The organism is Lysobacter sp. ISL-50, from assembly GCF_018612875.1.
In the GTDB taxonomy this organism is placed as follows: domain Bacteria; phylum Pseudomonadota; class Gammaproteobacteria; order Xanthomonadales; family Xanthomonadaceae; genus Lysobacter.
Map to the genome: position 1 here is coordinate 1 of NZ_JAGGRI010000035.1, position 57,671 is coordinate 57,671.

Sequence of the window (57,671 nt, forward strand, 5' to 3'; positions counted from 1 at the left end):
TGTCGCGCTTATTGATCTTGCGGGACGTCAGGGCCTTGGTGGCGTTGGCCATAACGCCACCAAAGAAAAAACGCTAAAAGCAGGATCAAACGCCTAAAGCTTCCGCCATGGAGCGGCGGGTCACTTTCTTTGTCCAAAGCCACAAAGAAAGTAACCAAAGAAAAGGCTTTAGCTGTTTCGAGTCAAAAGCCACGAGTGGGTAGCCGACGCAGGCAGGTCCCACATTGGGCATCCTGCCCAAGGTGGCACCCGGCGCACGTCCATGTGCGCCGCCCTTCGGGTGTCCCTGGTCTCGCGAGTAACAAGCCGCGCCCAACAACGGCAACAACAAAGCCGAAGCACAGCAAAGTCGAGACAAAGCAAAATCTCGGCAACAGCAACTGCAACCCCGGAGTCGGCGGCACGAAAGGCCGGACAGCACATAGCCGCCACAACGAGACCAACCTCGAAGCAACGGATCACCAGCATTGGTTCAAACAGAAATGCCGCCAGCAAAACCCGACCGCCAAAGCGGCCGTCGCCGCCACGGCAACGCCATCAAGAAAAGCGCAAGATCAACCGAAGCCCAGCGAAAGATCAGCTGGCGATATACCGCTGCAACTGATCCAACTCCACCCGCTGGTCCTCGATCACCGCCTTGACCAGATCGCCGATCGACACCACACCGACCACCTCCCCGCCCTCCACCACCGGCAGATGACGGATGCGCTTGTCGGTCACGATCTGCATGCAGCGCTCGGCGCTGTCGTTCAGATTCACGCTGACCACTTGCGCGGTCATGATGTCGCGTACCGGCGTATCGGCGGACGATCGTCCCTGCAGCACGATCTTGCGCGCGTAATCGCGCTCGGACAGGATGCCGGCCAGCCGTGCGCCCTCCATCACCAGAACCGCGCCGATGCGTTTTTCGGCCATCAGCCGGATCGCGTCGATCACCGGCGCATCGGGGCCGATCGCGAATACCTCAGCGGTTTTCGCTTCCAACAGTTGCCTTACTGTGCGCACGGCCATCTCCTTCCGCGAGCGGGGGGAACCGGTTCTGGGCCGAGGATACTCCTGCCGCGGGCTGCCAGGTGTCGACAAGATATAAAGGCCGCTGCTTGGATTCCTCGTACAGCCGGCCCAGGTATTCGCCGATCAGGCCCAGCGCGATCAACTGCACGCCGCCCAGGAACAGGATCACCGCCATCATCGTCGGCCAGCCCTGCACCGGGTCGCCGAACAGCAGCGCCTTGAACACCACCTTGGCGCTGAAGGCGAACGCCACCAGTGCGGTCGCCAGCCCCAGGTACGTCGCCAGCCGCAGCGGCGCGGTGGAGAAACTGGTGATGCCTTCCAGCGCCAGATTCCACAGCCGCCACAGATTGAATTTGCTGTTGCCGGCCACCCGCGGCTCGCGGTGATACGGCAAGGCCACGCGGTTGTAGCCGACCCAGCCGAACAGGCCCTTCATGAAACGGTGACGTTCGCGCAGCTGACGCAAGGCATCCAGCGCGCGCGGCGACAGCAGGCGGAAATCGCCGGTATCGGCTGGGATCGGCGTGCGCGAGAGGCGGCCGATCACCCGGTAGAACGCGTGCGCGGTGCTGCGCTTGAGCCAGTTCTCGCCCTCGCGTTCCAGGCGCGTGCCGTAGACGTCGTCGAAGCCTTCGCGCCAGCGCGCGACGAACTGCGGAATCAGCTCGGGCGGGTCCTGGCCGTCGGCGTCCAGGATCAACGCCGCGCCGGTGTCGATCCGGTCCAGTCCCGCGGTCAGCGCGGCCTCCTTGCCGAAATTGCGCGACAGCCGCAACAGCCCCACGCGCGGGTCTTGCGCGGCGAAGGATTGCAGGATCGCCCAGGTGCCGTCGCGGCTGCCGTCGTCCACGTAGAGCACCCGGCCTTCGACATCGTCGGCGGCGAGCGCGTCCAGCGCCGCGGCGATGCGCGGCTGCAGCAGGGGCAGGCTCTGCGCTTCGTCGAAGGCGGCCAGGACGACGGTGACGCGATCGCGGGTCATGGGATCAATAGTAACGGCGTGATGTGGTGGCTGGGTGTGGAGGGGGTCGGTGCGGCGGTCGCTGTGGCGGACGTCGGTTGGGATCCGACGATGTTCGTTGCCCGCGAACGGCAAGACACGTCGGGGTGTCTTGGGCCTAGGCACCCAACAGTCGTCATTCCCGCGAACGCGGGCTCCGCTTTACTTACGGCGGAGCCGAACAGCCAGCGACTTCAAACGTTCTCGCACGAAAAGCCCTGGATCTCCGCCTTCGCGGGGATGACGGTCTGGCTGTGTCTTGCACGAAAGTCACTGGATTCCCGCGTTCGCGGGAATGACGGGCTTTGGGAGTCCCCGTCGCTATCCACGAACGCCGGTTTTTCTAAAGCGCGGGCCGCGACGCCGACCTCTCCCGACTCCCGACTCCCGACTCCCGATTCCCGATTCCCGATTCCCGATTCCCGATTCCCGATTCCCGATTCCCGACTCCCGACTCCCGATTCCCGATTCCCCAATCACTCAATCTGCTTCAAATACCCATCCCCGCCGATAAACCGCATCTGCCGCTGGATCGCCCCGGCGCGCCGCTGCACATACGCGCCCGGCTTGGCGATGCTGTAGCGCTTGGGATTGGGCAGCACCGCGGCCATGCGCGCGGCTTCGGCCGCGCCGAGCCGGCTGGCGTCCTTGCGGTAGTAGGTCCGCGCCGCGGCCTGGGCGCCGTACACGCCGTCGCCGAATTCGGCGATGTTGGCGTAGACCTCGATGATCCGGCTCTTGGGCCACATCGCCTCGATCAGCACCGTGTACCAGGCCTCGATGCCCTTGCGCACCCAACTGCGTCCGCTCCACAGAAACAGGTTCTTCGCGGTCTGCTGGCTGATCGTGCTGCCGCCGCGCACCTTGCGGCCGCGCTCGTTGTTCTTGCGCGCCTTCTCGATCGCCTTGAGGTCGAAACCGAAATGCTCCGCGAAGTTCTGGTCTTCCGAAGCCACCAGCGCCACCGGCACGTTGGGCGAGATCTCGTCCAGATCGCGCCAGTCGTGGGCCACGCGGAAATCGAAATCGCCCGAACCCCAGGCCTCCAGCTGGCGGATCAGCATGAACGCCGAGAACGGCGGATCGATGAAACGCAGGGTCGCGACCTGCAGGATCGAGGCCAGCGCGAACAGGAACGGCAGGGCCAGCAGCCAGCGGAACCAGCGCCGCAGCCGGCGCGGACGCGGCGCGGCTTCCGCCCGCGGCGGCATGGCCGGCGCGGATACGCGATCGCTCAAGCCTTGCACCCCAGCGCCCCCGTCCCCACTCTTGCCGCAAGGCGGATTGCCCGTGTCGGCGAACCAAGCTCCGATACCCACCGCATTGCCTCAACCTCCCCCTTCACAAGAACTTGCGCATTATCCGCGAAGCCGCGACCGCCGCGTTCGCCGACCCGTGATTTGCGCGCCGTAACCGCAGAGTACGACGATGACCGATACCGCTTCGCCCCAGGCCGCCGCGCCCGACGACCACGACCGCCTGACCCGTTTCATGATCGAAACCGCCGGCGTGCGCGGCGTGCGCGTGCACCTGCACGACACCTGGCGGCAGATCCGCGAACGCGCCGAGTATCCGGCCGCGGCCGCGGAAATGCTCGGCGAAGCCGCCGCGGCCGCGGCTTTGTTCACCGGCCACGCCAAGGTCGATGGCCGTTTGTCGGTGCAATTGCGCGGCGAAGGCGCGCTGCGCACCTTGTTCGCCGAATGCACGGCGGCCGGCACCTTGCGCGGCATCGTCCAATTGGCCGAGGACGGCGGCGAGGTCTCGCGCGACCTGCGCGAGCTGGGCCCGCAGGCGGTATTGGCCATCACCATCGAGAACCCGGCCTTGAACGGCCGCGATCCGGTCCGCTACCAGGGCCTGGTGTCGCTGGAGTCAGACACCCTGGCCGGCGCCTTCGAGGACTATTTCCGCCAGTCCGAGCAATTGCCGACCCGCCTGCTGCTGGCCGCCGACGACCGCCACGCCGCCGGCCTGATGCTGCAGAAGCTGCCCGGCGACGAGGGCGACGACGACGGCTGGGCCCGGGTCGGCGCCCTGTTCGACACCTTGAACACCCGCGAATTGCTGGAGCTGCCGACCGGCACCCTGCTGACCCGGCTGTTCCACGAGGACGGGGTGCAACTGCTGGGCGGCAAGCCGCTGGGCTTCGCCTGCTCGTGCTCGCGCGAGCGGGTCGAGGCCATGCTGGTCTCGCTCGGCCGTGAGGAGGCCGATGCCGCCGCCGCCGACGGCCAGGCCCATATCCGATGCGAGTTCTGCGGCCAGAGCTATCGTTTCGATCGCAACCAAATTGCCGGCCTGTTCGCGGCCGCGGCCGCGGAAATCCAGGCCCCGCAGCGAGTACAGTGAGGTTGCCGACGGTCGGCCGAAGACGGTTCTGGGACCGTTTTCAGATTGTTAAATAAACATAAACCGGCTATAGTCGGGTCGAAGAAATGGGGAACTCGGCCGGTTTCATCCGGTCTTAACCACGGTCCGCGCTTAACACTATTTCAATGCTCAAGCACCTGCGCCAGTTGCCGCTTGTCCTGACGCTCGCCCTAGGCGTGGCGGCGGGTGCGCACGCGCAAGCCAAGCACGACACCACCTATTTGCCGGTGTGGAACCAGAACAACGGCAAGCTGGAATACCTGTTGCAGCTCGAGCCGACCGACAAAGCCGCCGGCGCGCGCTGGAAATCCGGCGCCAACACCTTCGATGCCACGTTGGGCCTGGATTCCGGCGATGGCCTGGGCCTGGTCTGCGATCGCAAGACCGGCCTGGCCGGCGCGATCGGCAACCTCGCCAATCACTGCATGCTGGCCGCGCTCGACGAAGACGACGGCCACGACGACAGCCGTCAGCTCAGCGCCGGCGTCAGCCTCAGCCGTCCCGGCGGCAAGGTCGGCGTGTCCATCGGTTCCGGCCGCGACAGCCTGCCCGGCTGGCTCAGCCCGAACAACCGCGCCAGCCGCGTCGATCAGAACACCCTCACCGTTTACGGCCAGAAGAATATCGGCCGCGAAGCGATGGTCTCCATCGGCGGCACCTGGGCCCGCGCCAAGCTGATCCCGGCCGGCGAAATGCCCGGCCTGGCCGATCGCTGGAGCAGCAAGAGCATCACCATCGGCGCCGGTTACGGCAATTTCGGCGCCAATATCATCGGCCGCGTGGTCGATACGCCCGGGCAGCCCGGCCAGTGGGAAGGCCTCGGCGTCGGCTTGACCTGGCGCACGCCGTGGAGCGGCCAGCTCACCGTCGGCGCCGAAAACGTGGTCACCCGCGGCAAGAATCCATTCGCGCCGGGCAACGGCGAAAAGGACGAGGGCACCGTGCCTTACGTCCGTTACGAACAGGATCTTTGATCCCCGCGTCGGACCCTGCTTCGGCGAATCTTGCGTCTGTCCGGACTCGGCCCTGAGTCCGTAATCCGCATAAATGCCTCGCCGCACCGGCGGAAAGTTCAAGGGCGCCCGCCCTGCGCGCACGTCACTGGCGTGAGCTTCGATCTCGTCGCGAAGTCTTGAGTCCAGTCCCGGTCTCGCTGCCTGTCATCCCCGCCAATAGCCTGTCCGCACCTGGGCACGGCTAACGAATCGGCTTGCCCCGATCAAGCATTTCGATGCCCTGATCAAGGCCGCTGCATCGACCCTGCCGCGCAATGTCGCACTCGAATTCGCATGCGTATCGCCCGGTTTGCGCACCGCGCAGCGCACTCGACCGCGGACAGCAGAAATTGTGTGTTTTTGTACGTAGGTGCTGGCACGGCAGGCTGCCGCCTGCATTTGCGGCTATGGCCGGTCGCCGGCATCCACGGCCAGGCCAGCGACACCGATAAATGAACAGGGGATTTCCTGCGGATTCCGCCGCACCCTCCACCGACGCCACACAAAAATACGCAAAAGTACGGTCTTCGCGGGCGGGAGCCGGTACTGCCCCCACGTCACAAACCGACACTTAACGACACTTTAATTTTTGAGGACTCACGGTTAGCATCGGCAAACCTTGCTGGTCTTGGCGTCTTATTTGACACCTCCGGCCGGGCTACACGGGTACATCAGACCGATTTTCGGAGAGAGAGAATGACTTTCAAGACCACCCAGCTCCGCGACGCGATCACCTTCGCGCTCGCAGTGAGCTCGACGGCCCTCGCCGGCGCCGCCGTAGCGCAGGAAGCGAACGCCCCCGCCACCAAGGAAGCGACCACGCTCGACCGCATCGAGGTGACCGGTTCGCGTATCCGTCAGGTCGATCTGGAAACCGCTCAGCCGGTACTGTCGATCACGCGCGCGGACATCGAGAAGCAGGGCTTCCAGTCCGTCGCCGACATCCTGCAGAACATCTCCGCCACCGGCGCTCCGACCATCAGCCGCGCACAGCCGCTGCTGGCCGGCGAAAACGTCGGCGGCCAGTTCATCAGCATGCGTAACCTGGGCGCCACGCGCACCCTGATCCTGGTCAACGGCAAGCGCCTGGGCATCAGCACCAGCGGCCTGCAGGACATTTCGCTGATCCCGACCTCCGCGGTCGAGCGCATCGAAGTGCTGAAGGACGGCGCCTCGTCGATCTACGGCTCCGACGCCATCGCCGGCGTGGTCAACATCATCACCCGCACCAATTTCGAAGGCGCTTCGGCCAATGCCTACTTCGGCCAGTACAGCCAGGGCGACGGCGCGACCACTCGTGCCGACTTCGTGCTCGGCTTCACCGGCGATCGCGGCTCGCTGACCGCCGCCGTCGAATACCGCAAGGAAGACGAAGTCTTCGCGCGCGACCGCGAGTTCGGCGCGTATCCGCAGGGCCCGATGCATCCCGACCGCGGCTGGACCACGGTCAGCCAGTGGGGCGTGCTGAATCTGCCGACCGCCGCCGGCGGCAACCGCGTGCTCAACGCCGACGGCAACTGGCGCCTGCTCTCGAACTATCACGCGCAGAACGCCGACACCGGCGGCACCGCGGCCAACACCGCCGGCTCGACCGTCGACAAGAGCAACACCAACCTGCAGACGCACCTGCGTACGCCGCTGGAAAGCCGTTCGCTGTTCGTCAACGGCGTGTTCGACATCACCGACAAGGTCCGCTTCCGCAGCGACATGCTGTATTCGTCGCGCGATGCCGAGCGTCAGGTCGCCGGCTATCCGTTCCAGAGCGGCTCGGCCGGCCCGGTTCCGGGCGGCTTCAAGATGTCGAAGGACAGCTACTACAACCCGGTCGGCACCCTGTGGGGCCCCGCCAACGGCCAGACCGCGCAGGACATCAACTTCTGGCGCCGTACCTGGGAAGTGCCGCGCGTCGATAAGTCCACCTCGACCACCTGGCGCTTCTCGGCCGGCCTCGACGGCAGCTTCGACATCGGCGAGCGCAGCTTCGACTGGGACGTGGGTTACCTGTTCAACAACAACAAGGTCACGCAGGAAAACTACGGCAACCTGAACATCGAGCGCACCAAGCAAGCGGTGGGCCCGTCGTTCCTCAATGCCAACGGTGTGGTCCAGTGCGGCAGCGCCGCCAACCCGATCCCGTTGACCCAGTGCACCCCGTGGAATCCGTACATCCCGTTCGGCCGCGTGGGCGACGGCGGCTTGACCGGCAACAAGGCGCTGCAGGATTTCCTGTTCCAGCGCCTGAACTCCAGCGGCGAAACCAAGACCAACGTCTACAGCGCCAACCTGTCGGGCTCGTTGTTCGCCCTGCCAGGCGGCGACCTGGGTTTCGCGGTCGGCTATGAACACCGCAAGGAAGAAGGTCGCTTCATTCCCGACGCTCAGGCGGTTACGGGCAACTCGACCACCCTCGCCGGCGGCCCGACCAGCGGTAGCTATTCGGTCGATGAGTTCTTCGTCGAACTCGCTATCCCGGTGTTGGCCGATCTGCCGGGCGCCAAGGAGCTGAGCTTCTCGGTCGCCAGCCGTTATTCGGACTACAGCACCTTCGGCGACACGGTCAACAACAAGTTCGGCTTCAAGTGGAAGCCGATCGACTCGTTGCTGTTCCGCGGCACCTACGCCGACGGCTTCCGCGCTCCGACCATCAACGACCTGTACGGCGGCGGCTCGCAGACCTTCGCGTCCTTCACCGATCCTTGCGACACGGTGTTCGGCGCGGCCAAGGGCAACCCGACGATTCAAGCCGCTTGCGGCGCGCGCGGCGTGCCGAATCCGGCGACGTTCCGTCAGCTGCAGCAGGGCTTCGTGCCCTCGACCACGGCCAGCCCGCAGACGCCGGTGGCGTTCTTCTCCGGTTCCAACGCGAACCTGATTCCGGAAACCTCCAAGTCCAAGACCCTGGGCGTGGTGTGGAGCCCGGAATTCGTCGAAGGCCTGAACGTCAGCCTCGACTGGTGGAAGGTCAAGATCGAAGACACCATCGTGGGCGACTCGCCGACGCAGATGCTCGACGACTGCTATGTGCGTAACGACGCCAGCCGCTGCACCGCCTTCACCCGCGATCCGGTGCTGGGCTATGTCAACAGCCTGACCTTCACCAGCATCAATGCCGGTTATCGTGAAGCCGAAGGCTACGACCTCGAGTTGAACTACCGCCTGCCCACCAGCATCGGTAACTTCAACCTCAACTGGCAGACGACCTACACCGTCGGCGACGAGATCAAGACCGACACCAACCCGAACGGCAAGCCGATCCAGTTGGTCGGTTACGCGGTCAACCAGAGCAACCTGGGTACCTTCCGCGTGCGTTCGAATGCCAGCCTGAGCTGGGAGAAGGGGCCGCTGAGCGCAACCTGGGGCGCGCGTTACTACTCGTCGCAGAAGGAAGCCTGCCTGTCGGCGGCGCTGTTCCCGAGCGAGTGCGACAATCCGACCCACCGTGCTCCGGATACCGGCGGCTCGGTTCGCGCGCTCAACAAGCTGGGCTCGAACACCTTCCACGACCTCGAGTTCCGCGTCGCCACCCCGTGGAATGCCACCGTGGCGATCGGCGCAAACAACGTGTTCGATCACCTCGGCCCGACCCTATACAGCGCACCGAGTTCGAGCACGGCCTATTCGGGCCAGTTCGACATCGGTCGCTTCGTGTACATGAAGTACCAGCAGCGCTTCTAAGCATTTCTGCTGCACCGCAACACAAACACGGCTCCCTCGGGGGCCGTGTTTTTTTATGTCTGCGCGACCCCAGTCGCATGCCGTCATGCGACTTCAATCAGGCTTTAACAACACTTTAATTATTCCTCCAAGCCGTCTACTATCGGGCCGGCTTTGCCAATTTAGGCCTTCAGTTATGCGCCGTTTGGCCAGCCCCTTTGCATGGGACCCGTTCGTTCAGGACAGACTTGGAGAGAGAGATGACCCTGAAGACCACCAAATTGCGCGACGCGATCGTCTTCGCGTTGTGCGTGGGCGCGACCAGCCTTGCCGGTACCGGCTTGGCCTCGGCCCAGGACGCTGCGGCACCCGCCGCGCCGGCCGCTGAAGACGCCACCACCCTGGATCGCATCCAGGTCACTGGCTCACGCATTTCCATCCCCGGTCTGACCACCAACAGCCCAGTGATGACGGTCAGCCAAGAAGAAATCGCCCGCAACCAGCCGGTAACCGCGGAAGACTTCCTCAAGATCGTACCGGGCGCCGTCCCGTCGATCGGCCCCGGCACCAACAACGGCGCCAACGGCGGCGCAACGATCAATCTGCGCGGCCTGGGCGATAACCGCACCGTCGTGCTGATGGACGGCCGCCGCGTCGTTCCGTTCAACCTGTTCGGCGTGGTCGATACCAACGTCATCCCGGTCGCGCTGATCGACAGCGTGGACCTGGTCACCGGCGGCGCATCCGCGGTGTACGGCGCCGACGCCGTCGCCGGCGTGGTCAACTTCGTGCTGAAGCGCAACTTCGAAGGCATCGAAGTCAACTCCAGCTACGGCCAGTCCAGCAAGCAGGACGGCGACCGCCGCAACACCACCGTCACCATGGGCATGAACCTGGACGAGGGTCGCGGCAACTTCGTGATCAGCCTGGGCAAGACCGACAACGATCCGCTGTTGCAGGGTTCGCGCGGCTTCTCCGAGTTCAACCTCGACTCGACCAATGGCGAAGCCGGCGGTTCGGGCACCTCGATTCCGACCCGAGTCGGCGGTGGCCTGGGCCAGATCAATCCGGCCACCGGCCGTTTCGACGGCATCGTTACGCCGTTCAACTACAACCCATACAACTTCAACCAGACCGCGCTGGATCGCTGGCAGGCCACCGCGCTGGGCCGTTACGAGATCAACAAGCACGCTGAGGCCTATACCCAGCTGCTGTACACGCGCTCCAACGTGTTCTCGCAGATCGCTCCGGGTGGCCTGTTCGGCGGCCGTTTCGATCTGGGCATCGGCAACCCGCTGATCCCCAACGCCGCCCGTCAGCAGATGTGCACCGCGTTCAACGTGGCCGCAGCCGACTGCGTCGCCGGCAGCCCGACCACCATCAACACCACGCTCAACCGCCGCACCACCGAGTTGGGCACCCGCTCCACCGACTTCCAGAACAAGGTCTTCCAGGCCACTGTGGGTGTGCGCGGCGACATCAACGACAACTGGCGCTACGACGCGTACTGGTCGCACGGTGAAGCCGATCAGCTGACCGTCTCGGCCGGCTTCCTGTCCAAGGCCCGCACCCAGCAGGCGCTGCTGTCCACCGACGGCGTCAACTGCGTTGATCCGAGCAATGGCTGTATCCCGCTGAACCTGTGGGGTCCGGAAGGCTCGATCAGCAAGGACTCGAAGAAGTTCCTCGAAGTGCTGACCTTCGCCACCCAGCGCGTCGAACAGGAAGTGTGGTCGGGTTCGATCGACGGCGACCTGGGCGACAACTTCAAGAGCCCGTGGGCCGATTACCCGATCGGTCTGGCGTTCGGTTTGGAAGGCCGCAAGGTCGATGCGCGCAATCAGGCCGATGCCGCTTCGCGCGATCCGGAAGAAGTGCAGGGCTCCGGCGGCGCCAACCCGGACGTGGAAGGCAACTTCACGCTGCGTGAGGCTTATGTCGAAACCATCGTTCCGCTGATCAGCGGCAAGACCGGCGCGCAGTCGTTGAACTTCGAAGCCGGCTACCGCCACAGCGAGTTCAAGTCGGGCCAGACCGACGTCGATTACGGCAGCTACAAGTACGGCCTGGAATGGGCCCCGATCGAATCGCTGCGCTTCCGCGGCATGTTCCAGCGCGCGACCCGCGCCCCGAACGTCAACGAGCTGTTCCAGCCGGTGGTCACCGGTCTGGACAACACCGCGGTCGATCCCTGCGAACCCGGTCAGTTGGCGCTGAACGGCGGCGTGACCGGCCAGGTCGCGGCGTTGTGCGTCGCCACCGGCGTGCCGCAGGCGATTTTGGACCAGTTCGGCGGCGTCGACGGTCCGAGCGCTGGCCAGGCCAACGCGTTCGTCGGCGGCAATCCGATCCTGGGCCCGGAAAAGGCCGACACCCAGACCCTGGGTCTGGTCTGGCAGCCGCTGGAAGATCTGTCGATCACCCTGGACTACTGGAAAATCGACATCAAGGACGCGATCACCCGTCCGGTGCTCGGCGATGCGCTGTTCGGCTGTTACGACAGGCAGTTCAACCCGACCCTCAGCGTCAACAACCCGATGTGCCAGCTGATGATCGGCGCTCGCGAAGCCGGCGACGGTTCGCTCAACGGCGAAGCGCGCGGCCCGTTCCTGGATCGCTCGAACAAGGGCCGCATCACCACCAGCGGCTGGGATCTGGGCGTTCGCTACGGCATCCCGCTGGCCAACGAGTGGGGCCGCCTGGACTTCTCGCTGGATCTGACCAAGACCGACGAGTACGACTACCAGGGTGACCCGCTGGTGCCGAAGCACGACTGCGTCGGCGTCTACGGCGTCTCGTGCAACGTCATCGCCGGCATCGTGTACGACTACAAGTCGAACTTCCGCGCGGTGTGGTCGATCAAGGACTTCGAGCTGGGCTTCAACTGGCGCCACCTGAGCGCGGTCGACGTCGAGCCGGGCCCGATCGAGTGGTTCCCGGACTACACCTCGATCGACGCCTACGACTACTTCGATCTGACCCTGGCCTACGAGCTGCCGTGGAATGCGCGCATCAACTTCACCGTGAACAACGTCGCCGACAAGAAGCCGCCGGTCGTGGGCAGCAACATCGGCAGCACCGGCTTCAACAGCGGCAACACGTTCCCGCAGTACTACGACACCCTGGGTCGCTACTACACCATGGGCATCACGATGCGCTTCTGATAAGAAACACGTAATCCGAGTCATTAAAGGCGGGCTTCGGCCCGCCTTTTTTTGTCTGCGGTTTGGTTGGGCGACGACCGCGGATTTCGAAAGCGGCGGGCATGGCTTCGGGCGAGAGGGGCCTCGCCGTGCGCGTGCTGCTCGTTGATCGCCGGGCCTGACGGCGACGTTAACCTCAGCGGTTCGCCAGAAAATCCCGGTGCGCGCTCATCATCGCGTTAACCATCTCGCGCTCGGCCAGCGACAACAGCGGGTTCCACACGTCGAAGATCAGCACCACGCGCAATTCGTCGCTGTCGTTGCGCGCCTCGTGTTCGATCGAATCGTCGAAGATCAGCACTTCGCCGACCGTCCATTCGCGCCGTTCGAAGCCGACCCGGTAGGTGCACTTCTCCGGCACGATCAGCGGCAGGTGCACGACCAGGCGCGCATTGGTCTCGCCGTGATGCGGCGGGATGTGCGTATGCGGCGCCAGCGCGGAGAACATCGCGTTCGGGCAGACGTCGGCGATCGCCGCCATCTCCACCGCCTCCAGCGCCGCGCGCGTGTTCGGGCAATGCGCCAGATGCTCGGGCACGGGCTGGGAATAACTCCACAGCTTGTAGGTGCTCCAGCGCCGCGAATGATTGAGCTCGCGCCACTGGTTGACCGGATCGCCGGGCTGGTACTCGATATACGGGGTGAACTCGGCCTGCTCGTTGCGCAGCACCTCGCGCATTTCGCGCTGGATATCAAAGGTGCGGCTTTCCAGCTCCGGCACCCAGGCGAACTGGCTGCGGTCGAAGAACGGAATCGCCGGCAAGCGCGGCACGCACAGCTGATTGCAATCGGCGTGATACGGCTTGCTGCGGCCGACCATGATCGACGCCGCTTCGTCCCAGCGACCCATCGCGCCGGCTTCCAGCGCCGCGCGCGGCCCGCCGACGCGATGGGCCAGGAACTCGGTGAACTCGTCGCGATACTGATCGACCTTGGCCTGGGCGTGGATCAACTGCTGCTTGAGCATGTCCGGCCACTGCGGCGGCGGCGGCGCGACGGTCAAGGCGTTGCGATAGGCCTGCGCGGCCGCGCGCGCGTGGCCCTGGCGTTCCAGGTACGCGGCCTTGGCCAACAGGCCGGGAAGGAAATAAGCGTCGATCGCGAGCGCAGCGCCGATCGCCTGCCATTCGCCGTCGCTGTTGCCGCGTTCGCGCTGGACCATGCCGATCGACAGCAGAATCATCGGGTCGTCGGGCGCGGCGTTGTGCGCGGCCTGCAGCAGTTCAACCGCGCCGCCGGTATCGCCTCGCTGCAGCGCGTGGATGCCCAGGCTGTACAGCGCTTGCGGGTGCTGCGGCGCGATCGCGCGGACCTGCATCCACAGGCGCTCGGCCTCTTGCCAGCGGCCCGCGCGCGAGGCCAGGCCGGCGGCCTGGACCAGTTGGTTGATCTGTTCGTTCAAGCCCCGTCTCCGGCCCTGCGGCGACCTGCCGGCGCGGCCGGCGATGGCTGGAAGCATACGGTCGCGCTTGCGCGCTGACCACGTCCGCGATTGCCTCTGACACGTCGCGACGGGTGTCTCGACGCGCTTACCTCATCCGAGGCGACGCCGCCGATACCCGGCGACCGCAGCGCCGCTCAGCCCCGCCTCGCGGCGCCGGCCGGCTTATTCGAATTCCAGCGACGCGTCGCCGGAGAAGGTCTCGATCTTGATCTTGCCGCTGCCGCTGCCGTAGCGATGCTCGAAGCTCGAACCCGGGCCGTGCTTGGGCCGCTGGACTTCCACGTCCGGCGCGCTCAGATCGCCGCTGAAGCTCTGCCCGCGCACCACCGCCGACAAGCCGCGCGGCATCGACAGGATCACATCGCCGCTGACGGTTTCCAGCGAGATCTCGCCGCTGTCGGCCAGCGCCGCGGAGATGCGCAGATCGCCGGAGACCGAATTGCCCGAGATCTTGCTCAAGCGCGACTCGTGGGCGGCCATCTCCACCTTGCCCGACACGGTTTCCAGATGCGCCTCGCCGTTGAGGCGGCCGCGCAGGTCGAGATCGCCGCTGACGGTCTGCGCGGAAATCTTGCGGGTGTTGAGGGTCAGGTGCAGGTCGCCGCTGACGCTCTCGATTTCCGCCGAGCGCGGCGCGCCGGCCACGGTCACATCGCCGCTGACGCTGTCGATCTGAAGCTCGCGCGAGGCCACGCCGGTGACATCGACGCTGGCAGACACCGCGTCGATATCCAGCGCGGCCTGCAGCGGGACGGTCACGATCAGGTCGGTCGGCTCGCTCTTGTCGCCGCCGACCAGAAAGCCCATGCCGCTGCCGCGGTTGGGATAACGGACCTTGATCGACAACTGCTGGCGGTCGCCTTCGATGTCGAGTTTTTCCACACCCTCGCCGAGCGAGCCTTCGATCTTGACCTCGGGGCGATCCCACACCCGGACCTGGATCAGGCCCTTGACGTTGTCGATCTCGACGCTGCCCAGCGGGTCCAGCGGGCGGGTCTGGTTGATCGGGGTGCCGGCGAATGCGGGCAACGCGGCGCCCAGGGCGACGGCGAGCAGGCCGATCGCGGGCAGGCGGCGGAGAACGCGGCTACGTGTGCTGTGGCGGACGGTTGTCATGGGGCGTTCTCCTTGGATCAGGTGTAAGCCACGCGCTGAGCCAGCGCGAGGCGTCGTGCGTAGGTGCGGCGCAGTTGCTCCAACAGCAGCCGCGAATCGGGGTCGTGCGCCAGCGCGTCGAGGATCAGCGCGGCGTTGCGGTCGAGTTCGTCGAACGCCGGCTTGAGCGCGACCGCCTGCTGGGTCGCCGGCGCGATTTCGCGCATCGCCGCCTGGTACTGGCGGGTCATGCCGTCGGCTTCGCGCTGCATCAAGGTGGCCGGGGCGGCGCCGTCGACCGTCGCCACCGCGCCCTGGGCCGGATCGGCCGGGGTATGCGGAGCGCGGAACTGGCTGCCGATGCCGATCGCCAATGCGGCGACGCTGGCCGCCAGCGCGAGCGGCGCCATCCAGCGATGGCGCGATACCTCGCGCGGCCGCATCGCGATCACCGCCGGAGTTTCCTCGCGGGGCGCGAGCGGCGCGGACGGCAGTTCCGCCGGCGGCGCCTGTTCGCCCAGGCGCGCGGCGATGCCGGACCACAGATCGCGCGACGGCGGCAGCTCGCGGCGCATCGCCCGCAACTGCCAGCGCAGCGCGTCGGGCAGTTCGCCTTCCGGGGCGCGGTCTTGGTTGAGATCGTTGTCGTTCATGCCTGTTCTCCGAGCCGGCTGCGCAGCAGGCTGCGCGCGCGGTGCAACTGTGCCTTGGAACTGCCGACCGCCATGCCGAGTTCGACCGCGATCTCTTCGTGTTTCCAGCCTTCCACGTCGTACAGCACCAGCACGGCGCGGGCGCGCGGCGGCAGGCTGGCGACGGCGCGTTCCAGATCCATCGACAGCGCGGTGACGTGCCCGGCCGAATCGGCGCTGCCGAGGGTGTCGAACACTTCTTCGTCGTTGTCTTCGAACGGACGGCTGCGGCGGCCGCGCAGTTCCATCAGCGCGGTGTTGACCGCCAGCCGGTGCAGCCAGGTGCCGAAGGCCGATTCGAAGCGGAAGTTCGGCAGCGCCTGCCAGGCGCGGACGAAGGCTTCCTGGGTCAGATCCTCGGCGCGGGCGCCGTGGTAGCCGACCAGCCGGGCGATGACGCCATGGACGCGGCTGGCGTGGCGGCGGTACAGCGCCTCGAAGGCGGCGACCCCGCCGGACGCGGCCGCGGCCACCAGGGCGCGGTCGTCATCGACTTCGGTCGCTAGTGCGGCGTCGGGCATGGAGTCGTTCACGGCGGTCAGCATACTGAGTCCGATGCGGGGTCGGGGCTCAGGGTTTAAGGGGGCTGGGATGGGAGTTGGGGCGTTGAGCGGCAGTGCCGGCGCCGGCGCGAAGGCTCTTGGACAGGCCTCGGCTTCTTGAAGCCCCTCTCCCGCTTGCGGGAGAGGGGTTGGGGTGAGGGCACGCGGTGCTGCGCCAATGACGCAGAGCATCCATCGGCGCCCGCCCTCATCCGCCCCCGCTTTCGCGGGGGCAGGCTCTATCGGCCTCCTTCTCCCGCAAACGGGAGAAGGGAACAGCGGCTGTTTAAGCCTTCAAAGCCGCCGCGATGCGCTGCTGCTCGTCATGCAGCGCCTGCGGCATGCGCGGGCCGTATTCGCGCAGGTACTCGCCGATGCTGTCGAACTCGGCGCTCCAGCCGGCATGGTCGAAGCCGAACAGCTTGGCGTGGGCCTCTTCGTTCAAGCTCACGCCGTCGAGGTTCAGGTCGCCGGCCTTGGGAAGATGGCCGATCGGCGTTTGAGTCGCGCCGGCCTCGCCCTTGACCCGGCCGATCATCCACTCGATCACCCGCAGGTTGTCGCCGAAGCCCGGCCACAGGAACTTGCCATCGTCGCCTTTGCGGAACCAGTTGACATGGAAGACCTTCGGCAGCTTCGCGCCGGCGCCGTCGAAGGACAGCCAATGCGCGAAGTAATCCGCGAAGTTGTAGCCGCAGAACGGCTTCATCGCCATCGGATCGCGGCGCATCACGCCGACCGCGCCGGTCGCGGCGGCGGTAGTTTCCGAGCCCATCGCCGCGCCGACCAGCACGCCGTGGGTCCAGTCGCGCGCTTCGAATACCAGCGGCACCAGCGAGGCGCGGCGGCCGCCGAAGACGATCGCCGAGATCGGCACGCCGGCCGGGTTTTCGGCTTGCGCCGAATAGCTCGGGCACTGCTTGGCCGACACGGTGAAGCGCGAGTTCGGATGCGCGGCCGGGCCCTTGGCCGCGTCGAAGGCGTTGCCGCGCCAATCGGTGACCGGGGTCTGGCCGTCGTCCAGGCCTTCCCACCACGGCTGGTTGTCGGCGGTGACGCCGACATTGGTGAAGATGGTGTTGGTCTGGATCGAGGCCAGCGCGTTCGGGTTCGATTGGGTCGAAGTACCCGGCGCGACGCCGAAGTAACCGGCTTCGGGATTGATCGCGTACAGGCGGCCATCGGCGCCCGGACGCATCCAGCAGATGTCGTCGCCGACGGTCCACACCTTCCAGCCGGCCTGACGATAGCCTTCCGGCGGAATCAGCATGGCCAGGTTGGTCTTGCCGCAGGCCGACGGGAACGCCGCGGCGACGTAATGGGTTTCGCCCTGCGGGTTCTCGATGCCGACGATCAGCATGTGCTCGGCCAGCCAGCCTTCGCTGCGCGCCTGATGCGAGGCGATACGCAAGGCGTGGCACTTCTTGCCGAGCAAGGCGTTGCCGCCGTAGCCCGAACCGAACGACTTGATGGTCAGCTCGTCGGGGAAATGCATGATGAAACGGCGCTCGGGATCGAGCTCGCCGATCGAATGCAGGCCGCGCACGAACTTGCCTTCGCGCTCGATGCGCTTGAGCGCCGGCGCGCCCATGCGCGTCATCACGCGCATGTTGGCGACCACGTACGGCGAGTCGGTGATTTCCACGCCGCAACGCGCCAGCGGCGAATCGATCGGGCCCATGCAATACGGGATCACGTACAGGGTGCGGCCGCGCATGCAGCCTTCGAACAGCGCGTCCATCTTGGCGTGCGCCTCGCGCGGCGCCATCCAGTGATTGTTCGGGCCGGCGTCCTCGCGTTCGCTCGTGCACACGAAGGTCAGGTGCTCCACGCGCGCGACATCGTCGGGATGCGAGCGGTGCAGATAGCTGCCCGGATGGGTTTGTTCGTTAAGAGGTTCCAGGGTGCCGTCGGCCAGCATCTGCGCGATCAGCGCCTGGTTTTCGGCATCGCTGCCGTCGCACCACTGGATCTTGTCGGGCTGCGTCAGCGCAGCCACCTGGGCCACCCACTCGTTCAATGCGGCAAGGGAACTGCCGGCGCTCCCCAGCGCCGCAGTCATGGGGGTAGCGTCTTTGGAAATGGCATTCACGGCAATGGTCTCCAGCCGGGGGACAACGGTAAGGGAACGGGTGTTACGACGAGGGAATCAACGTGGCCATCATGTGTTCGACATAAGCCTCGAACTCGTCGTGTTGCATGCGGGTCTGGTGCAGCTGCAAGTTCAGCTGCAGGAAGCCGACGTAGGCGGCGTAGAGCAGGCGGGCGCGATGCTGCGCGTCGGTGCGGCTCAGGCCGGCCTGGCGGAAGGAAGCGGTGAGGTAATCCAGGCGGCGCTCGGAGACGCGCCCGATCACCGGCTGCACGGCGGGATGGTCCAGCGCCTTGAGCAGCTCGGAATAGATGACGTGCGATTTGACCTCGTGGGCGACGAGGTGGAACAGCGAACGCAGGCGCTGGCGCGGATCGGGGATCGGTTCGAGCTGGCCGAACACGGTTTCCTGCTCGACCTTCTCCCAGCGCTCCAACGCCGCGACCAGCAGCGCGTCGCGCGACGGGAAATGCCAGTAGAAGCTGCCCTTGGTCACGCCGAGCCGGCGCGCGAGCGGTTCCACCGCGACCGCGGCGACGCCTTGTTCGGCGATCAGGTCGAGCGCGGCCTGGGCCCAATCGTCGGCGCTGAGTCGGCCGCTGCGTTCGGGCTTGTGATCCGTCTTGGCGTCGCCGGTGGACGGCGCAGCGGAAGACGGGGCGTCGAGCTTCGGCTCGGGCTTGTTCGAGGCGGGCTGGTTCATGGACGACAAGTTTAACCATACGGCAGGGTCGGGAACAGTACGCAGTGCAGCAAAAAGCGGGGATTCGAGATCGGGGAATCGGGATTCGTGAAAAACAGCGGGAAAATCGCGGGCTAATGCTGCAATGCAGCAGAAAAACAAGGGGCGAAACGCCGCAACGCCTTGATGCGAGCGGTGTCCGCATGTGTCTAGCGAAGCGAAGGCCGGCTCGGTTGACAGCACCGGATTGCAATTCCATACTCGGCCGTATGTTACCCGTTTGATGCCAGCGTTTGAATGTCGATCGGACCGGCTGCGCAAGCCGATCCGGCCGAATTCAGCGCCGACATCACACGAGCCCCACTAGCCTGAGTCCAGCCGCATCCTCTGGAGCGCTCTGATGAGTATCGCGATCCCCTTCCTTACCTTTCTTCTCATCGGCGCGATCGCCGCGTACCACCGCCTGCGTCTGCCGGTGTGGGCCGCGTTGACCGCCACCGCGCTGGTCGCCTGCTATCTGCTCGGCGCCAGCCCCACCGCGACCCTCATCGCCGCCGTGCTGGTGGCCCTGATCGCGGTCCCGCTGCTGGTGCCGGCGATCCGCCTGCCGCTGATCACCAAGCCGCTGCTGGGCTTCTACACCAAGATCCTGCCGCCGCTGTCGGAAACCGAACGCACCGCGCTGGAAGCCGGCACGGTGGGCTTCGAAGGCCAGCTGTTCTCGGGCAAGCCCGACTGGCAGCAGCTGCTGTCGCAGCCCAAGCCGGAACTGAGCGCGGAAGAACAAGCTTTCCTCGACGGCCCGACCGAAGAGCTGTGCAGGATGACCAACGACTGGCAGATCACCCACATCGATGCCGATCTGCCGCCGGAGATGTGGGAGTACGTCAAGAAGAACAAATTCTTCGGCCTCAACATCCCGAAGGAGTACGGTGGCCTGGGTTTCTCCGCGCTGGCCAATCACAAGGTGATCCAGAAACTGGCGTCGGTGTCGAGCGTGGTCAGCTCCACCGTCGGCGTGCCCAACTCGCTGGGCCCGGCCGAACTGCTGATGCATTACGGCACCCAGGAACAGAAGGACCACTACCTGCCGCGCCTGGCCGACGGCCGCGAAGTGCCGTGCTTCGGCCTGACCGGTCCGTGGGCCGGTTCGGATGCGACCTCGATTCCCGACTACGGCATCGTCACCACCGGCGAGTGGAACGGCGCGCGCGTGGTCGGCGTCAAGCTGACCTTCGATAAGCGCTACATCACCCTGGCGCCGGTCGCCACGCTGATCGGCTTGGCCTTCCGCATGTACGACCCGGACGGCCTGATCGGCGACAAGCGCGACATCGGCATCACCATCGCGCTGCTGCCGCGCGACACCGCCGGCGTGGAAGTCGGCCGCCGCCACTTCCCGCTCAACTGCACCTTCCAGAACGGCCCGATCCACGGCAAGGAAGTGTTCATCCCGCTGAGCCAGCTGATCGGCGGCGAAGCCTACGCCGGCAAGGGCTGGCAGATGCTGGTCGAATGCCTGTCGATCGGCCGCTCGATCACCCTGCCCTCCTCGGGCAGCGGCGGCGCCAAGATGGGCGCGATCGTCACCGGCGCGTATGCGCGCATCCGCAAGCAGTTCGGCCTGTCGGTCGGCCGCTTCGAAGGCGTGGAAGAAGCCCTCGCCCGCATCGCCGGCCACGCCTACGCGATCAGCGCGCTGTCGCAGGCCACCGCCGCGGCGGTGGCGCGCGGCGAAAACCCGGCCGTGCCCTCGACCATCGCCAAGTACCACTGCACCGAGATGGCCCGCGAAGTGGCCAAGGACGTGATGGACATCCACGGCGGCAAGGGCATCATCCTCGGCCCGAAGAACTACGCCGGCCGCAACTGGCAGGCGCTGCCGATCATGATCACGGTGGAAGGCGCGAACATCATGACGCGCTCGCTGATGATCTTCGGCCAGGGCGCGATCCTGTGCCATCCGTGGGTGCTCAAGGAAATGAAGGCGGCGATGCTGCCCGACAAGGCGCAAGCGCTGCGCGAGTTCGACAAGAACCTGTTCGGCCACATCGGCTTCGCCATCTCCAATGCCGTGCGCAGCTGGTGGTTCGGCCTGACCGCCGCGCGCGTCGGCGCCGCCCCGGGCGATGCCTATACCCGCCGCTACTACCGCAAGCTCAACCGCTATTCGGCGACGCTGGCGGTGATGGCCGACACCTCGATGCTGTTGCTGGGCGGCAAGCTCAAGTTCAAGGAATCCCTGTCGGGGCGCCTGGGCGACGTGCTGAGCCAGCTGTACATCGCCAGCGCCATGCTCAAGCGTTACGAAGACCAGGGCCGTCCGGCCGGCGATCAGCCGCTGCTGGCCTGGGCCTTCCACGACTGCGTGCACAAGATCGAACTGGCGCTGTCGGGCGCGCTGCGCAACTTCCCGATCCGTCCGGTCGGTTACCTGCTGTGGATGCTGATCTTCCCCTGGGGCCGCCGCGCGCAGGCGCCGAGCGATCGCCTGGGCCACCGCGCCGCGTCCTTGCTGATGTCGCCCAACGACGCCCGCGACCGTCTGGCCGAAGGCGTGTTCACCACGCCGTGCGCCAACAACCCGGCCGGCCGCATCAACAGCTACCTGCAGAAGGTGATCCTGGCCGAGCCGGTGGAGCGCAAGTTCCTCAAGGCGCTGAAGAACAGCGACATCGAAGCACTGGACTTCCCCGGTCAGCTCGACGAAGGCGTGCGCGAGGGCTGGATCACGGCCGAGGAACGCAAGCAATTGGAAGAGCTGCGCGAGATGACCATCGATGCGATCAGCGTCGACGACTTCGACGCCGCCGAGCTGCGTTCGGCCGGTTACAAGGCGCTGCACGAGCGCGATCACGGCGCTACCGACGCACGCGCCGCGGCGTGATGCGGATCGCGCGCATGCGACGCGATGCTTGAATCGGAACGGCGGGCCTTCGGGTCCGCCGTTTTTGTTTGGGGCTTGCCAATCAAGTTTTTCGCGAATCCCTCCTATCCGTCATTCCCGCGAACGCGGGAATCCAGCGACTTTCGTGCAGCAGCGACAAAGGCACTGGATTCCCGCGTTCGCGGGAATGACGGGCAGGAAGAGACGCACGCATTTGCGGGAATAGCGGCCGGGAACACACGCACCCACCCGGCCCCATCCGACTCACCGCCCACACAACCACGGACCCGCCCATGAGCGCCAACGTCCTGTCCCTGTACAAGAAAATCACCCGCTACCCCGCCGGCCACTGGCTGTTCACCCGCGCGGTGTGTTTCAAGGCGCCGTACTTCGCCAGCATCTCGCCGCGCTTCGAGTCGCTGGAACCCGGCCGTTGCAGCGCGACCATGCGCCACCGCCGCGCGATCACCAATCACCTGGGCACCGTGCACGCCATCGCCATGTGCAATCTGGCCGAACTCACCGGTGGGGTGATGACCGACGCCAGCATCCCCAAATCGATGCGCTGGATCCCGGTCGGCATGAGCGTGGAGTACCTGAAGAAAGCCGTCGGCACCATGCGCGCGGTGGCGACGCCGGCCGCGCCCATCGTCGAATCCGACCGCGGTTATGATCTGCCGGTAGACGTCGAAGTCACCAACCCCGCCGGCGAGCCCGTGTTCCGTGCGCGCATCGCCATGCGGGTTTCGCCCAAGCCCAAGCGCGAGTGAATCCGCGCGGAGGAGCCATGCCATGAACGCGACTGCCTGGATCTGGATCGGCGGTGCCCACAGTCTGGCTTTCGCGCTGTTCCACATGGCGTTCTGGAAGCTGTTCGGCTGGCGGCAATCGCTCAAGGCCGCGAACCGGGCCGACCGGGCGATCCTGCAGATTCTCAACCTGCGGCTGATCTACGTGTTCTTGTGCATCGCCGCGCTGTGCTTCGTCTTCGCCGACGACTTGCACGGCACCGCGATGGGGCGCGCGGTGCTGGCGGGAATGTCGTTGTTCTGGGTCGGCAGGACGATCGAGCAATTCGTGTTCCTGCGGATCAACCGGCCGCTGGTGCATGCGCTGACGGCGCTGTTCGTGCTGGGCGCGGTGATTTTCGCGGTGCCGTTATTTCTCTAGATCCGTCGCACTTTCAACCCTAACCACAATCCCCAAGCCCTGCTTCCCCCCTTTGAAAAAGGGGGGCCAGGGGGGATTCGCTTTTGCTTTGCTTCAATGCCACCAAGGCAAAAGCAAATCCCCCGCGCCGCGGTTCGCCATCGACAACGCGGCTTTCGCCGGGCGCTCGCCCCCTTTTTCAAAGGGGGCCCCGATTTCGCGCTGCGGTTACGACGCGCAATCCATCGCCGGTTCCGCTTCCGATTCACCAGCAGCCGCCACCGCCTCCGGCGCGACCGGCTTACCCGCCGACATCAGCACGAAACCCAGCAGCACCGACACCGCAACGATGCCCGCGGCCGCGTAACCCAACCCGCCGACACCGATCGCATCGATTACCTGACCGCCGACGATCGCACCGACGCCGATGCCCAGATTCGCCCCGGAAATATTCAACGACGCCGCGAACGCCGGCGCCTGCGGCGCCGACTTCATCACCCGCACATGGCTGACCGGGAACAAGGCCGCCTGGGTGATGCCCCACAGCGCCAGCGTCACCGCGAACAAGGGCAGCGACTGCACCGCCGGCACCACCAGCACCAGACCGATCGCCATCGGCACGCTGAAGATCAACGACGCCGCCAGCGGATTGCGATCGACGATGCGCCCGCCCAGCGTATTGCCGATCAGGCCGACCGCGCCGAAGGCCATCAGCGCCCAGCCGACCACCGAGCCGTTGAAACCGGCCAGACGCTCGAACATGTCCGCCAGATAGGTGTAGGCGGTGAACATGCCGGTGAACAGGATCACCGACAACAGCACATGCCCGCCCACGCGCGGGTCGCGCAGCACCTGGAACTGATGACGCAATTTCATCTGCGGCTGAGCCGAGCGGCTGTCGGGCAGGAACACGAACAGCAGCGTGGCCTTGAGCACCGAGGCGATCGCCAGCGCGACGAAGGCCGCGCGCCAACCGAAGGCGTCGGCGATCAAGGTGCCGGTGGGAACGCCGATCACCGTCGCGCAGATCACGCCGAAGGAAATCACCGAGATCGCGCGCCCGGCGCGCTCCTGCCCGGCCAGATCGACCGCGGTTTCGCTGGCCAGCGCCCAGAACACCGGCACGCCCAACGCCGGGATCAATCGCGCGAGCGCCATCACCCCGAGATTCGGCGCCATCGCCGCGAGCAGATTGGAGGCGGCGAACAACAGCAACACCACGATGAACAAGCGCTTGCGTTCGAAGCGCGAGAAATACGCGGTCAGGAACGGCCCGCTGGCGGCGACCGCGAACGCGAACAAGGTCACCAGCAAACCCGCTTGCGAAACGCTCACGCCCAGATCGCGCGCGAGCGACGGCAACAGACCGACCAGGATGAATTCGGTCGTCAGCACGGTGAAACCGGCCGCCGACAGCAACATGAGGGGCAACAGCACGGGGTGCTCCTTGAAGAAAGAACGGTCGCCGCCGCGCGGCGCGAGCCGTAGCGACGTAACCATCGAGGGGAATGCAGAGGAAGCCGGAGGGCGCGCCGTGTGCCGGCGCATGGGTTCACTCTAGAAAACGCCGCGGCATCGATAAACCGCGCTGCGTCGCTTTCATTGTTCCGAATCCCGGACGCTGCGCGCAGGCCTTGCGGTTGCGGGCTTTGGCGGGTTTTCGTCGGTTCGGGACTGTAAATCCCGGATTGCGAACTAGTCGCGCGCGCGCGGATGCGGCATGTTGGCCGGCGCGTTATCGACGACGCCCGATTGGTCCCGGCCGCGTGCCGGCTTCGGTGCGTTCGTTGCGATGAACGCGCAACCGGTCACACCGTTTGCAACATCGCCGGTCTAGGCTCGACGCCCTGTCCACCGCGCGAGGCGAAGATCATGGCGAAGGTGCTGGTGCTTTATTACTCGGCCTACGGCCACTGCGAAAAAATGGCCGAAGCCGTGGCCGAAGGCGCGCGCGCGGCCGGCGCGCAGGTCGATATCAAGCGCGTTCCGGAGCTGGTGCCGGAGGATGTCGCGCGCAAGTCGCACTACAAGCTCGATCAGGCCGCGCCGGTCGCGCAGATCGCCGACCTGGAGCATTACGACGCCATCGTCGTCGGCACCGGCACCCGCTTCGGGCGGATGTCCTCGCAGATGGCCAACTTCCTCGATCAGGCCGGCGGGCTGTGGGCCAAGGGCGCGTTGCACGGCAAGGTCGGCGCGGCCTTCACCTCGACCGCGACCCAGCACGGCGGCCAGGAAACCACGCTGTTTTCGATCATCACCAACCTGCTGCACTTCGGCATGGTGATCGTCGGGCTCAACTACGGTTATGCCGGGCAGATGCGACTGGACGAAGTCACCGGCGGCTCGCCTTACGGCACCACCACCATCACCGGCGGGGATGGTTCGCGGCAGCCGACCGAGAACGAACTGGATGCGGCGCGTTATCAGGGGCGCGAGGTCGCTGAGACGGCTAAGAAGCTGCACGGGTGAGTTGATGAGGGTCGAGGGAGGAGCGAAAAGCGAATCCCCCTAGCCCCCTTTTTCAAAGGGGGAACGGTACGCAAGATGGAAGGTTTCGCCGCTGTCGGGGGCGAAGCACGAAAATCGCGCCCCCTTTGAAAAAGGGGGCTGACGCCCGGCGACCGCTTCGTTTCAGACCAACAATCGGAGCGTGGGGGATTCGCTCTCGCCCTGAAAGAGACCTAAAGCAACCACACCGCCGCCAGCGCAGCCAGCGCCGGAACCGCCTGCACGTAGAAGATCCGCCGGCTGACCGTAGCCGCGCCATAAGCGCCGGCGACCACCACGCAGGCCAGGAAGAACGTCGCCACGTCCACGCGCGCGCACACCAATCCCCAGACCAGACCAGCGACCAGGAAGCCGTTGTACAGCCCCTGGTTCGCCGCCAGCACCCGGGTGATCTCGGCCTTCTCCGGGGTGTTGCGGAACACCTTCATGCCGAGCGGCCTGGTCCACAGGAACATCTCCAGGACCAGGAAATACAGATGAAGCAACGCGACCACGGCGATCAGGACGATGGCGAGCCAATGCATCGGGCGTGCTCCATAAGCTGAGATCGAAGCGAGCAGCATACGGCTTCGCACGGCCGGCGCCGAGATCCGCGCCACGGCTTGGGACCAACCGCGAGATCGCGTCCGTCACCCCGCACGACGCCCCGCGAAATCAACCGCCCTTGGCCTCCGCCTTCGCATGCCAGGCCTTGAGCACCTCGGCCTCGCGCTCAGGCTTCAAGCCGGCCTTGAGCTTCGCGCGGCGCTCTTCCGGCAGCGTCCGCCACCAAGCCAGGGTATCGCGCGCGGTCTCCCGCAACGGCCGGTAGCTCAGCCCCGCCGCCTTCGCCTTGCTCACCGAGGTGCGGCCGAAGCCGGCGAATTCGCCGCGCGCCGGAATCCACGTCGGCATGTCGCTCCAGGCCTGCACCTTCTGCTCTTCGAGGAAATCGGCCGGCACCCAGGTCACGCTGGACTTCTTGCCCGAGGCGCGCTGCGATTCGCGCAACACCGCGCCCATGGTCAGCGCGCCCGGCACGCCGTCGGCGTTGTAGATGCCGACATGGCCGTGTTCGATCGTGCTCAGCAGGAACGCAGCCAGATCGCGCACGTCGATGAACTGGGTCGGGTCCTGCTCGCTGCCGGGGGCGAGGATCTCGCCGCCGCGGTCGGCGCGCGCCGGCCAATAGGTGAAACGGTCGCTGTTGTCGCCCGGGCCGACGATCAAACCCGGCCGGACCACGGTCGTGCGGCCGGGCAGTTCCTGCTCGGCGGCCTTCTCGCACAGCGCCTTCAATCCGCCGTAGGTGTCGCCGGTGACTTCCGTGACGTTGGGATCGGCCAACGTCGCGACCGGCGAGGTTTCATCGGCCGGCACGTCGTTCTTGGCGTACACCGAAATGGTCGAAACCAGCACGTACTGCTTCACCCGCGCCGCGAGCAGCTTGCCCGAACGCGTCACATCGGCCGGGAGGTAAGCCGAGGTGTCGAGCACCGCGTCCCACTGGCGGTCGCCTTCGAGCGCCTTCATGTCGGTCTTGCGGTCGCCGTGCAGTTGCTCGATGTCGTGGTACTCCTCGCCGGAGAACTTGTCCGGGTTGGTCTTGCCGCGATTGAACAACGTCAGCGCATGGCCGTGCTTGCGCGCGATTTCGACGAAGTGCGGCCCGAGAAATCCGGTGCCGCCCATCACCAGAATCTTGCGCGGCTTGGGCTGAAGCATCGTGCGCGCGAACGAAGGCATCGCGAGCAGGCCGGCGCCAGCGGCACCGGCGGCGAGAAAATCGCGGCGGTTGATGGTCATGATTCACCTCGTGCGGGTTGTCGGTCGAAAGCGCTATCGGAAGAAGAATCGGCGCCGGGCAGGCCGCGCTGCGCGCGCACGATGCTCCAGGCGCCGGCGGTCATGCCCGCGGCGGCGACCGCGCCGGCCGCGAACACCGCCTGGGTGCCGAACAACGCCATCGCTTTGTGAATCCACACGAAGGCCAGATCGGTGCCGCGGAAGATCGCGGTGTCGATCACCGCCTTGCCCTTGTAGCGCGACGGGCGGTCCACCCGCGTGTACAGGGTTTCGCGCGCCGGCTTGGCCAGGGCGAATTCGCTGCCGCGTTGCAGCACCTGCACGATCGCGACCATCACCGGCAGCGGCGAGGCCATCAGCACGCCGAAGCCCAGCAGCAGGATCAGCCCGGGCATCAGCAACGCGGGGGCGACGCCGTGGCGATCGAGCAGCCAACGCGTGAGCAGCAGTTGAGTGAGGATCGCGAGCAGATTCACCGCGCTGTCGATGCGGGCGAAATAAGCCGTCGCCGCTTCGGCGCCGGGATAGAACTCGCGCGCGATCGCCGCCTGCTGGTTGTAGAGCAAGGTCGCCGCGCCGACGCTGAAGAACAAGGTCACCGCCATCGCCCGCAGCACCGGCCGCCGCCACACCAGTTTCAGCCCGGCCCAGACCGAGCCGCCCATCGCGCGCTCGCCGCTGTCGAGCCCTTGCGCATGCGCGCGCCGGATCGCCCACGGCCGCAGCCGCACGATGCACAGCACGCACAGCGACAGGAATCCGGCCGAAACCAGCAGCAGATTCGCCACACCCAACGGCTGCACCAGCCATTGCGTCAACATCGGCCCGATCACCGCGCCGGCGGTGCCGCCGGCGCCGATGTAGCCGTACACCCGGCGCGCCTGGCGGTCGTCGAACACGTCCGCCATGTAGCTCCAGAACACGGTCACCGCGAACAGATTGAAGATCGCGGTCCACACGAAGAACACCATGCCGCGTCCGGGCACCTGGGCGTGGAAGGCCCAGTGGAACGCGAACAGGCAGACGATGAAGATGCCGTAGACCACCGGCAGGAACACCCGCCGCGGGAACCGCGCGACCAGGGCGCCGTACACCGGCTGCAGCACGATCATGCTGACGAAGGTGCAGGTGAACAGCACCTGCAGGACGAAGTCCTTCAGAGCGAACCCGTGCGCCTGCGCCCACTGGATCATCGCTTGCGGAAACACCGTGGCCGCGTCGCTGGACGCGCCCATCGCATCGCGCACCGGCCGCAGCACGTAGTAGCCGCACAGCAGGCAGAAGAAGTACAGCAGCGACCACCATAGCGGCGTCTGCGCCAGCGCCTTGCGCAATCCGCTCATGCGCGCGCTCCGCGATCGCCCGCATACGAGGTTTCATATTCGCCGCGCACCGCGCCCGATGGCACACGCACGCGTTCGCATCCGCACCGCAGGCACGGTTCGCGCATGATCCTGAGCTCCATTTTCCAACACACAAGCTAGCGCCGCGCTCAAAGCGGCGGCGTCTGCGGATGGTCATCCCGACCTTTGGCACAGGCCGCGGATGCGTTGCTCAGTTCCGCTCGAGTTCCCGCAGCACCTCAGGGCGCTGCGCGATCGGCCGGGACGGATCGAGCTGCACGTAGGTCGCGCCGGTGCGCGCCAGCGCCGCGGCCGCCGCGGCGGAGCGCTGGTCGTCGACCAGCACACACACCCGGCGCCCCGCTAGGCGTCCCGCTGGAGCTTCCTGCGCCGCCTTGGCCAGGGCTGCGACCAGCGCGTCCTGTTCGGAGCGCGGGTCGAACGCCGTTGCGAACACCAATGCCCCGGTTTCGCGGTCGGGGTTCGACAAGGTCTCGACGATCTGCCGCAATTCGGGCAAGTCCGCGCGGCCGGCTTGCATCTGGATCCGCCGCAACCCCGGCTCACGCTCGCCTGCGTCGGGATCGAGCCGACGGCAAGCCTCGGACAGGTAGTGATTCCAGTCGCCGTAATCGCCCGTCGCCGGCGCCAGCAGCGGCGCGCGCCGGACCGCCTTCGTCGCCTCCCAAAGCACCTGCTCTCTGGCGATGGCCGGCGCGGCTTGGACATAAGCGCGCCGCAGTGCGGTCTCATAGCCGGATGCACGCCGTCCAGTCGTTGCATCCAGCGCCAGTTCGACATAACCGGCGGGCTCGTAGCTGCGGTCGTTGTTGTTGGGAATCGCCACGCGCAGCAGCACCTGGCGCCCGTCGGCCGAAAACCTGTGCTCGCGGCCCCAGCCGATCGAGCTGACCGAGCGCGGTAAGGCGCGCACATAATCGGCCGGCAGCAATTGCTCCAGGCCCAGCGAGCGCACCATGCGGCCGGCGGTGTCGTACAGCACGACCACGCGTGGGCCGTGGCCGGCGCCGTACCAGTCGTTGAAGGTCGCCGTCCGACCGTCGTCCGACACCACGAGCCAGGGCGGCGCCACCGGATTGCGCAGCGGTCCGCGCCATACCTGCACCCAGCCCGCCCCTTCCCGGCGTTCCATGCGGGCTTGCGCAGCCTTTTCCGGCGGAACGTCTTTTCGCTCGCGCGGCGCAGGGTCCGCCGACGGCGTCACCGTCAGCCGATAGCGCCCGTTGCCGGAGAGGTAAGTCTTGACGTGCGGCGGCTCGAAAAGATCGGCACGCGCCGGCCGCCACGGCCACAGGCTGGCCAGCATCAGCACAACGGCGCACAGCATCGCATTGCGGTCCATCTGCCTGTGCTCCATATCCGTCAGCCGGCGCGGCCACCTTAGCGCGAAGATCAGCGCCGCGCCGGTTCCCTCGCCGCCGCGCGCAAGGTCAACCGCGAAATCTCCGGCGGCACCCCGAACCGCACCGGCAGGATGCTGGTGCCGATGCCGGTGGAGACGAACAGATGCTTGCCGTGATCGATCAGGTAGCCGCCGGCATAACGCTGTTCGGCCGGCAGTACCGGCGTGCCGATCCACGGCAATCTGACCTGGCCGCCGTGAGTGTGGCCGGCGATGGTCAGCGATGCGCGCGGCGGAATGTCGGGGAACAGATCCGGGTTGTGGGTCAACGCGATCGCCGGGGCGTCGTCGCTGACGCCGGCGAAGGCGCCGGCGACGTCGTGACGGGTTTCCCATTTGTCGCCGATGCCGACGATCCACACCCGGCAGGCGCCGAACTGCGCGGCCTGGGCCTGGTCTTCCAGCACGATCACGCCGGCCGATTCCAACGCGGCGCGCACCTTGTGGCCGTCCTTCCACCAATCGTGATTGCCGAGCACGGCGTAGACCGGTTTGCGCGCGGTCAGCGGCTTGAGATGCGGCGCGAGTTGGTCGGCGGAGATGTAGGTGCCGCCGAGCACGCTGAGTATCACGTAGTCGCCCGCCATCAGCACCGCGCTGGCATCGCTGGCGGCGAGCCTGGCGACGATGTCGTCGAGCCTGTCCAGGCCGTTATGCGGCGAGCCGGTGTGCAGGTCGGCGACCACGTCCAGGCGCAAGCCCTCGCATTCGCGCGACCAGTGCGGCAAGGCGAAGACGTAGTCGCGCTCGACCAGTTGCCGCGGTTCCCAGAAGAATCCCCAGGCCAGGCACGCCAGCGCGCACAGCACCAGGGTGACGAACAAGCGCTGCAACCATTGTTGACGCGGCCACGGCCGCCAGCCACGTCTCATGCGCGAGCGCTCTCGCCCGCTTCGGACGCGCCGCCGCGCTGCACCCAGCGCGCGACGTTCCAGCCGATCACGCCGGCGCCGGCCGCGACCACCGCGCTGATGCCGGCCAGCCCGGCGACGCCGACGCCCAGGCTGCGCAGGCCGACCATCGTCGTCGCCACCGCCACGTCGCCGAAGCGCCAGGCTGCGGTGTCGACCGCGTTCTTGCCCTTGTAACGCAGGGTGCGCGCGGCGCTGGAGAACAGGCTCTCGCGCGCCGGACCGACCATGCCGTAGGCCAGTCCGCGACTGACCACCAGCGCCATCGCCACCGCCGGCAGCGGCCCGATCATCGCCGCCATGCCCGCCGGCAACGACGCGATCAAGGCGCCGTAGGCGGGAAACAGTTCGGTCAAGGGCGCGTGCGCATCGGCGACCGAGGCCGACAGCGTCAGGAACATCACCGTCACCACCGACCACACGCCGATCACCGAGGCTGCGCCGCGTCGCGACAGCAGCCACGGCGTCAACAGCACCTGCGCGCTCAGCGCCACGATGTTGGTCATCAGGTCCAGGTCGGCGGCGAAGCGGGTGCGCGAGACCGCGTCGGTGAAGGTCGCCTTGGAATAATCCACGACCAGGCCGTAGTTGACCGTGCCGATCCAGTCGCCCAGCAGCAGCAGGATCGCCATCGAACGCATGAACGGATTGGCGAAGACCTGCTTGATGCCGTCGAACATGCCGCCGCCGATCGCGGCCTCGTGGCTGCTCTCGAAACGGCGCGTGCCGTGCACGCGCGACCACTGCCCGAGCAGGATCACGAACACCAGCGCCAGCGCCAGCAGCGAGGCCGACACCACCAGCAGCGGCGCCACGCCGATCACGCCGACCAGCCGCCCGGTCAACGCCGGCCCGACCAGCGAGCCGACGGTGCCGCCGACGGCGATGATCGGGAACAGCCGGCGCGCCTGGCCTTCGTTCCAGATGTCGGTCATGAAGCTCCAGAACACCGACACCACGAACAGATTGAACACGCTGATCCAGACGAAGAACACCGTGCCGAGCACGCGCGGACTCAGCGGCCCGTGCGCGCCGAACAGCGGCACGAAACCGATCAGGCAGGCGATGAAGAAGCCGTACACCACCGGCACCACCACCCGCCGCGGATAGCGCGAGACGAGGGCCGAGAACACCGGCGTCAACGCCAGCGTCGCCAGCAAGGTGGCAGCGTAGAACCACGGCAACTGAGTAGAGCCGACCACGGCGCTGAGCTGGTCGCGCACCGGCCGGATCACGTAGTACGCGGTGAGTACGCAGAAAAAATAACCCACCGATAAAGCCACCGCGCGCCATTCGCCGGTATGGACCCGTCCGGTGGACAGGCTGGCGCCTTGAACTGCCGACATCGCGTCGCTCCGTGAGTGAACCGCCGGAGGCCGGTCGGCTCTGCAGATCGTGGATTGCGGATCAGCGGCGCGGGAGCCGTCGCGATGCGTTCCCGTCGTCGCCTGCGCGGCCGCCACTGCCGGCCGTGCAGGTTTGCCGGCACGGTAGCCCAAGGCGTCGGCGGCCGCCACCACGGCGTGTGGCGGAACCGGGCGCGTCCGCTGTTGGGAGCATTTGCTCTAGTTTTGCCGCTTACGGTCGCCCGATCCGCGCGGCAACCGATGCCGCGCCCCTGCGGGATGCACCAGTGCCCACCGAGTTCGACTACATCATCATCGGCGCCGGTTCGGCCGGTTGCGTGCTCGCCAATCGCCTCAGCGAAGACCCCGATACCCGGGTACTGCTCATCGAAGCCGGTCCGCGCGACCTGCACCCCTTCATCCACATGCCCGCCGGCGTGTCCAAGCTGGTCAACAAGAAGGGAGTGAACTGGGACTACGACACCGCGCCGGAGCCGAACCTGGACAACCGGGTGCTGTGGTGGCCGCGCGGCAAGGTGCTCGGCGGTTCGAGTTCGATTAACGCCATGTGCTACATCCGCGGCGCGGCCGGCGACTACGACGGCTGGGCCGCCGCCGGCGCCAGCGGCTGGGACTGGAACAGCGTGCTGCCCTACTTCCGCCGCAGCGAACGCAACAGCCGCGGCGACGACGCCCTGCACGGCAGCATGGGCCCGTTGTACGTATCGGATCTGCGCTACACCAACCCGTTGTCGGCCGCCTTCATCGAAGCCGCGCGCCAGGCCGGTTATGCGGCCAACAGCGATTTCAACGGCCCCAGCCAGCACGGCTTCGGCTATTACCAGGTGACGCAGAAGAACGGCGCGCGCTGCTCCAGCGCGGTCGCCTACCTGGACCCGGCGCGCGAACGCCGCAATCTGCACATCGTCACCAAGGCGCTGGTCAGCCGCATCACCATCGAAAACGGCCGCGCCACCGGCGTGGTCTACAGCAGCGGCGGCCGCGCCTATCACCAGCACGCGCAGCGCGAAGTGCTGCTCAGCGGCGGCGCGATCAATTCGCCGCAGTTGCTGATGTTGTCGGGCGTCGGTCCCGCCGATCAGCTGCGCCGGCACGGCATCGAGGTCGTGGCCGACGCGCCGCAGGTCGGGCAGAACCTGCAGGACCATCTGGACATCTGCACGCTGCAGCACTCCACCCAGCGCGTCACCTACGATCGCCTCAGCGACGTCGTGGTCGCCTTCAACTATTACCTGCGCGGTCACAGCGGCCCGGGCAGCAGCAACATCGCCGAGGCCGGCGGCTTCGTGCGCTCGGATCTGGCGCCGGACGATCGCGCCGACGTGCAGTTCCATTTCGTCCCGGCGATGCTCGACGATCACGGCCGCCATCGCCTCAGCGGCGACGGCTACACCGCCCATGCCTGTTTCCTGCATCCGCGCAGCCGCGGCCATGTCGAACTGGTCAGCGCGAGCGCCGGCGACAAAGTCCGCATCAACGCCAATTATCTGAGCGATGCGGAAGGCTTCGACATGAAGATGATGGTCGAGTGCGCCAAGCTCTCGCGCACCTTGTTCAAGCAAAAAGCCTTCGATGCGTACCGCGGCAAACCGATCTTTCCCGCGCGCGAAGATCTGAGCGACGCCGAGCTGGCCGAGTTCGTGCGCGCCAAGGCCGAGAGCGTGTATCACCCGGTCGGCACCTGCCGCATGGGCGACGACGCGGCTTCGGTGGTGGATTCGCAACTGCGCGTGCGCGGCATCGACGGCCTGCGGGTGATCGATGCCTCGGTGATGCCGAGCCTGGTCAGCGGCAATACCAATGCGCCGACGATCATGATCGCCGAGCGCGCTTCGGATTTGATTCGCGGGCGGGGTTGATTTTCGGGAATCGGGAATCGGGAATCGCAGCAAGTTTCACCGCGCCCCCGCCAGAACGATTCCCCCCTTTGAAAAAGGGGGGCCAGGGGGGATTCGCTTTTGATCTTCCCGCACCCCGAAGCAAATCCCCCGGCGCAGCCGGCTTCTCGCCTGCCTCAGCAACGCAGGCGCCAGCCCCCTTTTTCAAAGGGGGCGAATTATCCGGGCCGGCTACACCAAAACCTCCCTCCACTGGCCGCTTGCCGGCACTGCCAACGTTTGCGCAATCGGCCCTCAGCCCGGCCATTAATCCCTGAAAAATCAGAATCCTGAATGCGGTTGTTGTTCAATTCCCTGAGATCGGAGCTAGAATCGGCTCATCCCGGTCCACGCAGGCGCTGCGAGCGATGAAACACGACTCCTCCCGACGCTCACTCAACCCCTGGCGCCTGGGCACACTCGCTGCCCTGCTTACGCTCACCCTGGGGTCCACGGCGCAGACGTCGCTGCGCTGGCACACTCCCGATCCATCGCAGCCCACCGTGTCGCAAGCGGACGTGGCGCGCTCGCAAGGCATCGATGGCACTGTCGCGCCGCAAGGCCTGCAGATCGGTTCCAACTCCAACAACCTCAATCCGCGCGTGATGCCGCTGGCCGCCGACTTCGACGTGCGCCAGTTCGAAGCGATGGCGCAGGCGCTGGTCGCCGACCAACGCATTCCGGGCATGGCCATGGCCATCGTCCACAACGGCCAGATCCTCAGCGCGCGCGGCTACGGCATCACCGACGTGCGCAACGCCGAGCCGATCGACGCCCACACCGTGTTCCGCCTGGCCTCGCTGTCCAAGAGCTTCGCCGGCACCCTGACCGGACTGCTGGTCAACGACGGCACGCTGCGCTGGGACAGCAAGCTGGTCGATTACATGCCCAGCTTCCAGTTGGTCGATCCCAACGCCGCGCGCACCGTCACCGTCGCCGACCTGCTCAGCCATCGCGTCGGCCTGACCCACAACACCTACGACCGCGATCTGGAAAACTACGCCGACTACCGCGTGCTCACCCAGAAGCTGGCCTACGCGCCGATGAGCTGCCAGCCCGGCACCTGCTACGGCTACCAGAACATCGCCTTCAGCCTGATCGGCGACGTGGTCTTCGCCGCCACCGGCGATTTCTACAGCCAGGAAGTGCAACGCCGCCTGTTCAAGCCCCTTGGCATGAACGACGCCAGCCTGGGCCTGGAAGGCATCACCTCGGCCGCGCGCTGGGCCAAGCCGCACGTGCGCGCGCGCGGCGGCTGGGCGTCGCTGACGCCCAAGCCGACCTACTACCAACTGCCGCCGGCCGCCGGCGTCAACGCCAGCGCCAGCGACATGGCGCAATGGCTGATCGCGCAGACCGGGCATCGCCCCGACGTGCTGCCGCTGCCGCTGCTGGCGACGCTGCATCAGCCGCTGGTGGAGACGCCGACCGAGATCCGCGGCTCCAGTTGGCGCCGTCAGCGCCTGGGCTCGGCCGGTTATGCGCTGGGTTGGCGCGTGTTCGACTACGCCGGCCACCGCGTGGTCTTCCACGCCGGCGCGGTGCAGGGCTATCGCGGCATGGTCGCGATGCTGCCCGAGCGCGACCTCGGCATCGCCGTGCTGTGGAACAGCGAGAGCGGCCTGCCGACCGGCCTGTTGCCGACCCTGCTCGATCGCGCCATCGGCATGCCGGTGCAGCGCTGGCTCGACGTGGACGGCTTCGACGACCCGGGCCTGTACGCATCGGAAGGCGTGAACCCGCAGCAGGACCCGACCGGCAGCAACGCGCAGAAGTCCACCGCGGCGCCGCACTGAGGGGGCGGGAATCGGGAATCGGGAATCGGGAATCGGGAATCGGGAAAAGCATGAAACGAAAAGGCCCGCCATTGGCGGGTTTTTTCATTTATTTGCCAGTCTCAGTCGCACTCGCAAGCCGCGATGCCTGCCGCTTTAACGATTCCCGATTCCCAATTCCCGATTCCCGGCAACAATCACCTCGGCTCGCTCTCCAACACCAGCTTCAGCTTAGCCAACCCCTTCTCATAGTCCTTGCCGACCATCGAGTCGAGCAGCAGCAGGCCGAACCAGCGCGAGACCAGGTTGTTGCCGTGCTCGCTCTCCAGCGTCCAGGTCACCCGCGTGCCGGCGCCCTGCACCTGCAGGCCGAAGATGCCGGTCGCCTGGGTGCCGTCGAAGTCGAGCGCGTTGACCACCTTCTGCTGCGGCACCGACTCGGTGATGCGCTGGCTGCCCTTGCCGACCTTCGCCCCTTCCCAGCTCATCGCCGCGCCGACACCCGACTCCGGGCCGCTGTAGGCGTACTTCGCGGTCGGCTCGATCTCGAACCACGGCGACCACTCGTTGAAGCGCTTGTAGGAGTCGAGCATCGCGTGCACCTCGCCCGGCGGCCGATCGATGGTGATCGAGCGCTCGACGTGGCTGCTGGACGGCAACAGGAAGCCGCCGACCACGAACACGGCGGCGAGCAGGACGACGAGGTACAGCAGGCCCTTGAGCAAAGTCTTCATGGCGCGTCCCTGGCGGTGTGTTGACCGCGATGCTAACCGCTGCCGCCGTGACGGGAACGCGGCGGCGGCGTGTTGCCGACGAGAGGCGATGCGCCGGCGCCCGCTGGCGCCGTGGCTGGCGCAGCCCGATGTCGTGACCGCAGGTCTCGCCGGCCGCCGCGGTCCGGCCGAACGGCCGTTCGTCCGCCTGCCGCGGGATTCGTCCGCGCAAAAAAAAACTCTCTCCCCGCCTGGGCTGCGGGGAGAGAGCTGGATTACGGCTAATCGGGGATTTTTATTAGATCAGCGGTGCCGGGGTAGCGGGCATCGCAGCAGCCTTCGGCTTGCGGGCACGCTTGGCGGCCTTCTTCGGGGCCTTCTTGGCGGCCTTCTTAGCAGTCTTCTTGGCAGCCTTCTTGGCGGCCTTCTTCGGGGCCTTCTTAGCCGCCTTCTTGGCGGTCTTCTTGGCAGCCTTCTTGGCGGTCTTCTTGGTGGCCTTCTTAGCCGTCTTCTTGGCGGCCTTCTTGGCGGTCTTCTTGGCAGCCTTCTTAGCCGTCTTCTTCACGGCTTTCTTGGCGGCCTTCTTGGCGGTCTTGCGGACGGCCTTCTTGGCGGTCTTCTTCACGGCCTTCTTGGCGGTCTTCTTGGTGGCCTTCTTGGCAACCTTCTTAGCGCCGGCCTTCTTGGCGACCTTCTTGGTCGCTTTCTTGGCGGAGGACTTCTTAGCAGCTTTCTTAACGGCCATGGGATGGCTCCTCGTCAGTGATGATCAGGGATGATCAGTGGTGGTGCGGTAAGCCCAGTTCTAAGGAACTCTGTGGTGGCAGAGCCGCGGGAGTCGGACCCGCGTGCAACCGCCGGCGCGCGTGGCGCGTCGGAACGGATCGGGGATCGCGTCCGGCCGTGGCGGCGGCGGGACCGATGGCGTACCCGCCCAAAGGGCAGGTGTGGCTGGCCGCGAAACGGGGCGACCAAACAAAAACCCGGGCCGCCAAACGCGAACCGGGTTGCATAAAGCAGGACGCCAGCGATGTCATCAGGGATTTGGATGTCATCGGCGAAGAGAGCGTGGCCAACATTTCTGCAGAGGAAGCGAACCCTGCGTCCACCGTTTTGATTGTCCGGGCGGAGGTTCGAATTGTGCTGCATGTTGTCGCGCTGTGTTTTCTCACTCTCTTGGCAGGAAGCGTCTGCTGGGCGAAACCTAATCACGCTTTTTCTGACTGTCAACAACCCCGGCGATTTTTTTTAGGGGCCGCAAGCCCGGACGTCGCCGTCGGCGCCGACGCGCGCGGCGGCGCCGAACGCGCGCGCGCATCGACGCGTTCGCGATGCGTTCGCAACTACATCGCTGAAACCTAAGCGTGGCGCGGGTTTCAGAGCATCGTCGTTTTTCGTTTTAGTTTTTTCGTCGATGCGCGCGCGCGTTCGCGAACGCTTCGCAGGCGTCCGCGACGACCTGTACCGGAAGAAAAAATTCCTCTCCGCGAGGGTGCCGGATTTCGCGTCGCACAAGCCCGAATGCGCGAAAGTGCGCGAACTTTTTTTGCCCCTCGCGGGCGCTCGACGGCCGTCGCGCACGCTCGCGACGGGTCGGCGTCGGCATCGTTGGCGGTGTCGGCGATGGCTTCGCGGCGCGCGCGACCGCATCGGCGAAGCGACCGTTCGTCAGCCGCGGAGGCCGGCGACGCGCGCGCCGACCTCGCCGCGTGCACCGCGCGTGGCTGCGTCCACGCCGCGCGACGCGCACGCATCGGTCGGGAAAGCGTTTACGCCGACGGCGGTCAAACTCGTGCTCGCGGCGTGAGCGAACGCGCGCGGGCGATGCCGGAATGCTGTCGTCGGCTCTCCCGACGACGGATTTGGAACGAGTGAAATCGCCCACGCGAAAGTGGCGCGGCGCGGCGGAGCGGCTCGACGCGGAACTGTCGCCGGCGTTCGCCGGCCGGGTTCTGTCTTCACGCCGATTGCACGAATCGCGCGACGACGCGGCCGGCTTCGCGCTCGCTTTCCGGCACCGCGGCGGGTCGATCGAGTTCGTATCGACGTCTTCGCGCGGCGCCTTGCCGCGCTGCCGGGTTGCGCTGCGGTCGCGTCGGCGACGGCTATGCGCGCGCCTTGATCGCATTTCGATATCACGCTTTTTCCCGCTGGATTTTCGAAACGCGCGGGCTGGATGCGCGGCTGCGCAGACCCGGACTCGCGCGCGCATCGCGACTCCATCGGCACGCCGTGCGAACACAAGCGCGCCCGCTCTGCGAGGTCGGGTGAGGACGCGGCCGATGCGCGGATCGACGCTTGTCGGTCGAGGCGTCGGCGGGCAGTCGAGGCCGTGAGCGCGGGTGAGCTTGTGCGTAGCGAGCGCGCGGTCGCGGCAGACGCCGACGCGTGATAGTCCTTCGTGTTGCCACCTCGGATTCGCATTCGGCGAAACGCAGTGCACCCCTCGGTTGCCGCTGCCGCGACCATCGGTGGAGGAGGCTTCGACTCCGACCCGCGGCATCGATCAGCGTCAGCGTCAGCGTCGGTGTCGGTGTCGGTGTCGGTGTCGGTGTCGGTGTCGGTGTCGGTGTCAGCCTCGGGCATCGACGACCATCCGTCACCGCCTCCCGCCGCGGGCCGTGTCGGGAACCAACCCGCGACACGATCGGTTCGCCGCAACAAAACGGGGAGCCAGTCCGGTGCCGCGTGTCGCGGTTCGGTGCTGCGCTCCCCGTCGGCCGTGGCCGTGGCCGGCCGCGGCGGGTGGATCAGTGGTCGTCTTCTTCGAGCAGTTCGGCGTAGTCGTCCGGCGCGAGCAGCTCGTTGAGCTGATCGGGCTCGTCGATTTCGACGGTGTAGATCCAGCCTTCGCCGTAGGCGTCTTCGTTGATGGTTTCCGGCTTGTCGGCGAGCGCGGTGTTGACCGCGGTCACGGTGCCGGAGACCGGTGCGTAGACGTCGGAAGCGGCCTTGACCGATTCCACCACGGCGCTGGCGTTGCCGGCCTCGACGCGGTCGCCGATGTTGGGCAGTTCGACGTAGACCAGATCGCCGAGCAGGCCCTGGGCATGGTCGGAGATGCCGACGGTGACTTTGCCGTCGCCTTCGACGCGGGCCCACTCGTGGGACTTCATGAACTTAAGATCGCCGGGAATTTCACTCATGGCAGGGGCCTCGGACGTTGCGGGGAGCGGCGGGTAATGGCGCGTAGTTTAACGATGCTGGAGCGTCGTGGGAGGGGGGCGGCGAAGGAGACGATCGATGGCATGAGGTGAACGGCCATCGCAGAACCGGCGAGAACCCGCGCCCACGCGGCGCGGATCGCGCCGTGCGGGCGGTCGGCATCGCCGCGGACTCGCATCGGTCTAACGTCCCGCGTCGATCAGGAACGGCTCGCGGCCGCTGCGCAGCGCCTCGCGCAGCGCTTCGACGCGGTCCTGCCCCCAGAACGGTTCGCCGCGCAGCACGTAGCCGGGCAGGCCCGGCAGATCGGCGGCGATGGCGGCGGCGGTGTTGGCCTCGTAGATCGCGCCCACCGCCTCGCTCTGCGCCGCGGCGAAGGTCGCTTCGGCATCGTGACCGTGATCGCGCAACAGCCGCGCCAGCACGTCGCGGTCGGCGAGGTCCTGGTCGTGGACCCAGATCGCGCGGAAGGCGGCGTCCATATAAGAGGAAGGATCGCGGCCGGCCTCGCACAGGGCGATGACGCAGCGATCGGCCAGGCTCGGATCGACCGGAAAGAACTTCGGCGCCAGATTCAGCGGCACCTCGCGCTGCGCGCGGGCGCGCTGCAGCTCGACCAGGCGATAGCGCTGCCGCGCCGGCGCGCGCTGGCCCAGCGGCAAGCCGCCGTTGGCCGAGAACAGTTCGAAGATCCGCACCGGCTTGTAGGCCAGGCGCGCGCCGGTCTCGCGCGCGAGCGCCAGCACCGGCGCGTGGCCCAGATAGGCGTAGGGCGAGATCAGGCTGACGTAATAGTCAATGACGGTCATGGCCGCGGCGCCGTTCAGGCGATCACGCCGTCTTGCGCCTGTCCGTCGCGCACGAACGGGAACTTCACCACCCGCACCGGCACTTCCTTGCCGCGGATGTCCACGCGCACGTTGCCGCCCGCGCCGAGCGCGATCTCGCCGGCCGGCACGCGCGCGAACGCGATCGACTTGCCGAGCGTCGGCGAGAAGGTGCCCGAGAGGATTTCGCCATCGCCGTGCGCGGTCAGCACTTTCTGGCCGTGGCGCAGCACGCCCTTTTCGTCCATCACCAGCGCGATCATCTGGCGCGGCGCGCCGGCGGCCTTCTGCCGTTCCAGCGGGCCGCGGCCGATGAAGTCGCGGCCTTCGTCGAGAGCGACGGTCCAGGCCAGCGCGGCTTCGAACGGCGACACGGTGTCGTCCATGTCCTGGCCGTACAGATTCATGCCCGCTTCCAGGCGCAGGGTGTCGCGCGCGCCCAGGCCGGCAGGCTTGACGCCGACGGCGAGCAGCGCGTCCCACAACGCGACCGCGCGGTCTTCCGGCACGACCACTTCGAAACCGTCTTCGCCGGTGTAGCCGGTGCGGGCGATGAACAACGCGATGCCGTCGCCGGTCTGGGCTTCGCCGGCGACGAACTTGCCGAGCTTGCCGATGCGCGCGCGGTCTTCCTCGCGCAGCAGGCCGACGACTTTCTCGCGCGCGTTCGGGCCCTGCACGGCGATCATCGCCAGTTCCGGACGCTCGGTCACCGACACGTCGAAGGCGCGCGCCTGCTCACCGATCCAGGCCAGGTCCTTCTCGCGCGTGGCGGCGTTGACCACCAGGCGGAAGTACTGCTCATCGAGGAAATAGACGATCAGGTCGTCGATCACGCCGCCGTCGGGATTGAGCATGCAGGTGTACAGCGCCTTGCCCGATTTCTGCAGCTTGTCCACGGAGTTGGCGACCAGGTTGCGCAGGAAATCGCGCACGCGCGCGCCGCGCAGATCGACCACGGTCATGTGGCTGACGTCGAACATGCCGGCGTCGCGGCGCACCTGATGGTGTTCTTCGATCTGCGAGCCGTAGCTGATCGGCATGTCCCAGCCGCCGAAATCCACCATCTTGGCGCCGAGTGCGCGGTGGGCGTCGTTGAGGATGGTCTTCTGGCTCATGGGGCGCTGCCTGCTCGTGGGGGTTTGGAGCGGGCGATTATCCCTCATGCGCGTGTCGCGCGTATTTGCCGGATTTCGGTACGCGGGCGAATGGTGTGAGGGGTGGCGCGGATTTTGGGGGCTGCGGTGAGCGTGGCGGCTGCGAATTGCGCGGATCGCGGTGTGGGGCCGGGGCTCGGGATGCGCGCGGTCGCGGCTTGCGCCGCTGCTGTCGTTTCCGGGTGGGTCGGGGAAGCGAGTGGTCGGGCTTCGGGCTTGCTCTGCGAACGGGCGCGTGGCGCGGCCGACTCTATTCCCCTTCGGCGCCTTCGTTGTAACAGCGTACTTCGGTTGGCTTCACCTCGATGAACCTCCCCTTGCGCCGATCCAGCTTCACCGCCCAGCGCACCGCGTCGAACATCTCGCGCGCGGCGGCGCCTTCCACCGCGGTGTCCACGATCGCGATCACGCCGGGGTCGGTCACGCCGTCGATCATGCAGGTTGACATCGATACCCGCTCGCCGTGCTGCAGCTTCGGATACGGCACCACGTCGGTGATCTTCCAGCGCGCCTCGTTGCCGATCCGGCCGACCAGTTCGGCGGCGTAGAACTTCAGCGAACGGTCCTCGGCGTCGTCGATGGTGCCGATGCTGCGCGCGCAGACTTGCTCGGCGCTGCGGCCGCTGCCGACGCAGCCGCCGGTGTTGGATTTGTAGCCGTCCGGGTACGGCGGAACGACCTTGCCGACCCAGTCTTCGCCGCCGCGCGCGCCGGCGCGCACCAGCGCGGGCGCGGTCTGGCTTGGTTGCGCGGCCGGCATCGCCGCCGCCTGCGGCGTGCCGGCGTGGCCGCTGCCGGCGAAGGCCGCCGCCAGCCACGTCAGCATCGCCGATGCGCGCAGGAGCCGCTTAGCGCGCAGGGCGATCATCGTTCAACCGGCCGGCTCGACCCGCAGGGTCATGCCGTCGGTGCCGACCACGCGCACCATCGCGCCGGTGTCCAGGTCCGGGCCGGACACGTCCCAGAACGCATCAGCGATCTGCACCCGCCCGCGTCCCTGCACGATGCCGCGCTCGAGCGCGACCACGCGGCCGACCAGTTGCTCGGCGCGACGGTTCAACAAGGGCTGGTCGCTCTGCCGCTCGCGGCCGCGGAACCAAGTGCGGTAGACCTGGATCGCGGCGAAGCTGAGCACCACGAACGCGGCGACCTGGGCCAGCAGGGACAAGCCCGGAAACATCAGCACCAGCGCGAACACCGCCGCCGCGGCCAGGCCGAGCCAGAGCATGAACGCACCCGGCGCCAGCGCCTCGGCCGCGAACAGCAGCAGCGCGAAGGCGGCCCAGGCGATGGTCTGCCAACTCCACGACATGGCTCAGCCTCCGCTGCGCGGCGTCGCGGCGGGAGCGCGCGCCGCCTGCTGGGTGGCGAGCGCGTCCTTGGCCAGCTCGCCGATGCCGGCCAGCGAGCCGATGATGCCGGCCGACTCCATCGGCATCATCACGAACTTCTGATTCGGCGCTTCGGCCAGCGACTTGAACGCCTCGATGTACTTCTGCGCGATGAAGTAGTTGATCGCCTGCACGTTGCCCGAGGCGATCGCGTTGGACACCACTTCGGTGGCCTTGGCTTCGGCCTGGGCCAGGCGCTCGCGCGCCTCGGCCTGGCGGAACGCGGCTTCCTTCTCGCCTTCGGCTTCCAGGATCACCGACTGCTTCTCGCCCTCGGCCTTGAGGATCGCGGCCTGGCGGAAGCCCTCGGCTTCGAGGATGTTCGCGCGCTTCTCGCGCTCGGCCTTCATCTGCCGGGCCATCGAATCGACCAGATCGCGCGGCGGCTGGATGTCCTTGAGCTCGATGCGGTTGACCTTCAGCCCCCACGGATGGGTCGCCGCGTCCACCGCGTTGAGCACCTTGGTGTTGATTTCGTCGCGCTTGGACAGCGACTCGTCCAGGTCCATCGAACCGATCGCGGTGCGGATGTTGGTCATGACCAAATTAAGGATCGCGATCTCCAGCGTAGCGACCTCGTACGCGGCCTTGGCCGCGTCCTGCACCTGGAAGAACACGATGCCATCGACCTTGACCACCGCGTTGTCCTTGGTGATCACGTCCTGACTGGGAACCTCCAGCACCTGTTCCATCATGTTGATCTTGCGCCCGACCCCGTAGATCACCGGCATCAGGAAATGCAGGCCCGGGTCCATCGTGTGGGTGTAGCGGCCGAACCGCTCCACGGTCCACTGGTAGCCCTGAGGCACCATGCGCACGGTCTTGAACAGCAGCACTACGCCCGCGAATATCAATACCAGCGCCAGCAAGGTCCCGCCCATGATGTCCCCCTCCTTGTGTCCGTTGGGCGCAGTATAGGCCTTGCACCCGGCTGCGACCCTTCACGCCCCTGCCGCATCCTTGTCTGGGAATGCCACCGCAAATCACCTCATCGCCGCCGCCCGCGCCCGCCTCCGACCGGCCGCTGTCGAGCTTCGCCATCGACGTCCCCGAGACGCTGCTGGCGCGCGTGCGCGCCGGCGAAGGCGCGGCGTTCGAGCAGATCTACCACTGGTTCGAGCGGCCGGTGTTCACCCTGGCGGTGCGGATCGCCGGAGATCGCGACGAGGCCACCGACGTGCTGCAGGAGACCATGCTCAAGGTGTTCACGCGGATCGGCGATTTCCGCGGCCACCGCGACGGCAGCGGCACGCCGTTCTGGGGCTGGCTGCGGCAGATCGCGGTCAACGAAGCGCTGATGCGGCTGCGCAGCCGGCGCCGCCTGGAGCACGCGGTCGAAGCCGACGACGAACACCTCGCCGACGACCGCATGCCGCCCCCGCCGGCGGCCGCCGACGCCGCCGCGCTGGGCCGGGCGATGGCGCAGTTGCCGGCGCCGACCCGCAGCGTGCTGTGGCTGTACCACGCCGAGGGCTATACCCACGAAGAGATCGCCGCGCTGATGCAGCGATCGACCAGTTTTTCCAAATCGCAACTCGCGCGCGGCGGACGCCGCCTGCGCCAGCTGCTGGAACCGGAGCAGGCCCATGCCTGATCGCAATCCCAACCCGCCGCGGACCTGGACGGAGGCGTTCGCGCAGCTGCCGGCGGAGACGCCGCCGGCCGACGGCTGGGCGCGCATGGCCGCGACCTTGGCCGCGCGCCAGGGCGCCCCGGCGCACATGCCGCCCTCGCCCGCCGCGCGCATCGACCCCTCGCCTCGCCGTCGCAGCGCGGCGCATCCGGCGCGGCGGTGGGCGATCGCGGCGATGCTCGCCGCCGCGCTGCCGCTGGGGTTGTGGCTGAGCCTGCGGGCGCAGCGACCGACGCTCGAAATCCAATCGCCGGGCCCGATCGCGCACGAAGCGGCTGCGCGCGACGGCGGTCCCGCGGCGCCGGGCATTCGTCCGGGCGGTGACGCGGTGCCTGTCGGCCCGGCCCATGCCGATACTCAACGCAGCGACTCGCTCGCGGTCCAGCCGAATCCGGCCACTCCACTCCATATAGAACCCGCGGACGCCGGTCCCAAGCGCGCGGCGCCGAAGGCCGCCGTTGTGGCGAGCACTCAACGCCCCAGTTCGACGCGAGCGGCTGCGACGCGTGCGACACCGTCCCGCGCCGACACGCCCGCCTCCGAACGCATCGCCGCGACCGCGAACGCCACGCCGGCGCTCAGCGGCGGCGACACCGATCCGGCCAAGGCCGCCACGCTCGTCGCCGACGCGTCCGGCGGCCAGCGCGACACCGCCGTCGCCGCGCAACTGCGCGAGCTGCAGACCGAATCGGCGCAGCTCGAAGCGCTGGTGACGCTGACCCGCGACGATCGCGTCGCCAGCGCCACCGCGGCGCTGATGAGTTCCGACCTCGACCAACGCCTGAGCCTGATCGACACCGCCCTGACCGACGCCGCGCTGCCGGCCGAACAGCGCCTGGCGCTGTGGCGGCAACGGGTCGGCGCGCTGCGCTCGCTGGCCGGCGTGGAAAGCACCCAACGCTGGTTCGCCGCGCGCGGCGAACGCTACGACGACGCGCTGGTGCGCGTCGACTAATCCTTCCTCAATTCGTACATCCGCTGCACCGGAGACCGTCATGTCCCGCATTTCCCTGCTTCCCGCGCTGTTGTTCGCCGCGATCGGCAGCGCGCTCGCGCCGACCGCCGCGCCCGCGACCGACGCGCAGCCCGCCGAAGCGCGCACGCGCACCGTGGTGATCCAGCGCCACCCCGGCGACGCGCCGCTGCTGTTCGCGCAAGCCCGTCCGCACCTGCTGCCGATGCCGGGCACCGCGACGATTCCGAACGCGATGCCCGATCCGGTGACCAAGCCGGTGTTGATCCGCGACGATATCCGCGGTCCGCAGCTCGGCGTGATCCTGGCGCCGGACGACAGGAGCGGCGTCGGCATCATCGCGGTCACGCCCGGCAGCGCCGCGGCCAAGGTCGGTTTGCGCAGCGGCGACCGCTTGATCGCCATCAACGGCACGCCGGTCGCCGGCAAGGAGCCGGGCGCGCGCCTGGGCAACGCGCGCGCGCTGCTCGGCAAACTGGAAGCCGGCAAGACCACGCGCATCCGCTACCTGCGCGACGGCCGCGAGGCCACGGCCGATGTCTCGCCGCAAGTCGGCGAACGGGTCATGGTGTTCGAGAACGCCGACGGTTCGCAGATCATCAGCAGCGGCCGGGTCAAGATCCTGCGTTCGGCCGACGGCACGATGGATGTCAGCAGCGACTCCGTGCAGCACATCCCGGCCCGCGTGGCGGTCGCGCCGGGCGTGCGCACGGAAATCTATCGCATCGGTCCGGACGACGACTGCGGCGGCAGGCCCTGCCCGATGCCGCTGATCAGCGAAGCGCTGCGTTGGAACGGCCTGAATCTGGCCTCGCTCGACACCAAGCTGGGGCGCTATTTCGGCACCGATCGCGGCGTGCTGGTGCTCAGCGCCGGTCCGGAGCTGAAGGGGCTGGAAGCCGGCGACGTGATCCAGAGCATCGACGGCCGCCGCGTGGATACGCCGCGGCAGACGATGGAGGCTTTGCGCGGCAAGGCCGAAGGCAATCAGGTCGAGATCGGCTATCTGCGCGATCGCGCCGCCGCCAAGGTCAAGCTGACGCTGCCGAAGGCGGTGGCTTGGGTGCCGCCGGTTCCGCCTGTGCCGCCCGTACCGCCGGTTCCGCCGCACGCTCCGGTACCGCATGCTCCGGCGCCTCCTGTTCCGCCCGTGCCTCCGTCGCCGGCAGCGCCGCCGCCCCCGCCTCCTCCGCCGCCGATCCCGAACAAAGTGAGCGTGGCGCCGCAGCCGCCCATCGCACCGGTGCCGCCGCAGTGGGCGATGGCGGAAGGCCTGCATGTCCGCGTGCATAGCGTGGACTGATCGACGCGTTCGCGAAGTTCCGGTTTTCCTAGCAGGGCTGGCGGATGTGTCATCGCCAGCCCTTCTTTTTTTCAGTGGCTGCGCTTGCTGATGCCTGTTCGCGGCTGAGCGAAGAGCATCGGGGCTGAAGCCCCTCCCACAAGAGACTTCGTCGCCACGCGATCTTTTGTGGGAGGGGCTTCAGCCCCGATGCTTTCCTTTCCGATCACGCAACTCCCTCATCGCAACTTGCGAACACCTTGAAGAAACAAAAAGGCCTGGCATTCTGCCCGGCCTGTTCCGCCTACTCCGCCGGCGCGCTAGTCACCCACTTGGCGAACACCGCATCGATGTCCTTGTCGGCGACCTTCTTGCCCGCTTCCAGCTTGCCCGCCTGTTCGAACAACGGAACGATCATCGCCATGCCATCGACCTTGGTCTTGAGCAGCACGCCCGGCGCCTGACCGAGGTAACGGTCCCAATGCGCGCGCACCTTGGCCCAGTAACCCTGGGTCGCGTCCCAGTACTTGTAGGCCGGCTTGAAATCGACGTCCTGGGTCTTCTGGTAGTCGTTGAAGCCGAACTCGCGCGCCAGTTCCTCCTGCGTGCCGTCGGGCTTGCGCAGCACCTTGGTGTTGAACTGCTCATGGGTCCAGCCGTTCGGAGTGATGGTGTGGCGGTTGATCGCCGCGACCGCGTTGTAGTCGCTGCGCTTGGTGTATTCGCGCCGCGGCAGCGGGCGCCAGCTCGCATCGCTGGTCCAGGTGGCGACATTGTTCTTGTAGTCCCAGCGGCCGGTGCCGCAGTAGCGCGGCGCGTCGCTGACTTCGAACACGCACTGGGTCCAGGCGCCGCGGTTCAGATCGGCCGGAATCTTGCGCACGTGCCAGGTCTGGTCGGCGCTGAATTCGAAACGTTGCGGCGCTTCATAGGTCCAGTCCTGACGCCAATGCTTGGTCACGTGGCCGCTCTTGGCGTCGACCAGGATGTGCTGCAGCACCAACTTGGCCGGGGTGTTCTCGACCACGATGACGGTTTCGTTGCCGCCGCTGCGCATCGCCGGCGCGCGCTCGTAGCCGGGCTTGAGCAGCACGGTTTCGTCGAAGGCGAAATCGACGACGTATTCGCCCTGCATCAAAAGGATCGAAGCGCGGTCGCGCTCGGGCGACGGCGCGGCGGCGGACTGGGCCAGCGCCAGCGGGCTGGACATCAGGCAGATCGCCAGCACGCTGGCGCGGTAAGTCATTCGGGTCATGGCTGAACTCGTTGGCTCTATGGCTTTGAAAGTAGAAGAAGGCATTCGATTGCGGCTTTAAAAGAAGTCAGGCGAATTGCGCCGGCCCGGCGCCGTCGCCCAAGCCCGAGGCCATGCAGCAGCACACGTGCACCTGCGCGCTCAGGCGCGCGCCCTCGCCGGCGGCGATGCGGCGCGCGTGAGCGTGGCCGAGCGGCGACAACTCGGCGCCGTCGGCAAGCAGCACGCAATGGCCGGCGGCGTCGCGCAGCACCTGCAGGCGCAGCACCTGCGCGCACCAGCGACCGCGCCAGCGGCGCAACCAGCGGCGGCGCAGGCTCGCCCACACGCCGCCGCGCGACTCGGCGCCGTGATGCACGGGCAGATCCGCGGCGGCATCGTCCCAGGCGAGAAAATCGCTGTCGGGCAGCAGATACAAGCGCCAGCACGCGCGCCCGGCGGCATCACGGAACAGCAGCGCCTCGCGCACGTCCTCGCCGTCCTGGCGGCTGACTCTTTCGGCGCGGTCGGCCGCGAGCCAACCGTCGAGCGCATCGCGATGGCGCCTGGGGTACACGCACAACACCGTCGCCACCGCCGCCAATCGCTCGGGCGCCGGCAGGCCGGCGCGACCGCTCACGGCGGCCGGCCTGCCCGAAGCGATCGCGGCGGGCGACGGCGCGCGCATGCGTTACCAGCTCACCGCCACGCTGGCGCCGACGTTGCGGCCCGGCGCGGTGTAGCGATCCAGCACGGCGCTGCTGACGGTCAAGGTGCCCGGCACATCGCCGCCGTCCCAATACTTCTTGTCGCCCAGGTTGAACACGCCGACGTTGAACCGGGCGCCCGGCGCGAACTCCCAGTGCGCCAGCAGGTCCAGCACGCCGTAGCCCGGCGCGGCGAAGCGGTTCGGCGCCGGCAGGTCGGTCTTGTGGCGGGCGAAACGTCCGGCCAACTCCACGCCCCAGGTGTCGCGGTCGTAGGCCACGCCGACGCTCGCGGTCAGCGGCGCGATCGATTCCAGCGGACGGTCGGCGGTCTTGTCCTCGCCCTTGTTGTAGGCCGCGGCGAAGCGCGTCGACCAGCCGGCCAGCGCGTCCGACAGTTCGCCGAAATCGACGCCGCCGCGCAGCTCGACGCCGCGGATGCGCGCCTTGGCCACGTTCTGCGACTGGAACACGATCAGCGGCGTCTGCGGCGGCGCGCTGACCTGGCGGCTGGATTCGATGAAGTCCTTATAGTCGTTGTAGAACGCCGCCACCTGCGCGTACACGGCCTTGTTGCTGAAGCGCAGGCCCAGTTCGTAACCGTCGCTGGTTTCCGGCTTGAGGTTGGGGTTGGGAATGGCGGTGTAGCCGAACTGCAGATTGGTGAAGCCCAGGTTGACGTCGCTGTAGGGCGGCGCGCGGAAACCGCGCTGATAGCCGCCGTACAACGACCAGTCCTGAGCGAAATGCCAGACCGCGCCGAGCTTGGGCGACACGCTGGTCTTGCTCAGGTCGCTGATCTTCACGCCCGGGTTGTCGCCGTTCCAGATCGTGTCCTTGCGCGGACGCAGTTCGTAACGGTCCACGCGCACCGCCGGCACCAGGCGGAACTTGCCGTCGGCGAACTGGATTTCGTCCTGCACGAACACGCCGGCGTTGCGGGTCTTGCTGACCGGGAAATCGCGCACCGGGAAGGTGTCCGGCGAGATCGCGTTGCTGACCGCGCCGGTGGTCAGATTGACCGCGCGGCCGTCGCGCTTTTGGCGGAATTCGGTGTTCTCGTATTCGAAGCCGTAGGTCAGGGTGTGCTCGACCGAACCGGTGGCGAAGTTCTTGTGCGCGGTGGCTTCGGCGCCGTACACGCGCTGGTCGAAGTTGAACTCGCGCAGGCGCAGAGTCGGATTGGGGTTGTTGGACAAGGTGACGCGCTGCTCGCGGGTGCGCTGGGTGGTTTCGCTGTCCTGGCGATAAATCTGCCACTGCAGCGAATCGGCGAGAACGCTGTCGATCGAATCGATTTCATGCGCGAAAGACACGCGGGCGCGGGTCTGGCGATCGTCGCCGGACATCGAGGCCACGCGCGTGCGCGGCGAATTCGGCGGTTGTCCCGGAACCAGCGCGACCAGGCCGAGCGCACTGAACACGAGCGTGTCGGTCTGCTCTTCGCTGCCTTCCACGGTCAGGCGGAAGCGCTGGTTTTCGCTGGGCGCGTAGACCAATTTCGTCAGCACGCTGCGGCCGTCGAAATCCTGCGGGTTGGCGCGGGTGCGCGTGCCGTCGTGGGCATCGTTATCGCCCTGGTTTTCGGTCTCCTTGCCCTGGTGATGATTGACCACCACCAAGCCGGACCAGCGTTCGCCGCCGAACGCCGCGGTAGCGCCGCCGTACAGGCCTTCGTTCTGGCTTTCCGCGCCCAGCTTGAGGCCGAAGTACGTCTTGGCGCCGTCCTTGAGGTAATCGTTCGGGTCCTTGGTCACGAACGACACCACGCCGCCGAGCGCATCGGAGCCGAGCAGCGCGCTGCTCGGGCCGCGCACGACTTCGACCTGCTTGACCGTGTCCAGATCGACGGAGTTGCGCCCGGCGTTGGAGAAGCTGCCGATCGCGAAGCTGTCCGACACCGACACGCCATCGACCAGCACGCGCACGCGGTTGCCGCCGAGGCCGCGGATGCGGATGTCGCCCAGGCCGAAGCGTTCACGGTTGGCGCCGACTTCGATGCCGGGCTCGTAGCGGAACAGGTCGCGGATGTCGCGCACCAGTTCGTTGTCCATGCGCTCGCGATCGATCGCACCGACGGTGGCCGGCACGTCCTGGACCTGACGCTCGGTGCGGGTGGCGCTGACCACCACGCGGTTGAGTTCGTTGACGTCCGCGCCGGCGGCATCGGCCGCATCGGCGGCGCTGGCCACGGCCGGCAGGGCCAGGGTCAACGCCATGGCCAGCGCGCAGCGCGCGGGGACGGGATTACGGATGGAACGTGCAGGCGCAGCCTGGGTATGGACGCGGGACATTCTTCGACTCGGATGATGGCGATTGGGCCGAGGCGAGCTGGCATCCGTGACGGACAAGGGCTGGCAGCCTTGGAGAGAGAAGGTGCTGGCGGGCCGCGCAGGGCCGACGCGCCCCGCCGCGCCCCGAAGCTAGGGCGCGGCAGGGCGATGGGCGCGGTGGCCGGACGCTCAGCGGGCCGGTGCGATCGGGTTCGGACGTGGGGCGGACTGGAGAGATCCGGGCGTCGAACGGGCGATGCGGACGGCGTGGGGAGGGAAGGGGCTGAGCGGGCGTGGCCAGGACGCGCCGTGCGCGGGGTTACTTCGTCAGGATCAACTTGTCGTTGCGGGTGTGGCGCAGGCGGTAGACCTCGCCGCCATGGCGGATCAGCACCTCGCGCGCGCCGCGCAACAGCGCGGTGCTTTCGATCAGAACGCCCTGGGCGGCGGCGACGACGGCCGAGGTCATGGCGGCCGTGGCGGGTGCCGGGGCCACGGCGGCGACGGGCGCGGCGACGGCGCTCAGGGAACGATCAGTACGGGGCTTGAGCTGCAGCACGGGGTTGCGCAGAGACATGGCGGTGACTCGTTCGGGGGTGGGCTCCCGAATGATGATAATGATTCTCATTTGCCAGTCAACACGCAAATGCGGAAATTTGTGATCACCCGCCAAAACAGCAAAGTCCCGACCAAGCGGCGAAAAGCAGGCGCTGCGTAGTACTGGCAGCCACCGCGCCAGCCCCACCCCTCCAGACAACCCAAGCCCCAGCCGCACCCTCCTCAACCCACAGCCGCCTCCACCCGCTGCCAGCCGCCCTCATCCACCCGCCCCGCCAGCTCCAGCGCCTCCAGGTTCTGCAGCAACTGCTCGGTTCGGCTGGCGCCGAGAATCACGCTCGACACATGCGGATTGCGCAGGCACCAGGCGATCGCCAGCGGCGCCGGCGCGACCCCGAGCTCGGCCGCGACCGCGGCAAAGGCCGCGACCCGCTCGAACCGCCGCTGCTCGGGACTGCCGACCGCGATCCGGCGCAGCCACTCCTTGTCCGATTGGCCCAGGCGGCTGTCGCCGGCGAAACCGCCGCGGTGCTTGCCGGTCAGCAGGCCCGAGGCCAGCGGCGACCAGATCGTCGTGCCCAGCCCCAACTCGGCATAGAGCGGCGCGTATTCCAGTTCGACCCGCTCGCGATGCAGCAGGTTGTACTGCGGCTGCTCCATCGTCGGCGCGTGCAGATGATGGATGCGCGCGATCTTGTGCGCCTCGCGGATCAACGGCGCCGGCCACTCCGAGGTGCCCCAGTACAGCACCTTGCCCTGGCGGATCAGCGCGTCCATCGCCCACACGGTTTCCTCCACCGGCGTATCCGGGTCCGGTCGATGGCAGAAGTACAGATCGAGATGATCGACACGCAGCCGGCGCAGCGCATCGTGGCAGGCTTCGCTGACGTGCTTGCGCGAAAGTCCCTTCTGGGTCGGACGCGGTTCTTCATGAGCGCCGAAGAAGACCTTGCTCGACACGCAGTAACCATCGCGCGGCAGGCGCAGATCGGCGATCGCCTCGCCCATCACCCGCTCGGCCTCGCCGTTGGCGTAACCCTCGGCGTTGTCGAAGAAGTTGATGCCGTGATCCCACGCGGCGGCGATCAGCTCGCGCGCGGTGTCGCGGCCGATCTGCGCGCCGAAGGTAACCCAGGCGCCGAACGACAGCGCCGAAATCTGGAGGCCGGATGAACCCAATCGGCGGTATTGCATGCGAACGCTCCAATCGAACGGTTGATTGCGGGCATGCTACGCCGATGATCGGCGACACGAAGGGCGGCAGGCGGCAATGAGTTCGAATACCCGTGGCCTGATCGTGAGCCTGATCGCGATCGCCGTCGCATTGCTCGGCTGGCAGCTGTGGCGTTCGCGCGCGCCCGCCACCGTGGCGCCGGTCGCAACTGAGGCGCAAACGCCGCGGCCGTCGCCCGTCGTGCCGGCGGCGCAAGCCGACACGGCCGGCAAGATCGAACCGATCCGCGACGACTACCGCAATCCGCAATTGGCCGAGATCAAGAACCGCGCCGACGCCGGCGACAGCCGCGCCTCGTGCCAGCTCGGCATGGAACTGCTGCGCTGCACCGACACTTCGGCGGCCGAACAGATGCTGGCCGCGGCGGAAGAAAACGCGCGCCCCGATCTGCCGCCGGACCAGCGCGGCTACATGACCAAGCTGGAGAACCGCGCCCGCCGTGTCCTCGCCGAATGCCGCAACGCCCCGGCCGATTCGTGGAAACAGGGCAATCACTATCTGCGCCAGGCCGCGCTGGCTGGCGAGCCCGAGGCGATGTACCGCTACGCCCGCGGCGATTCGGTGCTGATCGACTACACGCACATGAGCACGCCCGAATTCGACCGCTGGCGCGCCGAGGCCGGCAACATGATGCAGCTCTCGTTCGAGGCCGGTTATCTGCCGTCGGTGTTCGATCTGATGGTCGCCTACAGCGACGATTCCTCGCCGCTGACCGGCATGATCGCCAACGATCCGACCAAGGCGCGGGCGATGCGGCTGTTGATCGGCCGCCTGTCCGGCAAACCCGCCGATCGCCCGGAATCGCGCTATGCCAGCCTGGAACCGGCGGCGACCGCGCTGGCTTCGCAGTGGCAGCGCGACTACTTCCCCACGGTGAAGCCGCCGATGGAGAAGCTGCCGCGAGTGATGCCGGCGGGCTTCGCTTCGCTGTATGCCGACGAAGGCACCGAGGCGCCGCCGTGTTCGCAATGAACCGATCGCGCGCCAGGCGCAAGGGCCGCGCCGCGCCTTAAGGCGCCGACGCAAGCCGGCCGGGCGGCGCTATGCGCGCAACGGCGAAAGCTTCTCATTTGCTGCGCGCGCCGGCCGATCCGCTACAATCGCGGCACTTTCCTCCTCCGGGGAGTAGCCCACCCGCGCACCGGCCCGATACACCGGCCCGTTTCGCGGGGACATGCGTCAACACACTTGGCCCACCGGCCATGGCGCGTGAGCGGCAGCCAGCGAGCGATCGCGATTCCAGGCCCAGCGCCGGAACCTGATCGCCGCCAGCGACCACGGGCAAGACCGAAGGCAGGCGTTGCGCGAAACCCGGGTCGGGCCGCGCGGCGTCCGCCTTCGCGTCCACGCGAATGCCCGACCCCGGAGTTGTCATGGATCTGTCCTTCCTTCCGGCCTGGGTCGTCGCCAGTGCTGTCTCCACCGGTACCGTCGCGCTCGCCGAAATCGGCGACAAGACCCAGTTGCTGGCCTTGCTGCTGGCCGCGCGCTTCCGCAAACCCTTGCCGATCATCGCCGGCATTTTGCTGGCGACCTTGCTCAATCACGCGCTCGCCGCCTGGTTCGGCACGCTGGTCGCGCACTGGCTCAAGCCCGAAGTATTGCGCTGGGTGGTCGCGGCGAGCTTCTTCGCGGTCGCGCTGTGGACGCTCAAGCCCGATCGACTCGATGAGAAAGACGCGCAGTTCTCCGCGCGCGGCGCCTTCATCGCCACCACCATCGCGTTCTTCTTCGCCGAGATCGGCGACAAGACCCAGATCGCCACCGTGCTGCTGGCGACCCGCTACGAACCGCTGTGGGCGGTGATCTTCGGCACCACCGTCGGCATGCTGCTGGCCAATGTGCCGGTGGCCCTGCTCGGCAGCCGCTTCGCCGACCGCCTGCCGCTGAAGACCGCGCGCTACCTCGCCGCGGCGGTGTTCGCGGCGCTGGCGCTGTGGGCGGCGGTGCGCGGGATCGGCTGATCGCGCCACGCGCCGGTCGCCGCCATCGGCGACCGGCGTCGTATTCCTGCGCCCTGGATGGGGATTGGAGCGCTAGCCGGCCGCGCTCTCGCGCTATGCTCGCGTCGCGGCGGCATGCCGCAGGGACGGGAACCGGGATGTACCAAGGCGTGGGCGGTCGGATACGCAACGTGATCGTGGCGCTGTTGTCGCGGCCGGATGAAATCATGCTGGAGATCGGCGCCGGCGGCGAACTGCTGGTCGCGCGCCTGCGCGCCGTGCTGGCGGCGATGCTGCTGCTGTTGCCGTTGTTCAACGCGATCGGCGGCGGCAGCGTCAAGGAAACCATGATCGGCCTGGGCGGGGCGATCTTCGTCAACGTGTTCTCGCAACTGTGGCTGGCGCTGGCGCGACGTCAGCGCCGCTATCGCTGGCTGCCCTTCTCCACCGCCGCCTTCGACGTGTCGGCGACCACGCTGGTGCTGGCGGCGTTGGCGGTGCAGCACCTGCCGGCCGGGCTCAACAGCCTGATCGTGTGGTGCGGCTATCTGCTCGCCATCCTGATGACCGCGCTGCGCAGCGACGGCCGGGTGACCTTGTTCGCCGGCGTGCTGGCGCTGGTCGAATACGGCCTGCTGGTGGTGTGGGTGTTCGCCGTGGCCGGCTCGCCCGAAGACCTGATGTCCAGCGATTACGGCGCGGTCACCCTGGGCTCCCAGACCCAGCGCCTGGTGTTGCTGGCGATGATGACGGTGGCGACCTCGATGGTGGTCTACCGCATGCAGCGGCTGATCGAGATGTCCGGCACCGACGGCCTGACCCGGCTGCCGAACCGGACCTGGCTGACCCACCGCATCCCGCGCCTGTTCGACACCGTGCGCCGCGACGGCGGCAGCCTGACCCTGGCCCTGATCGACCTGGACCACTTCAAGCGCATCAACGACGACTACGGCCACCGCCTCGGCGACCGCAGCCTGCGCCATCTGGTCGCGGTGCTGCGCGAGCAGTCCGAGCCCAGCGAATGGCTGGTGCGGCTGAGCGGCGGCGAATTCCTGCTGGTGATGCGCAAGCCGCTGGGCACCGCCTTCGAGGAGGTCGATGCGATCCGCCGCACCGTCGCCGAGCGCCCGTTCGAGCCCGGCCGCGGCGCCGAGCCGCTGTGGCTGAGCTTCAGCGCCGGCCTGGTGACCTTTCCGCAGGAAGGCGGCGACCTGTCGCGCCTGCTGCGCCGCGCCGATCTGCGCCTGCAGCGGGCCAAGCAGTCCGGGCGCAACCGGGTGGTGGCGCGGGATATCTGAACGATCCGGGGCCGCGATCGGGCCTTGTGTCGGTCCCGCGGCCCTCCAATCCGCCGTCCGCGCGGGCCTTGTCTCGCCGTCGCGTTCCATACAAAAACCGCCTCAAGCGTCTTTTCCGCGCTGCGCTTGAGGCCGCGCGCTGCGCCGCGGCTTGCCGCTGGGGCGGCCAGCCTCTAGTCTGCGCCGACTAATTAGACGTCAAAAAGCCGCCGGTGCTCCGGCGCCGGGGAGAGTGGAGTGGATTCGATTTCGCGCGTGGCCTTCGGCCTGTTCGGTTTGGCGGTGCTCGTAGGCATTGCGTGGTTGTTCTCGGTGAAACGCCGCTCGGTGGATTGGAAGCTGGTCGGCATCGGCATCTCCTTGCAGATCGCTTTCGCCGCGCTGGTTCTGTTGGTGCCGGGCGGCAAGGACGTGTTCGACGCGATCGGCAAGGGCTTCGTGCACGTGCTGGAATTCGTCGGCAAGGGCTCGGGCTTCATCTTCGGCAGCCTGATGGACGTCAAGCAGTTCGGCTTCATCTTCGCCTTCCAGGTGCTGCCGACGATCATCTTCTTCTCGGCCCTGATGGGCGTGCTCTACCACCTGGGCGTGATGCAGGCGGTGGTGCGCGGCATGGCCTGGGCGATCACCAAGGTCATGCGCGTGTCGGGCGCGGAGACCACCAGCGTCTGCGCCAGCGTCTTCATCGGCCAGACCGAGGCGCCGCTGACCGTGCGCCCCTACATCCCGAAAATGACCGAATCCGAGCTGATCACGATGATGATCGGCGGCATGGCCCACATCGCCGGCGGCGTGCTCGCGGCCTATGTCGGCATGCTCGGCGCCGGCGATCCCGAATCGCAGGCGTTCTACGCCAAGCACCTGCTGGCCGCTTCGATCATGGCCGCGCCGGCGACGCTGGTGATCGCGAAGATCCTCGTGCCCGAGACCGGCGAGCCGCTGACCCGCGGCACGGTCAAGATGGAAGTCGAGAAGAACACCGCCAACATCATCGACGCGGCCGCCGCCGGCGCCGGCGACGGTTTGCGCCTGGCGCTGAACATCGGCGCGATGCTGCTGGCCTTCATCGCCCTGATCGCGCTGGTCAACGCGCCGCTGACCTGGGTCGGCGAGCAGACCGGCCTGGCCGCCGCGATCGGCAAGCCCACCGACCTGTCCACCCTTCTGGGCTACCTGCTGGCGCCGATCGCCTGGGTGATCGGCACGCCGTGGCAGGACGCGACGCTGGTCGGCGGATTGATCGGCGAGAAGGTCGTGCTCAACGAATTCGTCGCCTACACCCATCTGGCCGATATCGTGAACGGCAAGGTCGCCGGCGCCTCGCTCAGCGACGAAGGCCGTTTGATCGCGACCTACGCGCTGTGCGGCTTCGCCAATTTCAGCTCGATCGCGATCCAGATCGGCGGCATTGGCGGACTGGCTCCGGAACGTCGCCAGGATCTGGCGCGGTTCGGCCTGCGCGCCGT

At 67.3% G+C, this 57,671-nt stretch carries 48 protein-coding genes (1 of these 48 running past the window's edge); 19 read left to right on the plus strand and 29 right to left on the minus strand.

Annotation, left to right across the window (positions count from 1 at the left end; genetic code table 11):
* Positions 1–576: 576 nt before the first annotated feature.
* The 3 genes from J7J50_RS18705 to mtgA all read right to left on the minus strand — a co-directional run bounded on the left by J7J50_RS18705 (position 577) and on the right by mtgA (position 3,228).
* Entirely contained in the window at positions 577–1,005 is a 429-nt protein-coding gene (locus tag J7J50_RS18705) for a CBS domain-containing protein (RefSeq protein ID WP_057945285.1), read from the minus strand.
* On the minus strand, positions 965–1,999 hold the full coding sequence (locus J7J50_RS18710; protein ID WP_215062897.1) for a glycosyltransferase family 2 protein: 1,035 nt from the start codon (positions 1,997–1,999) through the stop codon (positions 965–967). Before J7J50_RS18710 ends, J7J50_RS18705 begins: the two co-directional genes overlap by 41 nt.
* A 494-nt stretch (positions 2,000–2,493) precedes the next feature.
* Positions 2,494–3,228 carry a monofunctional biosynthetic peptidoglycan transglycosylase gene (gene mtgA / locus J7J50_RS18715; RefSeq protein ID WP_215056677.1) on the minus strand — a complete coding sequence of 245 codons (735 nt, stop codon included), beginning with the start codon at positions 3,226–3,228 and terminating at the stop codon, positions 2,494–2,496.
* A 217-nt stretch (positions 3,229–3,445) separates the two neighbouring features.
* Here mtgA and J7J50_RS18720 point away from each other — a divergent pair, with 217 nt between their 5' ends.
* The 4 genes from J7J50_RS18720 to J7J50_RS18735 all read left to right on the plus strand — a co-directional run bounded on the left by J7J50_RS18720 (position 3,446) and on the right by J7J50_RS18735 (position 12,203).
* The gene (locus J7J50_RS18720; protein WP_215056669.1) at positions 3,446–4,369 is read left to right on the plus strand and encodes an Hsp33 family molecular chaperone HslO; all 924 of its coding nucleotides are present in this window, start codon (positions 3,446–3,448) and stop codon (positions 4,367–4,369) included.
* A 146-nt stretch (positions 4,370–4,515) separates the two neighbouring features.
* A complete protein-coding gene (locus tag J7J50_RS18725; protein ID WP_215056668.1) occupies positions 4,516–5,364 on the plus strand; it encodes a hypothetical protein in 849 nt (282 codons plus the stop codon).
* Positions 5,365–6,081: 717 nt separating this feature from the next.
* Complete coding sequence (locus J7J50_RS18730) at positions 6,082–9,060, plus strand: TonB-dependent receptor (RefSeq protein ID WP_215056667.1); 2,979 nt, start codon at positions 6,082–6,084, stop codon at positions 9,058–9,060.
* A gap of 239 nt (positions 9,061–9,299) precedes the next feature.
* Complete coding sequence (locus J7J50_RS18735; protein ID WP_215056666.1) at positions 9,300–12,203, plus strand: TonB-dependent receptor; 2,904 nt, start codon at positions 9,300–9,302, stop codon at positions 12,201–12,203.
* Positions 12,204–12,378: 175 nt separating this feature from the next.
* Here J7J50_RS18735 and J7J50_RS18740 read toward each other — a convergent pair whose 3' ends face one another.
* The 6 genes from J7J50_RS18740 to J7J50_RS18765 all read right to left on the minus strand — a co-directional run bounded on the left by J7J50_RS18740 (position 12,379) and on the right by J7J50_RS18765 (position 18,810).
* A complete protein-coding gene (locus J7J50_RS18740) occupies positions 12,379–13,644 on the minus strand; it encodes an aspartyl/asparaginyl beta-hydroxylase domain-containing protein (RefSeq protein ID WP_251044536.1) in 1,266 nt (421 codons plus the stop codon).
* 204 nt (positions 13,645–13,848) lie between these two features.
* Complete coding sequence (locus tag J7J50_RS18745) at positions 13,849–14,802, minus strand: DUF4097 family beta strand repeat-containing protein (RefSeq protein WP_215056664.1); 954 nt, start codon at positions 14,800–14,802, stop codon at positions 13,849–13,851.
* Positions 14,803–14,819: 17 nt separating this feature from the next.
* A complete protein-coding gene (locus J7J50_RS18750) occupies positions 14,820–15,434 on the minus strand; it encodes a hypothetical protein (RefSeq protein ID WP_215056663.1) in 615 nt (204 codons plus the stop codon).
* A complete protein-coding gene (locus tag J7J50_RS18755) occupies positions 15,431–15,994 on the minus strand; it encodes a sigma-70 family RNA polymerase sigma factor (RefSeq protein ID WP_187313183.1) in 564 nt (187 codons plus the stop codon). Before J7J50_RS18755 ends, J7J50_RS18750 begins: the two co-directional genes overlap by 4 nt.
* Positions 15,995–16,301: 307 nt before the next feature.
* Complete coding sequence (locus tag J7J50_RS18760) at positions 16,302–18,077, minus strand: phosphoenolpyruvate carboxykinase (GTP) (protein WP_215056662.1); 1,776 nt, start codon at positions 18,075–18,077, stop codon at positions 16,302–16,304.
* A 73-nt stretch (positions 18,078–18,150) separates the two neighbouring features.
* Positions 18,151–18,810, minus strand: a complete 660-nt coding sequence (locus J7J50_RS18765) for a TetR/AcrR family transcriptional regulator (protein WP_057941872.1) — start codon at positions 18,808–18,810, stop codon at positions 18,151–18,153.
* A gap of 379 nt (positions 18,811–19,189) precedes the next feature.
* Here J7J50_RS18765 and J7J50_RS18770 point away from each other — a divergent pair, with 379 nt between their 5' ends.
* The 3 genes from J7J50_RS18770 (at position 19,190) to J7J50_RS18780 (ending at position 22,846) form a co-directional block, all read left to right on the plus strand.
* Entirely contained in the window at positions 19,190–21,676 is a 2,487-nt protein-coding gene (locus J7J50_RS18770; protein ID WP_215056661.1) for an acyl-CoA dehydrogenase, read from the plus strand.
* A gap of 293 nt (positions 21,677–21,969) precedes the next feature.
* Positions 21,970–22,446 (plus strand): hotdog fold domain-containing protein, encoded by a 477-nt coding sequence (locus J7J50_RS18775; RefSeq protein WP_215056660.1) that lies wholly within the window; start codon positions 21,970–21,972, stop codon positions 22,444–22,446.
* 22 nt (positions 22,447–22,468) lie between these two features.
* Positions 22,469–22,846, plus strand: a complete 378-nt coding sequence (locus tag J7J50_RS18780) for a hypothetical protein (protein WP_215056659.1) — start codon at positions 22,469–22,471, stop codon at positions 22,844–22,846.
* 207 nt (positions 22,847–23,053) lie between these two features.
* Here J7J50_RS18780 and J7J50_RS18785 read toward each other — a convergent pair whose 3' ends face one another.
* Positions 23,054–24,262, minus strand: coding sequence for an MFS transporter (locus J7J50_RS18785; protein ID WP_343222545.1), 1,209 nt, complete (start codon positions 24,260–24,262; stop codon positions 23,054–23,056).
* Positions 24,263–24,697: 435 nt separating this feature from the next.
* Between J7J50_RS18785 and wrbA the strand changes: the two genes are divergently transcribed.
* Complete coding sequence (gene wrbA / locus J7J50_RS18790; RefSeq protein WP_215056657.1) at positions 24,698–25,297, plus strand: NAD(P)H:quinone oxidoreductase; 600 nt, start codon at positions 24,698–24,700, stop codon at positions 25,295–25,297.
* A 212-nt stretch (positions 25,298–25,509) separates the two neighbouring features.
* On the opposite strand, the gene J7J50_RS18795 is transcribed toward wrbA, so the two are convergent.
* The 6 genes from J7J50_RS18795 to J7J50_RS18820 all read right to left on the minus strand — a co-directional run bounded on the left by J7J50_RS18795 (position 25,510) and on the right by J7J50_RS18820 (position 32,144).
* On the minus strand, positions 25,510–25,860 hold the full coding sequence (locus J7J50_RS18795; protein WP_215056656.1) for a DUF1304 domain-containing protein: 351 nt from the start codon (positions 25,858–25,860) through the stop codon (positions 25,510–25,512).
* A 130-nt stretch (positions 25,861–25,990) separates the two neighbouring features.
* Positions 25,991–27,121 carry an SDR family oxidoreductase gene (locus J7J50_RS18800; protein ID WP_215056655.1) on the minus strand — a complete coding sequence of 377 codons (1,131 nt, stop codon included), beginning with the start codon at positions 27,119–27,121 and terminating at the stop codon, positions 25,991–25,993.
* Positions 27,118–28,464, minus strand: a complete 1,347-nt coding sequence (locus J7J50_RS18805; protein WP_215056654.1) for an MFS transporter — start codon at positions 28,462–28,464, stop codon at positions 27,118–27,120. The genes J7J50_RS18800 and J7J50_RS18805 overlap by 4 nt, the downstream gene beginning before the upstream one ends.
* 211 nt (positions 28,465–28,675) lie before the next feature.
* Positions 28,676–29,827, minus strand: coding sequence for a hypothetical protein (locus tag J7J50_RS18810; protein ID WP_215056653.1), 1,152 nt, complete (start codon positions 29,825–29,827; stop codon positions 28,676–28,678).
* Between the two features lie 50 nt (positions 29,828–29,877).
* A complete protein-coding gene (locus J7J50_RS18815) occupies positions 29,878–30,759 on the minus strand; it encodes a metallophosphoesterase (RefSeq protein WP_215056652.1) in 882 nt (293 codons plus the stop codon).
* The gene (locus J7J50_RS18820) at positions 30,756–32,144 is read right to left on the minus strand and encodes an MFS transporter (RefSeq protein WP_215056651.1); all 1,389 of its coding nucleotides are present in this window, start codon (positions 32,142–32,144) and stop codon (positions 30,756–30,758) included. Before J7J50_RS18820 ends, J7J50_RS18815 begins: the two co-directional genes overlap by 4 nt.
* Positions 32,145–32,431: 287 nt before the next feature.
* Between J7J50_RS18820 and J7J50_RS18825 the strand changes: the two genes are divergently transcribed.
* Positions 32,432–34,024 (plus strand): choline dehydrogenase, encoded by a 1,593-nt coding sequence (locus J7J50_RS18825; protein ID WP_215056650.1) that lies wholly within the window; start codon positions 32,432–32,434, stop codon positions 34,022–34,024.
* 386 nt (positions 34,025–34,410) lie between these two features.
* Complete coding sequence (locus J7J50_RS18830; protein ID WP_215056649.1) at positions 34,411–35,838, plus strand: serine hydrolase domain-containing protein; 1,428 nt, start codon at positions 34,411–34,413, stop codon at positions 35,836–35,838.
* A 176-nt stretch (positions 35,839–36,014) separates the two neighbouring features.
* On the opposite strand, the gene J7J50_RS18835 is transcribed toward J7J50_RS18830, so the two are convergent.
* Entirely contained in the window at positions 36,015–36,551 is a 537-nt protein-coding gene (locus J7J50_RS18835) for an SRPBCC family protein (protein ID WP_215056648.1), read from the minus strand.
* 335 nt (positions 36,552–36,886) lie between these two features.
* Here J7J50_RS18835 and J7J50_RS25305 point away from each other — a divergent pair, with 335 nt between their 5' ends.
* Both J7J50_RS25305 and J7J50_RS18845 read left to right on the plus strand, forming a co-directional pair.
* Positions 36,887–37,309 (plus strand): hypothetical protein, encoded by a 423-nt coding sequence (locus J7J50_RS25305; protein ID WP_343222546.1) that lies wholly within the window; start codon positions 36,887–36,889, stop codon positions 37,307–37,309.
* 142 nt (positions 37,310–37,451) lie between these two features.
* Entirely contained in the window at positions 37,452–37,892 is a 441-nt protein-coding gene (locus J7J50_RS18845; protein WP_215062895.1) for a hypothetical protein, read from the plus strand.
* A 37-nt stretch (positions 37,893–37,929) separates the two neighbouring features.
* On the opposite strand, the gene J7J50_RS18850 is transcribed toward J7J50_RS18845, so the two are convergent.
* The 7 genes from J7J50_RS18850 to J7J50_RS18880 form a co-directional block, all read right to left on the minus strand.
* Positions 37,930–38,742, minus strand: coding sequence for a hypothetical protein (locus tag J7J50_RS18850; protein WP_215062893.1), 813 nt, complete (start codon positions 38,740–38,742; stop codon positions 37,930–37,932).
* A 538-nt stretch (positions 38,743–39,280) separates the two neighbouring features.
* Positions 39,281–39,676: a glycine cleavage system protein GcvH gene (gcvH, locus tag J7J50_RS18855; protein WP_215056644.1), complete on the minus strand. Its 396-nt coding sequence runs from the start codon at positions 39,674–39,676 to the stop codon at positions 39,281–39,283.
* 201 nt (positions 39,677–39,877) lie between these two features.
* On the minus strand, positions 39,878–40,504 hold the full coding sequence (locus J7J50_RS18860; RefSeq protein WP_215056643.1) for a 2-hydroxychromene-2-carboxylate isomerase: 627 nt from the start codon (positions 40,502–40,504) through the stop codon (positions 39,878–39,880).
* Between the two features lie 14 nt (positions 40,505–40,518).
* Positions 40,519–41,640, minus strand: a complete 1,122-nt coding sequence (gene gcvT / locus J7J50_RS18865; RefSeq protein WP_215056642.1) for a glycine cleavage system aminomethyltransferase GcvT — start codon at positions 41,638–41,640, stop codon at positions 40,519–40,521.
* A 289-nt stretch (positions 41,641–41,929) separates the two neighbouring features.
* Positions 41,930–42,547: a hypothetical protein gene (locus J7J50_RS18870; protein WP_215056641.1), complete on the minus strand. Its 618-nt coding sequence runs from the start codon at positions 42,545–42,547 to the stop codon at positions 41,930–41,932.
* Between the two features lie 3 nt (positions 42,548–42,550).
* Positions 42,551–42,991 (minus strand): NfeD family protein, encoded by a 441-nt coding sequence (locus tag J7J50_RS18875; RefSeq protein ID WP_215056640.1) that lies wholly within the window; start codon positions 42,989–42,991, stop codon positions 42,551–42,553.
* A gap of 3 nt (positions 42,992–42,994) precedes the next feature.
* A complete protein-coding gene (locus tag J7J50_RS18880; protein ID WP_215056639.1) occupies positions 42,995–43,951 on the minus strand; it encodes an SPFH domain-containing protein in 957 nt (318 codons plus the stop codon).
* Between the two features lie 89 nt (positions 43,952–44,040).
* Between J7J50_RS18880 and J7J50_RS18885 the strand changes: the two genes are divergently transcribed.
* From J7J50_RS18885 to J7J50_RS18895, 3 genes are read left to right on the plus strand one after another with little or no spacing between them, the layout of a single operon-like run.
* Positions 44,041–44,664: an RNA polymerase sigma factor gene (locus tag J7J50_RS18885; protein ID WP_215056638.1), complete on the plus strand. Its 624-nt coding sequence runs from the start codon at positions 44,041–44,043 to the stop codon at positions 44,662–44,664.
* Complete coding sequence (locus J7J50_RS18890; protein WP_215056637.1) at positions 44,657–45,658, plus strand: hypothetical protein; 1,002 nt, start codon at positions 44,657–44,659, stop codon at positions 45,656–45,658. Before J7J50_RS18885 ends, J7J50_RS18890 begins: the two co-directional genes overlap by 8 nt.
* Before the next feature lie 40 nt (positions 45,659–45,698).
* Positions 45,699–46,979, plus strand: a complete 1,281-nt coding sequence (locus tag J7J50_RS18895; protein ID WP_215056636.1) for a PDZ domain-containing protein — start codon at positions 45,699–45,701, stop codon at positions 46,977–46,979.
* Positions 46,980–47,262: 283 nt separating this feature from the next.
* On the opposite strand, the gene J7J50_RS18900 is transcribed toward J7J50_RS18895, so the two are convergent.
* The 5 genes from J7J50_RS18900 to J7J50_RS18920 all read right to left on the minus strand — a co-directional run bounded on the left by J7J50_RS18900 (position 47,263) and on the right by J7J50_RS18920 (position 52,924).
* Positions 47,263–48,204, minus strand: coding sequence for a DUF6607 family protein (locus J7J50_RS18900; RefSeq protein WP_215056676.1), 942 nt, complete (start codon positions 48,202–48,204; stop codon positions 47,263–47,265).
* A 76-nt stretch (positions 48,205–48,280) separates the two neighbouring features.
* Positions 48,281–48,832 carry a Hemin transport protein gene (locus tag J7J50_RS18905; RefSeq protein ID WP_215056635.1) on the minus strand — a complete coding sequence of 184 codons (552 nt, stop codon included), beginning with the start codon at positions 48,830–48,832 and terminating at the stop codon, positions 48,281–48,283.
* 51 nt (positions 48,833–48,883) lie between these two features.
* On the minus strand, positions 48,884–51,118 hold the full coding sequence (locus tag J7J50_RS18910) for a TonB-dependent hemoglobin/transferrin/lactoferrin family receptor (protein ID WP_215056675.1): 2,235 nt from the start codon (positions 51,116–51,118) through the stop codon (positions 48,884–48,886).
* A 373-nt stretch (positions 51,119–51,491) separates the two neighbouring features.
* Positions 51,492–51,749 carry a hemin uptake protein HemP gene (locus J7J50_RS24915; RefSeq protein WP_251044535.1) on the minus strand — a complete coding sequence of 86 codons (258 nt, stop codon included), beginning with the start codon at positions 51,747–51,749 and terminating at the stop codon, positions 51,492–51,494.
* Positions 51,750–51,952: 203 nt separating this feature from the next.
* Positions 51,953–52,924: an aldo/keto reductase gene (locus J7J50_RS18920; RefSeq protein WP_215056634.1), complete on the minus strand. Its 972-nt coding sequence runs from the start codon at positions 52,922–52,924 to the stop codon at positions 51,953–51,955.
* Positions 52,925–53,000: 76 nt separating this feature from the next.
* Between J7J50_RS18920 and J7J50_RS18925 the strand changes: the two genes are divergently transcribed.
* The 4 genes from J7J50_RS18925 to J7J50_RS18940 all read left to right on the plus strand — a co-directional run.
* A complete protein-coding gene (locus J7J50_RS18925; protein ID WP_215056633.1) occupies positions 53,001–53,936 on the plus strand; it encodes a hypothetical protein in 936 nt (311 codons plus the stop codon).
* 401 nt (positions 53,937–54,337) lie between these two features.
* A complete protein-coding gene (locus J7J50_RS18930) occupies positions 54,338–54,928 on the plus strand; it encodes a TMEM165/GDT1 family protein (protein ID WP_215056632.1) in 591 nt (196 codons plus the stop codon).
* Positions 54,929–55,065: 137 nt separating this feature from the next.
* On the plus strand, positions 55,066–56,205 hold the full coding sequence (locus J7J50_RS18935) for a GGDEF domain-containing protein (protein ID WP_215056631.1): 1,140 nt from the start codon (positions 55,066–55,068) through the stop codon (positions 56,203–56,205).
* A gap of 237 nt (positions 56,206–56,442) precedes the next feature.
* Positions 56,443–57,671: the 5' portion of a nucleoside transporter C-terminal domain-containing protein gene (locus tag J7J50_RS18940; RefSeq protein ID WP_215056630.1), read on the plus strand. The gene runs 70 nt beyond the window's last position; 1,229 of the gene's 1,299 nt are visible here — the first part of the coding sequence; the start codon lies at positions 56,443–56,445; its stop codon lies off the right edge, out of view.

Excerpts from the sequence above, each read along its gene's own strand:
- J7J50_RS18895 (WP_215056636.1), top strand. The coding sequence starts at position 45,699 with ATGTCCCGCATTTCCCTGCTTCCCGCGCTGTTGTTCGCCGCGATCGGC.
- J7J50_RS18765 (WP_057941872.1), bottom strand. The coding sequence starts at position 18,810 with ATGAACCAGCCCGCCTCGAACAAGCCCGAGCCGAAGCTCGACGCCCCG.
- J7J50_RS18770 (WP_215056661.1), top strand. The coding sequence starts at position 19,190 with ATGAGTATCGCGATCCCCTTCCTTACCTTTCTTCTCATCGGCGCGATC.
- J7J50_RS18820 (WP_215056651.1), bottom strand. The coding sequence starts at position 32,144 with ATGTCGGCAGTTCAAGGCGCCAGCCTGTCCACCGGACGGGTCCATACC.
- J7J50_RS18845 (WP_215062895.1), top strand. The coding sequence starts at position 37,452 with ATGGCGTACCCGCCCAAAGGGCAGGTGTGGCTGGCCGCGAAACGGGGC.
- J7J50_RS18725 (WP_215056668.1), top strand. The coding sequence starts at position 4,516 with ATGCTCAAGCACCTGCGCCAGTTGCCGCTTGTCCTGACGCTCGCCCTA.
- J7J50_RS18745 (WP_215056664.1), bottom strand. The coding sequence starts at position 14,802 with ATGACAACCGTCCGCCACAGCACACGTAGCCGCGTTCTCCGCCGCCTG.
- J7J50_RS18815 (WP_215056652.1), bottom strand. The coding sequence starts at position 30,759 with ATGAGACGTGGCTGGCGGCCGTGGCCGCGTCAACAATGGTTGCAGCGC.
- J7J50_RS18730 (WP_215056667.1), top strand. The coding sequence starts at position 6,082 with ATGACTTTCAAGACCACCCAGCTCCGCGACGCGATCACCTTCGCGCTC.
- J7J50_RS18885 (WP_215056638.1), top strand. The coding sequence starts at position 44,041 with ATGCCACCGCAAATCACCTCATCGCCGCCGCCCGCGCCCGCCTCCGAC.
- J7J50_RS18860 (WP_215056643.1), bottom strand. The coding sequence starts at position 40,504 with ATGACCGTCATTGACTATTACGTCAGCCTGATCTCGCCCTACGCCTAT.
- J7J50_RS18805 (WP_215056654.1), bottom strand. The coding sequence starts at position 28,464 with ATGAGCGGATTGCGCAAGGCGCTGGCGCAGACGCCGCTATGGTGGTCG.
- J7J50_RS18800 (WP_215056655.1), bottom strand. The coding sequence starts at position 27,121 with ATGACCATCAACCGCCGCGATTTTCTCGCCGCCGGTGCCGCTGGCGCC.
- gcvT (WP_215056642.1), bottom strand. The coding sequence starts at position 41,640 with ATGAGCCAGAAGACCATCCTCAACGACGCCCACCGCGCACTCGGCGCC.
- J7J50_RS18880 (WP_215056639.1), bottom strand. The coding sequence starts at position 43,951 with ATGGGCGGGACCTTGCTGGCGCTGGTATTGATATTCGCGGGCGTAGTG.
- J7J50_RS18710 (WP_215062897.1), bottom strand. The coding sequence starts at position 1,999 with ATGACCCGCGATCGCGTCACCGTCGTCCTGGCCGCCTTCGACGAAGCG.
- J7J50_RS18735 (WP_215056666.1), top strand. The coding sequence starts at position 9,300 with ATGACCCTGAAGACCACCAAATTGCGCGACGCGATCGTCTTCGCGTTG.
- J7J50_RS18930 (WP_215056632.1), top strand. The coding sequence starts at position 54,338 with ATGGATCTGTCCTTCCTTCCGGCCTGGGTCGTCGCCAGTGCTGTCTCC.
- J7J50_RS18810 (WP_215056653.1), bottom strand. The coding sequence starts at position 29,827 with ATGGACCGCAATGCGATGCTGTGCGCCGTTGTGCTGATGCTGGCCAGC.
- J7J50_RS18775 (WP_215056660.1), top strand. The coding sequence starts at position 21,970 with ATGAGCGCCAACGTCCTGTCCCTGTACAAGAAAATCACCCGCTACCCC.
- J7J50_RS18890 (WP_215056637.1), top strand. The coding sequence starts at position 44,657 with ATGCCTGATCGCAATCCCAACCCGCCGCGGACCTGGACGGAGGCGTTC.
- J7J50_RS18760 (WP_215056662.1), bottom strand. The coding sequence starts at position 18,077 with ATGACTGCGGCGCTGGGGAGCGCCGGCAGTTCCCTTGCCGCATTGAAC.
- J7J50_RS18835 (WP_215056648.1), bottom strand. The coding sequence starts at position 36,551 with ATGAAGACTTTGCTCAAGGGCCTGCTGTACCTCGTCGTCCTGCTCGCC.
- J7J50_RS24915 (WP_251044535.1), bottom strand. The coding sequence starts at position 51,749 with ATGTCTCTGCGCAACCCCGTGCTGCAGCTCAAGCCCCGTACTGATCGT.
- J7J50_RS18900 (WP_215056676.1), bottom strand. The coding sequence starts at position 48,204 with ATGACTTACCGCGCCAGCGTGCTGGCGATCTGCCTGATGTCCAGCCCG.
- J7J50_RS18750 (WP_215056663.1), bottom strand. The coding sequence starts at position 15,434 with ATGAACGACAACGATCTCAACCAAGACCGCGCCCCGGAAGGCGAACTG.
- gcvH (WP_215056644.1), bottom strand. The coding sequence starts at position 39,676 with ATGAGTGAAATTCCCGGCGATCTTAAGTTCATGAAGTCCCACGAGTGG.
- J7J50_RS18830 (WP_215056649.1), top strand. The coding sequence starts at position 34,411 with ATGAAACACGACTCCTCCCGACGCTCACTCAACCCCTGGCGCCTGGGC.
- J7J50_RS18875 (WP_215056640.1), bottom strand. The coding sequence starts at position 42,991 with ATGTCGTGGAGTTGGCAGACCATCGCCTGGGCCGCCTTCGCGCTGCTG.
- wrbA (WP_215056657.1), top strand. The coding sequence starts at position 24,698 with ATGGCGAAGGTGCTGGTGCTTTATTACTCGGCCTACGGCCACTGCGAA.
- J7J50_RS18935 (WP_215056631.1), top strand. The coding sequence starts at position 55,066 with ATGTACCAAGGCGTGGGCGGTCGGATACGCAACGTGATCGTGGCGCTG.
- J7J50_RS18870 (WP_215056641.1), bottom strand. The coding sequence starts at position 42,547 with ATGATCGCCCTGCGCGCTAAGCGGCTCCTGCGCGCATCGGCGATGCTG.
- J7J50_RS18795 (WP_215056656.1), bottom strand. The coding sequence starts at position 25,860 with ATGCATTGGCTCGCCATCGTCCTGATCGCCGTGGTCGCGTTGCTTCAT.
- J7J50_RS18780 (WP_215056659.1), top strand. The coding sequence starts at position 22,469 with ATGAACGCGACTGCCTGGATCTGGATCGGCGGTGCCCACAGTCTGGCT.
- J7J50_RS18925 (WP_215056633.1), top strand. The coding sequence starts at position 53,001 with ATGAGTTCGAATACCCGTGGCCTGATCGTGAGCCTGATCGCGATCGCC.
- J7J50_RS18910 (WP_215056675.1), bottom strand. The coding sequence starts at position 51,118 with ATGGCGTTGACCCTGGCCCTGCCGGCCGTGGCCAGCGCCGCCGATGCG.
- J7J50_RS18850 (WP_215062893.1), bottom strand. The coding sequence starts at position 38,742 with ATGCGCGCGCGAGTCCGGGTCTGCGCAGCCGCGCATCCAGCCCGCGCG.
- mtgA (WP_215056677.1), bottom strand. The coding sequence starts at position 3,228 with ATGCCGCCGCGGGCGGAAGCCGCGCCGCGTCCGCGCCGGCTGCGGCGC.
- J7J50_RS18720 (WP_215056669.1), top strand. The coding sequence starts at position 3,446 with ATGACCGATACCGCTTCGCCCCAGGCCGCCGCGCCCGACGACCACGAC.
- J7J50_RS18755 (WP_187313183.1), bottom strand. The coding sequence starts at position 15,994 with ATGCCCGACGCCGCACTAGCGACCGAAGTCGATGACGACCGCGCCCTG.
- J7J50_RS18920 (WP_215056634.1), bottom strand. The coding sequence starts at position 52,924 with ATGCAATACCGCCGATTGGGTTCATCCGGCCTCCAGATTTCGGCGCTG.